Annotated in this window: 55 protein-coding genes, 1 tRNA gene and 2 pseudogenes (1 of these 58 running past the window's edge); 14 read left to right on the plus strand and 44 right to left on the minus strand. The window is 61.1% G+C overall.

Annotated elements, in window-relative coordinates; genetic code table 11:
* Nucleotides 1-248: 248 nt before the first annotated feature.
* From Q1K31_RS14085 to Q1K31_RS14115, 6 genes and pseudogenes are all read right to left on the minus strand, one after another.
* A complete protein-coding gene (locus Q1K31_RS14085; RefSeq protein WP_009802132.1) occupies nt 249-935 on the minus strand; it encodes an OmpW family outer membrane protein in 687 nt (228 codons plus the stop codon).
* A gap of 93 nt (nt 936-1,028) precedes the next feature.
* Nucleotides 1,029-2,651, minus strand: coding sequence for a long-chain fatty acid--CoA ligase (locus Q1K31_RS14090; RefSeq protein WP_300380865.1), 1,623 nt, complete (start codon nt 2,649-2,651; stop codon nt 1,029-1,031).
* A gap of 126 nt (nt 2,652-2,777) precedes the next feature.
* A complete protein-coding gene (locus tag Q1K31_RS14095; protein WP_300380867.1) occupies nt 2,778-4,406 on the minus strand; it encodes a choline dehydrogenase in 1,629 nt (542 codons plus the stop codon).
* A gap of 31 nt (nt 4,407-4,437) precedes the next feature.
* Nucleotides 4,438-5,883, minus strand: a complete 1,446-nt coding sequence (locus tag Q1K31_RS14100; protein WP_367187594.1) for an aldehyde dehydrogenase family protein — start codon at nt 5,881-5,883, stop codon at nt 4,438-4,440.
* A 10-nt stretch (nt 5,884-5,893) separates the two neighbouring features.
* Nucleotides 5,894-6,367: a rubredoxin gene (locus Q1K31_RS16670; protein ID WP_040612567.1), complete on the minus strand. Its 474-nt coding sequence runs from the start codon at nt 6,365-6,367 to the stop codon at nt 5,894-5,896.
* A gap of 174 nt (nt 6,368-6,541) precedes the next feature.
* A pseudogene (locus tag Q1K31_RS14115) lies at nt 6,542-7,772 on the minus strand (alkane 1-monooxygenase).
* Nucleotides 7,773-7,982: 210 nt separating this feature from the next.
* On the opposite strand from Q1K31_RS14115, the gene Q1K31_RS14120 reads away from it, so the two are divergent.
* A complete protein-coding gene (locus Q1K31_RS14120; protein ID WP_009802139.1) occupies nt 7,983-10,598 on the plus strand; it encodes a LuxR C-terminal-related transcriptional regulator in 2,616 nt (871 codons plus the stop codon).
* 30 nt (nt 10,599-10,628) lie between these two features.
* On the plus strand, nt 10,629-11,810 hold the full coding sequence (locus Q1K31_RS14125) for an FAD-dependent oxidoreductase (protein WP_009802140.1): 1,182 nt from the start codon (nt 10,629-10,631) through the stop codon (nt 11,808-11,810).
* 517 nt (nt 11,811-12,327) lie between these two features.
* On the opposite strand, the gene Q1K31_RS14130 is transcribed toward Q1K31_RS14125, so the two are convergent.
* The 22 genes from Q1K31_RS14130 to Q1K31_RS14225 form a co-directional block, all read right to left on the minus strand.
* Entirely contained in the window at nt 12,328-12,588 is a 261-nt protein-coding gene (locus tag Q1K31_RS14130; protein WP_009802141.1) for a DUF2274 domain-containing protein, read from the minus strand.
* Between the two features lie 3 nt (nt 12,589-12,591).
* Complete coding sequence (locus Q1K31_RS14135; protein WP_112062329.1) at nt 12,592-13,770, minus strand: TrbI/VirB10 family protein; 1,179 nt, start codon at nt 13,768-13,770, stop codon at nt 12,592-12,594.
* Entirely contained in the window at nt 13,767-14,804 is a 1,038-nt protein-coding gene (gene trbG, locus Q1K31_RS14140) for a P-type conjugative transfer protein TrbG (RefSeq protein WP_112062328.1), read from the minus strand. Before trbG ends, Q1K31_RS14135 begins: the two co-directional genes overlap by 4 nt.
* On the minus strand, nt 14,801-15,484 hold the full coding sequence (trbF, locus tag Q1K31_RS14145) for a conjugal transfer protein TrbF (protein ID WP_112062327.1): 684 nt from the start codon (nt 15,482-15,484) through the stop codon (nt 14,801-14,803). The genes trbG and trbF overlap by 4 nt, the downstream gene beginning before the upstream one ends.
* The gene (gene trbL, locus Q1K31_RS14150) at nt 15,484-16,770 is read right to left on the minus strand and encodes a P-type conjugative transfer protein TrbL (protein ID WP_009802145.1); all 1,287 of its coding nucleotides are present in this window, start codon (nt 16,768-16,770) and stop codon (nt 15,484-15,486) included. Before trbL ends, trbF begins: the two co-directional genes overlap by 1 nt.
* A 3-nt stretch (nt 16,771-16,773) precedes the next feature.
* On the minus strand, nt 16,774-17,046 hold the full coding sequence (gene trbK-alt, locus Q1K31_RS14155; protein WP_009802146.1) for a putative entry exclusion protein TrbK-alt: 273 nt from the start codon (nt 17,044-17,046) through the stop codon (nt 16,774-16,776).
* Nucleotides 17,047-17,051: 5 nt separating this feature from the next.
* On the minus strand, nt 17,052-17,792 hold the full coding sequence (gene trbJ, locus Q1K31_RS14160) for a P-type conjugative transfer protein TrbJ (RefSeq protein ID WP_009802147.1): 741 nt from the start codon (nt 17,790-17,792) through the stop codon (nt 17,052-17,054).
* Nucleotides 17,785-20,244 (minus strand): conjugal transfer protein TrbE, encoded by a 2,460-nt coding sequence (trbE, locus tag Q1K31_RS14165; RefSeq protein WP_112062326.1) that lies wholly within the window; start codon nt 20,242-20,244, stop codon nt 17,785-17,787. Before trbE ends, trbJ begins: the two co-directional genes overlap by 8 nt.
* A gap of 3 nt (nt 20,245-20,247) precedes the next feature.
* On the minus strand, nt 20,248-20,517 hold the full coding sequence (locus Q1K31_RS14170; RefSeq protein ID WP_009802149.1) for a VirB3 family type IV secretion system protein: 270 nt from the start codon (nt 20,515-20,517) through the stop codon (nt 20,248-20,250).
* Nucleotides 20,517-20,846: a TrbC/VirB2 family protein gene (locus tag Q1K31_RS14175; RefSeq protein WP_009802150.1), complete on the minus strand. Its 330-nt coding sequence runs from the start codon at nt 20,844-20,846 to the stop codon at nt 20,517-20,519. Before Q1K31_RS14175 ends, Q1K31_RS14170 begins: the two co-directional genes overlap by 1 nt.
* The gene (gene trbB, locus Q1K31_RS14180) at nt 20,843-21,826 is read right to left on the minus strand and encodes a P-type conjugative transfer ATPase TrbB (RefSeq protein WP_112062325.1); all 984 of its coding nucleotides are present in this window, start codon (nt 21,824-21,826) and stop codon (nt 20,843-20,845) included. Before trbB ends, Q1K31_RS14175 begins: the two co-directional genes overlap by 4 nt.
* A 162-nt stretch (nt 21,827-21,988) precedes the next feature.
* Complete coding sequence (locus Q1K31_RS14185) at nt 21,989-22,402, minus strand: CopG family transcriptional regulator (RefSeq protein ID WP_009802152.1); 414 nt, start codon at nt 22,400-22,402, stop codon at nt 21,989-21,991.
* An 8-nt stretch (nt 22,403-22,410) separates the two neighbouring features.
* Complete coding sequence (locus Q1K31_RS14190) at nt 22,411-24,420, minus strand: conjugal transfer protein TraG (protein ID WP_127566788.1); 2,010 nt, start codon at nt 24,418-24,420, stop codon at nt 22,411-22,413.
* Between the two features lie 23 nt (nt 24,421-24,443).
* Nucleotides 24,444-26,201 carry a DUF3363 domain-containing protein gene (locus Q1K31_RS14195; RefSeq protein WP_009802154.1) on the minus strand — a complete coding sequence of 586 codons (1,758 nt, stop codon included), beginning with the start codon at nt 26,199-26,201 and terminating at the stop codon, nt 24,444-24,446.
* Between the two features lie 247 nt (nt 26,202-26,448).
* Nucleotides 26,449-27,132 (minus strand): lytic transglycosylase domain-containing protein, encoded by a 684-nt coding sequence (locus Q1K31_RS14200; protein WP_112062388.1) that lies wholly within the window; start codon nt 27,130-27,132, stop codon nt 26,449-26,451.
* A 22-nt stretch (nt 27,133-27,154) separates the two neighbouring features.
* Nucleotides 27,155-27,502 (minus strand): DUF736 domain-containing protein, encoded by a 348-nt coding sequence (locus Q1K31_RS14205; protein ID WP_084399898.1) that lies wholly within the window; start codon nt 27,500-27,502, stop codon nt 27,155-27,157.
* Between the two features lie 13 nt (nt 27,503-27,515).
* Nucleotides 27,516-28,094, minus strand: coding sequence for a S26 family signal peptidase (locus Q1K31_RS14210; protein WP_009802157.1), 579 nt, complete (start codon nt 28,092-28,094; stop codon nt 27,516-27,518).
* Nucleotides 28,091-28,597: a DUF2840 domain-containing protein gene (locus tag Q1K31_RS14215; protein ID WP_009802158.1), complete on the minus strand. Its 507-nt coding sequence runs from the start codon at nt 28,595-28,597 to the stop codon at nt 28,091-28,093. The genes Q1K31_RS14210 and Q1K31_RS14215 overlap by 4 nt, the downstream gene beginning before the upstream one ends.
* The gene (locus Q1K31_RS14220; protein WP_009802159.1) at nt 28,594-28,878 is read right to left on the minus strand and encodes a helix-turn-helix domain-containing protein; all 285 of its coding nucleotides are present in this window, start codon (nt 28,876-28,878) and stop codon (nt 28,594-28,596) included. Before Q1K31_RS14220 ends, Q1K31_RS14215 begins: the two co-directional genes overlap by 4 nt.
* A 261-nt stretch (nt 28,879-29,139) precedes the next feature.
* Nucleotides 29,140-29,595: a DUF2285 domain-containing protein gene (locus tag Q1K31_RS16675; protein WP_367187592.1), complete on the minus strand. Its 456-nt coding sequence runs from the start codon at nt 29,593-29,595 to the stop codon at nt 29,140-29,142.
* Nucleotides 29,513-29,854 carry a DUF6499 domain-containing protein gene (locus Q1K31_RS16680; protein WP_366080137.1) on the minus strand — a complete coding sequence of 114 codons (342 nt, stop codon included), beginning with the start codon at nt 29,852-29,854 and terminating at the stop codon, nt 29,513-29,515. Before Q1K31_RS16680 ends, Q1K31_RS16675 begins: the two co-directional genes overlap by 83 nt.
* 129 nt (nt 29,855-29,983) lie before the next feature.
* Nucleotides 29,984-30,259 carry a DUF2285 domain-containing protein gene (locus Q1K31_RS14225; RefSeq protein WP_009802160.1) on the minus strand — a complete coding sequence of 92 codons (276 nt, stop codon included), beginning with the start codon at nt 30,257-30,259 and terminating at the stop codon, nt 29,984-29,986.
* 170 nt (nt 30,260-30,429) lie between these two features.
* On the opposite strand from Q1K31_RS14225, the gene Q1K31_RS14230 reads away from it, so the two are divergent.
* Nucleotides 30,430-30,657: a helix-turn-helix transcriptional regulator gene (locus Q1K31_RS14230; RefSeq protein WP_009802161.1), complete on the plus strand. Its 228-nt coding sequence runs from the start codon at nt 30,430-30,432 to the stop codon at nt 30,655-30,657.
* A gap of 42 nt (nt 30,658-30,699) precedes the next feature.
* Here the strand turns inward: Q1K31_RS14230 and Q1K31_RS14235 are convergent, their stop codons facing one another.
* The 6 genes from Q1K31_RS14235 to Q1K31_RS14260 form a co-directional block, all read right to left on the minus strand.
* Nucleotides 30,700-31,032, minus strand: coding sequence for a DUF736 domain-containing protein (locus Q1K31_RS14235; protein WP_009802162.1), 333 nt, complete (start codon nt 31,030-31,032; stop codon nt 30,700-30,702).
* A 557-nt stretch (nt 31,033-31,589) separates the two neighbouring features.
* Nucleotides 31,590-32,033, minus strand: coding sequence for a hypothetical protein (locus Q1K31_RS14240; protein ID WP_009802164.1), 444 nt, complete (start codon nt 32,031-32,033; stop codon nt 31,590-31,592).
* 121 nt (nt 32,034-32,154) lie between these two features.
* Entirely contained in the window at nt 32,155-33,093 is a 939-nt protein-coding gene (locus Q1K31_RS14245) for a DUF2493 domain-containing protein (protein ID WP_009802165.1), read from the minus strand.
* A 316-nt stretch (nt 33,094-33,409) separates the two neighbouring features.
* The gene (locus tag Q1K31_RS14250) at nt 33,410-34,450 is read right to left on the minus strand and encodes a toprim domain-containing protein (RefSeq protein WP_040613343.1); all 1,041 of its coding nucleotides are present in this window, start codon (nt 34,448-34,450) and stop codon (nt 33,410-33,412) included.
* A gap of 96 nt (nt 34,451-34,546) precedes the next feature.
* The gene (locus Q1K31_RS14255) at nt 34,547-36,604 is read right to left on the minus strand and encodes a ParB/RepB/Spo0J family partition protein (RefSeq protein ID WP_112062389.1); all 2,058 of its coding nucleotides are present in this window, start codon (nt 36,602-36,604) and stop codon (nt 34,547-34,549) included.
* Nucleotides 36,605-36,730: 126 nt separating this feature from the next.
* The gene (locus tag Q1K31_RS14260; protein WP_009802168.1) at nt 36,731-37,927 is read right to left on the minus strand and encodes a hypothetical protein; all 1,197 of its coding nucleotides are present in this window, start codon (nt 37,925-37,927) and stop codon (nt 36,731-36,733) included.
* 220 nt (nt 37,928-38,147) lie between these two features.
* Here Q1K31_RS14260 and Q1K31_RS14265 point away from each other — a divergent pair, with 220 nt between their 5' ends.
* From Q1K31_RS14265 to Q1K31_RS16685, 4 genes and pseudogenes are all read left to right on the plus strand, one after another.
* On the plus strand, nt 38,148-38,426 hold the full coding sequence (locus Q1K31_RS14265; RefSeq protein WP_206740500.1) for a hypothetical protein: 279 nt from the start codon (nt 38,148-38,150) through the stop codon (nt 38,424-38,426).
* Nucleotides 38,423-38,782 carry a DUF6516 family protein gene (locus tag Q1K31_RS14270; protein WP_009802169.1) on the plus strand — a complete coding sequence of 120 codons (360 nt, stop codon included), beginning with the start codon at nt 38,423-38,425 and terminating at the stop codon, nt 38,780-38,782. Before Q1K31_RS14265 ends, Q1K31_RS14270 begins: the two co-directional genes overlap by 4 nt.
* Complete coding sequence (locus Q1K31_RS14275; protein ID WP_009802170.1) at nt 38,779-39,171, plus strand: helix-turn-helix domain-containing protein; 393 nt, start codon at nt 38,779-38,781, stop codon at nt 39,169-39,171. The genes Q1K31_RS14270 and Q1K31_RS14275 overlap by 4 nt, the downstream gene beginning before the upstream one ends.
* Nucleotides 39,168-40,208 (plus strand): annotated as a pseudogene (locus tag Q1K31_RS16685) (recombinase family protein); the annotation flags it as partial. The gene Q1K31_RS14275 and the pseudogene Q1K31_RS16685, both read left to right, overlap by 4 nt.
* Nucleotides 40,209-40,784: 576 nt before the next feature.
* Here the strand turns inward: Q1K31_RS16685 and Q1K31_RS14285 are convergent.
* The 5 genes from Q1K31_RS14285 to Q1K31_RS14305 form a co-directional block, all read right to left on the minus strand.
* Nucleotides 40,785-40,875 (minus strand) — tRNA-Ser (locus tag Q1K31_RS14285).
* A 72-nt stretch (nt 40,876-40,947) separates the two neighbouring features.
* Nucleotides 40,948-42,942: an alkyl sulfatase dimerization domain-containing protein gene (locus Q1K31_RS14290; protein ID WP_300380905.1), complete on the minus strand. Its 1,995-nt coding sequence runs from the start codon at nt 42,940-42,942 to the stop codon at nt 40,948-40,950.
* A gap of 150 nt (nt 42,943-43,092) precedes the next feature.
* Nucleotides 43,093-43,893, minus strand: a complete 801-nt coding sequence (locus Q1K31_RS14295) for an SDR family NAD(P)-dependent oxidoreductase (RefSeq protein WP_300380908.1) — start codon at nt 43,891-43,893, stop codon at nt 43,093-43,095.
* A gap of 75 nt (nt 43,894-43,968) precedes the next feature.
* Nucleotides 43,969-44,658 carry an oxygen-insensitive NAD(P)H nitroreductase gene (nfsB, locus tag Q1K31_RS14300; RefSeq protein ID WP_300380911.1) on the minus strand — a complete coding sequence of 230 codons (690 nt, stop codon included), beginning with the start codon at nt 44,656-44,658 and terminating at the stop codon, nt 43,969-43,971.
* A gap of 45 nt (nt 44,659-44,703) precedes the next feature.
* Nucleotides 44,704-45,591, minus strand: coding sequence for a DUF4437 domain-containing protein (locus tag Q1K31_RS14305; protein ID WP_300380913.1), 888 nt, complete (start codon nt 45,589-45,591; stop codon nt 44,704-44,706).
* A 123-nt stretch (nt 45,592-45,714) separates the two neighbouring features.
* On the opposite strand from Q1K31_RS14305, the gene Q1K31_RS14310 reads away from it, so the two are divergent.
* Nucleotides 45,715-46,050, plus strand: coding sequence for a helix-turn-helix domain-containing protein (locus Q1K31_RS14310; RefSeq protein ID WP_300380916.1), 336 nt, complete (start codon nt 45,715-45,717; stop codon nt 46,048-46,050).
* A gap of 65 nt (nt 46,051-46,115) precedes the next feature.
* Here Q1K31_RS14310 and Q1K31_RS14315 read toward each other — a convergent pair whose 3' ends face one another.
* From Q1K31_RS14315 to hppD, 3 genes are read right to left on the minus strand one after another with little or no spacing between them, the layout of a single operon-like run.
* Nucleotides 46,116-46,673, minus strand: a complete 558-nt coding sequence (locus Q1K31_RS14315) for a VOC family protein (RefSeq protein WP_300380919.1) — start codon at nt 46,671-46,673, stop codon at nt 46,116-46,118.
* Nucleotides 46,674-46,721: 48 nt separating this feature from the next.
* The gene (locus tag Q1K31_RS14320) at nt 46,722-47,009 is read right to left on the minus strand and encodes a hypothetical protein (protein ID WP_300380922.1); all 288 of its coding nucleotides are present in this window, start codon (nt 47,007-47,009) and stop codon (nt 46,722-46,724) included.
* A 30-nt stretch (nt 47,010-47,039) separates the two neighbouring features.
* Entirely contained in the window at nt 47,040-48,143 is a 1,104-nt protein-coding gene (hppD, locus tag Q1K31_RS14325; protein ID WP_300380925.1) for a 4-hydroxyphenylpyruvate dioxygenase, read from the minus strand.
* An 80-nt stretch (nt 48,144-48,223) separates the two neighbouring features.
* Between hppD and Q1K31_RS14330 the strand changes: the two genes are divergently transcribed.
* The 6 genes from Q1K31_RS14330 (at nt 48,224) to Q1K31_RS14355 (ending at nt 54,337) form a co-directional block, all read left to right on the plus strand.
* Nucleotides 48,224-48,724 carry a MarR family winged helix-turn-helix transcriptional regulator gene (locus Q1K31_RS14330; RefSeq protein ID WP_300380928.1) on the plus strand — a complete coding sequence of 167 codons (501 nt, stop codon included), beginning with the start codon at nt 48,224-48,226 and terminating at the stop codon, nt 48,722-48,724.
* Nucleotides 48,725-48,753: 29 nt separating this feature from the next.
* Entirely contained in the window at nt 48,754-49,842 is a 1,089-nt protein-coding gene (locus Q1K31_RS14335; RefSeq protein ID WP_300380931.1) for a DUF3137 domain-containing protein, read from the plus strand.
* 140 nt (nt 49,843-49,982) lie between these two features.
* Nucleotides 49,983-51,515: an exopolysaccharide biosynthesis polyprenyl glycosylphosphotransferase gene (locus Q1K31_RS14340; protein ID WP_300380934.1), complete on the plus strand. Its 1,533-nt coding sequence runs from the start codon at nt 49,983-49,985 to the stop codon at nt 51,513-51,515.
* 4 nt (nt 51,516-51,519) lie between these two features.
* Nucleotides 51,520-52,518: a glycosyltransferase family 2 protein gene (locus Q1K31_RS14345; protein ID WP_300380936.1), complete on the plus strand. Its 999-nt coding sequence runs from the start codon at nt 51,520-51,522 to the stop codon at nt 52,516-52,518.
* 8 nt (nt 52,519-52,526) lie between these two features.
* A complete protein-coding gene (locus Q1K31_RS14350; protein ID WP_300380939.1) occupies nt 52,527-53,300 on the plus strand; it encodes a polysaccharide deacetylase family protein in 774 nt (257 codons plus the stop codon).
* Nucleotides 53,297-54,337: a glycosyltransferase family 2 protein gene (locus Q1K31_RS14355; protein ID WP_300380942.1), complete on the plus strand. Its 1,041-nt coding sequence runs from the start codon at nt 53,297-53,299 to the stop codon at nt 54,335-54,337. Before Q1K31_RS14350 ends, Q1K31_RS14355 begins: the two co-directional genes overlap by 4 nt.
* On the opposite strand, the gene Q1K31_RS14360 is transcribed toward Q1K31_RS14355, so the two are convergent.
* Together Q1K31_RS14360 and Q1K31_RS14365 are read right to left on the minus strand one after the other, a co-directional pair.
* A complete protein-coding gene (locus tag Q1K31_RS14360) occupies nt 54,275-55,615 on the minus strand; it encodes an O-antigen ligase (protein ID WP_300380944.1) in 1,341 nt (446 codons plus the stop codon). The genes Q1K31_RS14355 and Q1K31_RS14360 overlap by 63 nt on opposite strands.
* Nucleotides 55,584-55,859, minus strand: partial view of a hypothetical protein gene (locus tag Q1K31_RS14365; RefSeq protein ID WP_300380947.1) — the end only. It continues 426 nt past the right edge of the window; the window shows 276 of its 702 coding nt (coding positions 427-702); its start codon lies beyond the right edge, outside the window — the gene reads right to left on this strand; the stop codon is at nt 55,584-55,586. The genes Q1K31_RS14360 and Q1K31_RS14365 overlap by 32 nt, the downstream gene beginning before the upstream one ends.

The raw sequence follows: 55,859 nt of genomic DNA on the forward strand, positions 1-55,859 counted from the left end.
CTCGGCGAAACCAGCCCGCTAAGGTGAGGAAGCGCCAAAAACTCCAGCCCCGAATAAGGGCAATTTTGGGAGCGGTTCAGAAAGGGCTAGACTCTCGAAATGAGTGAGGGACGCGTGGGGCTCAGGTCAGTCACGCAATCCGTGTCCGCTTCGTTCTGAGGTCGGGCCCGTTTCCTCACATCTCCAAGAGCTTGCTTTTCGAGGTTTTGTTACTCACTTTCCTTGCCAGCTCTTCTAGCAATAATAGCTTAAAACCGGTAGGCAATACCGATGTTGAGAATTGTTGGGTCCACCGAAATCTTGCCTCTGACCGGCGCCCCGCCGAGTGTCCCAGAGATATCTGTTTCGAATGGCGTGTAACGTATATCGGCATTAGCAAACCAATTATCGCTCATTTGATAGCGCATTCCAACTTGGACAGCGGGCGCCCAGGCGTCTTTCAAGTCGAAGTCCGCGAGTGCATCCCCTTGTTCTTCCAGAAACAAGATTCGAGCGATACCGGCACCAACATAAGGGCTAACGGATGAATTAGTCGAAAAGTGATATTGAAGCGACAAAACAGCAGGGCCATATTCCGTCTCTCCAACAGGCAGTCCTGCCAAACTGCCGCTCCCTGCAAGATTAGCGCTGGCAGGCAAACCACCAAAGAAGTTCAACGCTACAGATGAATTCAAAAAATAGGAAACGTCGAAACTCAGCGTGGTGTCATCGGTGATATTGACACCAGCCCCGGGTATTGGCGCACCGCCCGCGCTGATTGAATCCAACGTTTCGTTCGTGAATACTTTCGCCGCATTCAGGCCAAAAAGCCAGTCGCCCTTGGAGTAAAGCGGTTCCGCATTTGCGACGCTGAACGACGAAAAGCCACCGATCATCGTGATTAACACAAACTTCGAGGCAAAAGGCCCCTTGGATTTTACATTAGATTGTTTCATTTATTCCTCCCTTTTGGTCGTTTTTTCGCGCCCTATGCGCGGTCGCAAACAGGCGGAACATGCGATCCGCAAACCCGCTTGCCTGATTTCAGGCTACGCCAGAAGCACGTCCCCATAGGCTTCCCGCAGCTTGTTCTTCAGCACCTTACCGGTTGCGTTTCGTGGAAGCTCATCCACAAAAACGACCGTATCCGGGATCTGCCATTTGGCGACTTTGTCAGAAAAGAAGGCAATCAAATCCTTCTCTGACACTTTTGCTCCTGGTGCCTTGACCGCGACAAGGACCGGCCGTTCGTCCCATTTTTCATGTTTTGCCGCGATTGCGGCGGCATCCACGATACCGGGATGACCGACCGCGATGCCCTCAAGTTCGACGGTGGAAATCCATTCGCCGCCAGATTTTATGATGTCCTTGGAGCGATCCCGGATCGTCATGAACCCATCGGCATCAATCGAGGCCACATCGCCGGTTTCAAACCATCCATCGGATGCCAAAGTCGTGCCCGGCTCCGCACAAAAGTAGCTGTCTACGACCCAATGGCCGCGAATGCGAAGATTGCCTTGCGCCGCCCCATCCTCGGGAAGTGTGCTGCCTTCATCGTCAACGATCTTGAGTTCCACGCCATAGGGCGGGCGGCCCTGGCTTTCTCGCACTTTCGCCTGCTCTTCCTCGGTCATGCCTGCATGGCGTTCCAGCAAGGCATTCGCGGTCCCGAGAGGCGAGGTTTCGGTCATGCCCCAGGCGTGCACGACTTCGGTGCCATATTTGTCGCGGAATTCGGCGATCATCGACGGGGGACAAGCCGACCCACCGACCACTGTCCGTGTGAGGGTTTCGGCTTTGGAGCCGAGTTTGTCGAGCGATGCGAGAAGCCCCTGCCAGATTGTAGGAACACCAAGCGCGACCGTCACGCCTTCGTCGTCGATGAGCCGTGTAAGGCTGTCACCATCAAGTCCCGGACCAGGCAGGACCAGCTTTGCGCCGACCATCGCAGCAGCATATGGGATGCCCCAGGCATTGACGTGGAACATCGGAACCACGGGCATCATCACTTCGCGTGCTGAAATGTTCAGCGTATCGGGAAGGGCCGCGCCCAACGAATGTAACACCGTAGAGCGGTGCGAATACAGAACGCCCTTGGGGTTTCCTGTAGTCCCGGAAGTATAGCAAAGGCTGGATGCATCATTCTCATCGACATCCACCCAATCGGCGTTTTCGTCGCCCGAGGCCAGGAAGTCCTCGTAGAACACAAGTCCGGGGATTTTTCTTGCTGCTTTTTCATCACGCACGGACATAAGAACGAAGGTATCGACAGTCGTCAGCTTCTCCTTGATCCCCTCAATGATCGGCAGGAACGTCTTGTCAAAAAAGATGACCCGATCTTTCGCGTGGTTGATGATATAGACAAGCTGTTCCGGGAAAAGGCGCGGATTGATCGTGTGACATACCATTCCACAGCAGGAAATGCCAAAGTAGCATTCTAGATGCCGCGCATTGTTCCACGCGATCGTCGCCACGCGATCCCCTTTGAAGAGCCCCATCTTTGTCAGCGCCGAGCCGAGCTGCCGGGATCTGTCAGAAATACCTTTCCAGTTCGTCTTAGTCTTTGTGCCATCTGTTTCCACCGACACAATCTCGGTGTCGCCGTGGTAGCGAGCTCCGTGGTCGATCAGTGAATGAATGGTCAGTGGCATAGCCATCATCTGTCCGCGCATTTGGCTTCCTCTTCAGAACTTGAATTTTGGGTTGGAATCGTGCCGTTCTGAAACTGCTCGAAGCTTCTTACAATAAACCCCATCGCCCCCTGACACCGGACTGTTTTTCGCTTTTCATCATAAAGTTCAGGCAACTGAACGACTCCTGTCAAAAATACGCACCTGCCCCAGAATGATCTCGGCCGCATTCTCAGCGATGACCATGGTCGGGGCGTTGGTGTTTCCAGCGACAAGGCTTGGCATGATGGATGCGTCCACCACTCGCAGCCCAGATACACCGCGAACCTTAAGCTCGGGGTCGACCACAGAATCCTTGTCCGCACCCATTCGGCATGTACCAACCGGATGATAGATTGTTTCTGCGCTTTCCCGAATGAATGCCGCGATCTCATCGTCGGTCTGTACGGATTTACCGGGGTGCACTTCGTATTTGCTGTGCGCAGACATTGCCGGCGCTTCGAGTATCCTGCGCCCAGCTTTGAAGGCTGCAATCATCGTTCCCATATCTTCCGGATCGCCAAGATAATTCGGCTGAATCAGAGGATCGTCCATAGGATCCGGGCTTTTGAGGCCAATATAGCCGCGGCTCTTGGGCAAAAGATCGCAGATGTGAAGCGTATAGCCATAACCAAAAGCGATCTTGCGGCCATGATCTTTCAGATATGTGGGCAGGAAGTGAAACTGAACATTCGGCCTATCGCGGTCAGGGGACGACTTAATGAACCCACCGCTTTCCGCAACATTTGACGTGAGAAACCCTTTACGTCTGAAGATGTAGGAAAGCAAACCACCAATGCCACGCGGCAGAAAGCTGGGCGCGACACCGATCGGGCGCCGTGAGCTAGCAGCATGCATAATCGTTACATCGAGGTGGTCGGCCATGTTCTTGCCAACCTCGGGAAGGTCGTGAACGACGGCTAGACCATGCCGTTTAATTTCTTGGGCATCCCCGATACCGGACAGAAGGAGAAGTTGAGGCGAATTCACGGCCCCGCCAGACAGGATCACCTCGCCGCCGGCATTGAGACGCAGTTGGCGATATTCGCCGCCCTGCCGCAAGGTGACACCCGTTGCGGACTTTTCTTCCATGACGACGCGGGTCACCCGGGCTTCGGTGATGACTTCAAGATTGGAACGGGACTCAGCCCCACGGAGAAAGGCTTGCGCCGAACTCCAGCGCCGTCCGTCCTTTTGCGTGACCTGATACATGCCCAGGCCCTCTTGTTCGGCGCTGTTGAAATCGCCGTTGTGGGGGATCTGCAGTTCGCGCCCAGCCTGTACGAAATCGCGGCTCAAAGGGTTCACGGTTTTCAGCTCGCTCACGGAAAGCTCGCCGCCCTTACCATGACTATCGGTTGCTCCGAACCGATGGTTGTCTTCGATCCGCTTGAACAGGTCTGTCATGCGGTCCCAGCCCCAGACATCCGTGCCTGCCTCGGACGCCCAGTAGTCGTAATCGGCCTTGTGCCCGCGGATATAGACCATGGCGTTGATGGACGACGACCCGCCCAGTGTTTTGCCACGAGGCCAGAACAGTCTACGGCCATTCAAATGTTCTTGTGGTTCGGTATCGAATGCCCAGTTCAGCTTTTTGCTATTGGCCAACAATGCGATCCCCACTGGCATGTGAATCAGGGGGTTCTTATCCTTTGGGCCCGCTTCGATAAGCGCGACGCGTTTTGCCGGGTTTGCAGACAACCGGTTGGCCAGAACGCAACCGGCGGATCCGGCGCCGACGATGATATAGTCGTACATTTCTTCTCTCCCTATTGGTTCCGGGCGGCTGTTATCCAAGCACCCGGACCACGATGTTTATGAGGCGGCGTACAAAGCCCGTGTAAGGCGGGAAAAGCATGTGAGTGATGGAGTGATTTTCCTCCAGAACGGCTTTTTCATGCGAAAAGGCCTTGAAGCCGTATTCGCCATGGGCCGCCCCGATGCCGGAGTTGTTGACGCCGCCGAATGGCAGGTTCGGGTGCAGGAAATGCACCACTGTAAGGTTTACGCCCACGGCGCCCGAAGAGGTGCGCGTGATAATCTGGTCAGCGAAGTCCTTGCTTTTGTCGAAGATATAAAGAGCAAGGGGCTTGGGGTTTGCGTTGATCTTGTCGATAACTTTGTCCAGATCAACATATTCGATGATCGGCAAAATTGGCCCGAACAGCTCTTCCTGAGTGATTTCCATATCATCCGAAACCTCGGAAATCAGCGTCGGGGCAACGAAGTTCTGGCCCGCATCGGTCTGACCGCCCTGAAGGATACTTGCGCCTTTGGCACGGGCATCCTCGATCAGGTTGCGCAGCCGGTCAAAATGCCTATCGTTCACGATCCGGCAATAGTCGGGCGTTGCTTTTTGTGCCTCGGGCGTTTTCCCATAGACCCGACCGATCTCGGCCTGAAGCGCGGTCTTGAACGCGGCCGATACATCGCGGTGCACATACACATGATCGGGGGCGATACAGGTCTGACCGTTGTTTGAGAACTTGCCCCAGACGATGTTTCGCGCGGCCTTTTTGATATTGGCGTTGGGCCCGACGATAGTGGGCGACTTGCCACCAAGTTCCAGAGTGACCGATGTCAGGCTTTTTGCCGCCGCCTCCATCACGACCTTGCCGATCGCCGGGCTGCCCGTGAAGAATATGTGGTCGAAGGGCAGTGACAGAAGCTCCTGGGAAACCAAGGCATCGCCTTCGATGACCTTGACCAGATCCGGTGTGAACGCCTCTTCCACGATGTCGGTGATGACCTGGGCCGCATTCGGTGTCATTTCGGACGGCTTGATAATGGCGCTGTTGCCGGCCGCGATTGCCGAAACCAGCGGCCCGAGCGAAAGATTCACCGGATAATTCCAGGGCGCGATGATCAGGCATACACCCTTGGCCTCGGGGCGAACCCGTGCCTTGGTGCCAAACACCCCCAAAGTGGCGCGCGCCCGTTTGGGGCGCATCCACGACTTCAGATGGTGTTTGGTGTGCCGGATTTCCTGAAGCACAGGAAAGATCTCGGTCAGTTTCACTTCTTCGGCGGGTTTGCGAAAATCAGCCGCGCAAGCCGCGATGATTTTGTCCTCGTTCCGTTTGACGGCCTCTGCCAGGCGGTCCAGCTGTGCGATACGTGCCTTGCGGTCAAAGACCGCCCGCCGGGCAAGTTGTGCTCGAATCTGGGTGTCAAACGCCGCTCGGATGTCATCGGCACCGGCTGTTTTGGCGGGAAATGAGGCAACCTGATTCATGTTCACGCTCTTATTTTTCTTCGTAGAGGACATAGTCCTCTTTCGTGGCACCACAGTCCGGGCAGCACCAATCATCGGGGATCTGGCTGAACAAAGTTCCCGGCGGAAAACCTTCGTGTTCGTCGCCAAGGGCTTCGTCGTAGATATGACCGCATGTGATGCAAAGCCATTTCCGGTAGGCGGTTCCGGCGGCGGGGGCCGCCTGTGCCACCGGAGCAGGCGGCGGTGCGGCGGCAGGAGCGGCAACCGCCACGGGTGCGGGTGCCGGGGCCGGAGCGGATGTCGGTGCCGGTGCCGGGGTTGGTGTAGGCGCTGCGGCTTCTCCGATCAGCAAAAAGTCCTCTTTGTCGCGGACCGCGCAATCGGGGCACGCAAAGTCTTCGGGCACTTGCGACCACGGCGTTCCCGGCGGGAAACCTTCATGCGGGTGGCCCTGGATTTCATCGTAGGTGTATCCGCAATCCGGGCATTGATATTTGGCCATTGTTCATTCCTCCCTTACACACATGAGTTGACAGGCAAGCACATGCGTCGTCCCAGATTTTCTGTCGGTTGTGTCTGCGGCCCCGTCTTCGAGTGCGAGCAAGGGGCTGTTTGTCAGGTCAGGGTTGGCCCCATCGGGGCCAACGCCTTTGTCTGAGATGCCAAGCCTTGGGTTTTATTCGGCGGGCATTGCGGCAGGCTGCGCAGGTGCGACCGACCCGAATTTGCGGTCATAGTAGTCGCGCATACCGGGTTCGATCTGGATCTTGTTCAGATCGCCTTTGGCCCAGTCCAGGACACGATGATCCATGATCGACCGGAACCAGGAGGGGATCAGCGCGGCAAAGAACATCCCGGGATAGCCCGAAGGAAGCGCAGGCAGATCCTTGAAGTCCCGCAGGGATTGATAGGACCGCGTCGGGTGCGCGTGGTGGTCCGAGTGCCGCTGCAGGTGGAACAGGATCAGGTTGGACATGATATGGTTCGAGTTCCACGAATGGTGCGGCTTCTGATGCTCATACTTGCCGTTGGGCAGTTTTTCGCGCAGCAAGCCATAATGCTCGATATAGTTGGCCGAAGTCAGCTGCCACCATCCGTACGCCATCTGAATGGGCAGGAACACAAGCATGATGGGCCCGAAGAATGCCAGCAGCCCGGCGTAAAGAACGACGGTAATGATCAGCGGCTGAAGAATTTCGTTATCCAGGCTCCAGACGCTCTTACCACTCCGCTCAAGGCGCACCTCTTCTAGCTCCCAAGCGCGTTTGAAAGCCCCGGGGATTTCGCGGGTTGCGAAAGAATAGATGTTTTCGCCCATACGCGAGGTTGCCGGGTCTTTCGGGGTGGCCACGTCACGGTGGTGCCCTTTGTTATGTTCGATGAAGAAGTGGCCATAGCCCACCACTGCCAGCACCAGTTTTGCCATCCAGCGATCAAAAGCTTCCTTCTTGTGACCGAGTTCATGGCCGGTGTTCAGCGCCAAACCGTTGACGACCCCCAGCGACAGTGCCAGCGCGACGAATTCGAGCGCATTCAGAGAATGGGTTGCGACCCACCAGCAAGACCCGATCAAAGCCGCATAATGCATGGGCACCGTCAGATAAGTAAGCACGCGATAATATCGGTCTCTTTCAAGATCAGGTACGGCCGATTCGGGGGGATTGGAAAAATCCTCGCCAAACATAGCGTCCAGCATCGGAACCGCCAGATACCATAAAATCAGCACAGTCCCGTACCAGATGCTCCAGCCGGTTACCGAGACCAGAGCCGGTTACCGAGACCAGATACAGTCCGATTAGCGGCGTTGCCGGCCAGAATACGGACAAAATCCAAAAATACCGTTTCTTATCAACGTATACTTCATCGGCGCCAGCTTGCGCCGTGGACGCTTGGCTTAGATCGCTCATAGTCTACTCCTCCCAAGGAAAAGGCTGTTGTAAGTTTCTGTATTGGCCAGAAGAGCATCTCCTTTTCGTACTTGCTGCTTCTTGCCGCTTGGAATTAAGCTGCCTCTCAATCAGGTCACCCCACAACTACACGTTCGTGTAGTTTAGAGTTTTTGTGCGCTAGGTAAGATGTCGGCACGCCTACGATACATCACTTTCAGGGAGGGAGGGATGATTAAGACCTCCAGCGCAATCCCGAACGACATCTACGATTTTCTGGAACGCATGAATGTCCGTCAAAAGAAATTGACTCAGGGCTGCCTGAGACGTGACAGACTGGATATTGCGGGACACCCCGGCGCGAAATGCCTCCTTTATCAGGCACCTCGCGGCTTCGGCAAATCAGTGCAGATCGCCTTGTGCGCCCAATCGGCTGCCGACCGAGGAGACGATTGTATCTATCTGGACCTGTCGTCGTTCTGGCCAGAGAGCGTCTCTGAAGCGGACCTTATTGCAACCGCGATTGTCGCAATGCTTTCGCCACCGGACCTTCCCGTCACGTCCGGTGATCGCGGCCCAGAGATCATCGCACTGCGCCTTCTTTTCGATTGGAAAAGACCCGTCATGATTTGCTTGGACGGCGTTTCTGACTCTGCCGCCACACAGAGATTTCTGAAAACGATCACCCTGGAAACGCCAGAAGCCGTTCGACTGGTAGTAAGCGGGCACCAACCGGGCACGTTGGTCACCCTGTCGGTAGTTTCGCATGTGGTTACGATCGGTCCAAGAGAGTTAAGCTTCACTCTTGACGAGACATGTTCAATTCTACCGTTGGAAGCCGACCGGGCGACGAAGATATACAACAAGACGGCTGGTTGGCCGCTTCTATGCGCACTGGCTGGCAAATCGAAAGCATCAGGCGACGCGATCGCTGACCTTTCAGAGGTTCAGGCATACTTCGAAACCGACGTACTGGCACAGATTACGCGGCCGCTCCTCGATCACCTGATTAACGCCAGTTGGCTGGAGGAAATCACGGCAGACTGCAGCGATTATGTGTTCAAGATTAACGATTCCAGTTGCAAATTGGCAGAACTAGCATCGCGCCACGGGCTTTTGATATCCAGCGTTGAAAAACCAAAATGCTATGAAATGAACCGGGCCCTGAAAGAGTACCTGCGCAATCGTTTCATCGAAGCAAATGGATCGCGTCGGTCGTATTTCCTAAAACGTATCGCATTCTGGCATTGGCGAAAAAAAGAGTACCGTTTGGTCGTGGATGTTGCTCTTCGCGCACACGATCACAACTGGGCCAAACGGCTAACTGATCAAGCTCTGTTCGATCTAGCCCTGAGACAAGGAGAGATTGAGGCCTTGACGATCTGGTTCACGGGCATTCCCAGAGCCAAACTGCTTCAGATGCCATCCTTGGCTATCGGATATGCTTGGGTGCTGTACTTCAGTCAACGCGCACAGGAAGCACAGGATGTGCTTTCCAGGCTGAACGACCAGAGGGTTTCCGCACCTTCGGAGGAGGAAGATTCGAATGGCTGGGGGAAACTGGTGCATGCCATCGGTCTTGCCACCCACGATGAATTGAAAGAAAGCGATGAAAGATGCGCGGCCTGGGTTGATACCTATGGGTCGGCCAATCCTGTCGGCCATGCCGCGGCACAGACGTGCAGAGCATTCATCGCCGCTTCCGGCAGGCAGTTTGCTGCCCTTTCAGATCAAATAGCCTCCGCCACGGTCGTGAGCGGCGCGGTCCGTCACCGTTATGCGTTTGGCTGGCTTGCTGCTGCTGGGATTCTGGCTAAGCTGCTCAATGGCGACATCTATGGCGCGCGCAGCGAGATTCGTCGCGCACAGAAAAACGAAAACGTCGCCCATGAGCGCACACCCTTTATCAAAGGAATGCTCGCGGCCTTCGAGCTTCAGGTCCAAACAGAAGAAGAGTCGATCACACCCGATGAGCGTCTTGTGCAAGAGGCTCTGGATTTTGCGCTGGAATTCGGGGTGACGGATGTGGTGTGGAACACCGTCCGAAGCGCGGCCGAGATCTATATTCGCCAGGGTGACACATTGCAGGCGTTCTTGTTGCTTGAACGTTGCCGCCTGATGGCAAAGGATCGCGGTCTGAAGCGGCTGGGCATTCTGGTGCGATTGGGCTCCGAAGTCTTTGCTATGGGAACCCGAACCAGCACTCCGCTCTCGACCGAGCCGCTTCCGTCCGACGAAGACCTGCTGTTTCTGCCAAACCAGAATCGCGCCATCCAGGCGGAAATCGCCTTGCTAGAAGCCTCAAGATTTCTGCGAGACGGCAAACTGGGCCTGGCCGAGATGCACGCTCGAAAAGCCCTTTCCAACTTTTCCGCCGTCCGAGACCAACGCGGAGAAATCAGGGCGCAATATACGCTTGCGACTGCAATTTATCTGATGGGCGAAAAAAAGCAGGCGCTGAAAAGAATCGCCGATGCCGATCTGAAGGCACAACAACTGGGCGCTTTCAGGTCCTTGATAAACAGGCGGCATTTTCTGCGTGTCATCAGTCCAGCGGCGAAAGCGTTCTTGGATCAACGGACAACTCAGGTCGCCAGGACCAAAGTACCTGCGCATGATGTGCAGATTACTGAACGCCCCTTTGCATATAGATCGGCCCCCATAAGTCAGAAGCAGGTAATCGTCCTGCAACATGCCGCACTTGGGCTGAGCAACAAGGAAATTGCAGTGCGCATGCATGTCACGGAAGACACCGTGAAGTGGCATTTCAGAAAAATTTTGCGTGGTCTAAACGTCGCCAATCGCACCGAGGCAGTAATGGCTGCGCGCTCGCTTAGCCTCATCTAAACAATCGGTAAACCCGGGGAGGAAAGAAACATGAACACAACTGTGATTATCGGCAATGGAGCGGCCGGAACAAATGCTGCCGCAACCTTGCGCATGAATGGCTACGAAGGTGCGATAAAACTTATTGGCGATGAGGTGTCGCTGCCTTATCAGCGCCCGCCTCTGTCCAAGGCGTGGCTGCAGGGACCGGATAGACCGCAGCCAACTCTGATACGTCCTCTTTCATTCTACGAAGACAATCGCATCGACCTGATGCGGGCGCGCAAGGTCGTCAAGATTGATAGGAATAAGCGTAGAATCCACTTTGCGGACGGGAAGACGATGAAATTCAATACCTTGATCCTTGCCACAGGGGCATCGCCGCGTCGTCTTAATGCGAAGGGCGCGAACCTGAAAGGGATCCACTATCTGAGAGACCTGGGCGATTCGGCAAGGCTTCGCCAAGCCTTGAGCGATCCTGGCTGTCGCGACGTTGCAATCATTGGCGCCGGTGTTATCGGGCTCGAAGTGGCCTCTGCCGCGGTCAATCTTGGGAGAACCGTCACTGTTGTCGAGGCCGCCGCTCGCGCCATGGCCCGCGTTGCCTCACCCGCAACAACCAATTTCGTTACTCAGAAGCTGAAAGATGCCGGTGTTCAGTTTCTCTTCAATCAGAAGATTGAGAGGTTCGGCGCCGCTGATCGCCGCGTTTCCTCGATCCATCTTGGCGATGGATCCCAAATAAAGACCGATCTCGTGTTGGCGGGGATTGGTGCAACACCCAATATTGCGCTTGCCGAAGCCGCGGGCCTGGAATGTGACAATGGTATCTGCGTCGATCAGGACATGCGGACATCTGACTCCGAAATATTTGCAATCGGAGATTGTGCCCGCGGTGAAAACGAATTCGCATCCGGAAAACTGCGTATCGAAACCATTCACAATGCAACCACGCAGGCCCAGATTGCGGCAGCGGCCATTTGCAACAAAGAACGTCCTACCCCAGTTCCCCCACGGTTCTGGTCCGATCTCAAAGACATGAAGGTTCAGGCGGTCGGAATATCGTCCGGTTACGATCTGGTTCGCAGCGATGCTTCTCAGCATCCACCAACTTTGGAAACGCATCTGAAATGCGGCGAACGTCTTATCGCAGCCGAGATCGTAAACCTTCCCAATCGTCAGAGCGCCCTTGCGAGAGCGATTTCTCCGCGCATTCCAGTTGACACTCAATAATCCACAATCAGGTCTGATTTTGGGGCGAGTTCGGCCACTTTTTCTGCTTCGAAGCCGCATCCAGAGTATTGGACAGATTCCACACCTCGTTCTTTGCGCCTGGATTTGAATTTTCAATAGGTTGTCCATTGGGCGATGCCGAAGGAGACTGATGTTCCGACACGTCAACTTCGCCGGAGGAACACCACATGGACATGCATCAGAATGCGCGCACTGACCCGATCCTTTTGGACGCGGCCACGAACAAAGAATCACCTGGCTGCATTCATGGAGGTAAAGCGATTTCGGCCTGAAGAAATCATATCGAAATTGCGCAAGGCGGAGGCAACTGTGCGCATCGCGACGACTGCCACCCTGCTTTCTTCCCACAAAGACAGCTATACTCAACAGGACATTGACAGCTGGCGATCCAGCCCTCCCGCCAGGTTCCTCACAGGCGGTAGCCACCGGAAGGCGAAGCTTTTTTGGTGATTGAACGCTCGATGCCTGGATGGCCGTGATGATGAAGCTTCGGACATCAGGTGATTTGTGGTTCCGACGTTGACCGGGGGGAGTAAGGCGACCGGCCACTTTTTCGAGATTTCGAGAAACCACGATCTGTCGCCATGAACCGCGCCAACATAGGTGCGATAAGCTTTGCGGCTTCGTTCTTCTGTCCGGTCTCACGGGCCAGCACGTCAGCATAGGCAACAAGATCGCGATGCACATCGGCGGGAAGTTCAATACTCAATTTGACAGGTTTATCGTCTGGGATGGCGCCGAGTTTCAATTTGGTCATGGGTCAATTCCGATAGGGTTCGAGGATGAGGTCGCGCGTGACCATCACGCGCACTGGGAATCCGGGGCGAATGGTCAAGGTCGGCGGGATGGAAAGCTGACGACGAACAACCTCCTCACCGGCGCGGCCGATCGTGTCCTGCGTTCCTTCGCGAATGGCGCGGGCGATGTCGTCGTCATCATCGGCGCCAAGCTCCACACCGATATTCAGGACAGTGGCGAGCCCGGCCGCCATGAACAGCCGTCCCCAGTGGTTGTTGACGCCGTCTTCGAGGCCGGCATAGCCGGCCTCGTCGGCGCCGGGCTGGCGTTCGAGAACGATAGAGCGCCCATTGGGCAGAATCAGCCGTGTCCAGGCCAGCAGCACGCGGCTTTGGCCGAAAGCGACGCGGCTATCGTATTCACCGATGAGGCGCGCGCCTTGCGGGATCAGCAGGAAGCGACCGGTCGGGCTGTCATAGACATTGGATGTCACCTGCGCGGTGATCTGACCGGGAAGGTCCGAGCGCAGACCCGTGACCAGCGCCGCCGGAATGACCGCACCGGCCTGGACCACATAGGGGCTTGGCGGATCGGTGAGCCGGTCGTTGCTTGTCGTGCGTCGATCAATGGGTTCGTCAAGGAAGGCTTCCCGTCTGTCCGTGGCATCTGGTGCTGCGCTTGTTACGCTCGCGGGAAAGAAGGATCCGGCGCCGGATTGTAAAGGACCGACCGCCGACGAAGTTTGAGGCTGGTCATCGATGGTGGTCGTGGCTTCAGCGAAAAGTCGGCTGAGCCGGGCTGCCTCCAACTCCTGCGACCGGCGCTGTTCGTCAGGATCGACGGCAGGCGCAGCGACGACCGCCGGCACGGGCTGACCGCGTTGTTGAGCTGACAGGATCGGCCGCCCGAGCTCCCCGGGCAGTGGCGGCCCAAGTTGGGGTATGTTTGTGTAGTCGGTCGGAAGGCGCGACAGACCTTCGGCTGCCTGGATTCGCTCGGTCGAATAGAGTTCCGGCGGTCCATCGGCCGGTTTGCGATCTTGCAGAGCCACAATCAGGATGGCACCGAGACCGAGGCCTCCGACCGCGCCAAGCACCGTCAGCGTGCGGCGCGAGAGACGCATGACCGTTGGCGGATCGGCGCGCAGCCGCAAAGAGGCGGCAATCTCTTTGTCCTCACGGGATTCTCTATCGTCGCTCATTTGCGTGGCCCCACGGCGCCGGGGCGTGACGCGGTAGGGGCGTTGCGGCTCACCCCGTCGGTGCGGACGATCCGCACGCGTTTCTGCCTGTCGCCGAGACGCAGTTCGGCGGCGGCGAAGAGCCGATCGACGATCATGTAGTTGCGGGCGATGCGATAGTTGACGAGCTGGCCTTCGCCTTCCGGACCGATAACGAAGAGCGGCGGCATTTCCCCCTGTCCGATCCCGCGCGGGAACTCGATGAAGACCTGCCGCCCATCATCGAAAGCGCGAAGCGGCCGCCAGGGCGCGCGGTCGCCCTCGATCCGATAGCGGAAGCGCAAGGAGTCGAGGACCACGTCACGTCCGATCGGCAAGGCTGCTTCCGCCTCGGCGTTGCGCCGCCTGAGCGCGATCAAGGCATCCTCGGCATAGGTCCACGAGACGGACGCCATGTAGGCGGACGGGTTCGCTCTCAGTTCGAGATGATAAGTCCGCCGATCCGTATTGATGACGAGGTTGGTCTGAAGATCAGGCCGCGTCGGTTTGACCAGAATATGGATGCGCTGATCATCCCCTGAACCGCTCTGGGTGTTGCCGATGATCCAGCGCGCCGTGTCGCCGGCCGCGATCGGTCCGGAGCCAACAAGGCTCTCTCCGGGCTGCAGGGCGATATCGGTGATCTGCCCCGGCGATGCGTAGACCTGATAGAGCGCGCCCTCGGTGTAGGGATAGAGTTGTACGGCGTTGATGAAGCCGTCTCGTACCGGCTCCATCCGGGCGGCGGCGTTCGCCTCGTTCACCCGCTCAGCGGGACCGGCAGATTCCGGCGCTCGGTCTCCCCCATTGATCGGCTTGAGTTGACCAGGCAGCGGCAGTGGGCTGGTGCGCTCGACGATCCGCACCGGACTCTCCGGTTCCGGAAGAAGCTTCGCTTCGATCGGAGGGGTGTCGTAAGCGATCTCCGGCGGTTTGAAGGTCGCGCATCCCGAGAGAGTGGTCGCGGCGAGGAGGACCGTCATGGAGGCTTTGTTCAGGCGAAGTGTCTTTATCATTGGGCGGACTCCCGGGACCAGTTGATGGCGTTGACAAAGATGCCGAGCGGGTTTTTGCGCAGGCGCTCGGCATCGCGCGGCTGTTGCAGAACGATGGTGAGAATGGCGGTCCAACGTTCCGTTGCGGCGAGTTGTCCGTTGGCGTAGCGGCGCTCGATCCAGGCGATGCGGAAGCTGCTCTCGGAGGCGCGGATAACGCTGGAGACTTCGACCGAGATCTGCGTGTCGCCGACCTTGGCGAAGGGATCGTTCACCCGGGCGTAGTCGTTGAGCGCCAGCGCGCCCTTGTCGGTCGTGAAGTCGTAAGCGTGCAGCCAGTTCTGGCGCAGCACGATCGGATCGGCCGGGATTTGGCGCACATTCTCGATGAAGCGCGAGAGGTGGTAAGCGATCTGCGGATCGGTCGGTCGGAAGTCGGCGGTGGCAGGCGTCACGGCTTGCGCCGCGCCAAGCCTGTCCACCTCGACAACATAGGGCGTGATCGTCCCTTGTGTGGACTGCCAGACAAGCGCGGCGCTGAGCCCGCCTGAGAGCAGCAAAGAGCCGAACGCCATCAGTCGCCAGTTCCTGGCTTGCACGCGGGCGGACCCGATGCGTTCGTCCCAGACCTGTGCGGCTTTCTGATAGGGCGTGACGGGCTCTGGGGTCTTGGAATAGCGAACGCTTGGACGACGGAACATCATGATTTCTCCGAAAGGCTGACGGCGGTCCCGCCGCCACCATGGTCGCCAGAGCGAACGGCATGAGCTGCGACGGCGGCGCCGTGGTGAAGGGTTTGCTGTTGTTTCATGCGCCGCGCCCAGGCTGGCGGTACGCCACTGGCTGAGGGCGAGACGTCGGGGCTGTTACTGAACTTGCCGCCGGTCGCTTCGAAGGCTGCGCGCGAACCTGAGCGGTAGCTTTCGCTCATGGAACGGCGAAGCGGGTTCGTTGCGGCGCTGACGCCCGCTTTTCCAACGCTAGAGAGACCGGCGGCGACACCGGAGGCGCCGCCGCCAGCGGCAGCGTTTCCCATGCTGTAGGCGGTCGAGGCGCCACCGGCGACTGCCGCAGCGCCGCGCGCTCCGGCGCCGACTGTTCCGACGGCCATCCGGGCGCCAGCGACCCCGCCGACAGCAAGCCCGCCGGCGGCGAGACCTGCGCCAACCGCAGCGCCTGCGCCGAGTTGCGGGCCGCCCGAAACGATGCCGTTGGCGATGCCCGGACCGAAGATGCCGAGCGCGAGCATGGAAAGCGCGGCGAGAACGATTGCCATGGCGTCTTCAATGGTCGGCTCACCCGTGAACCCCGCGGTGAACTCGCCAAAGATGGTCGAGCCGATGCCGACGATCACGGCGAGCACCAGGACCTTGACCCCGGACGAGATCACCAGCCCCAACACGCGTTCAGCCATGAAGGCGGTTTTGTTGAACAGGCCGAAGGGTACGAGGATGAAGCCGGCCAGCGTGGCGAGCTTGAACTCGATCAGCGTGACGAAGAGCTGGATCGCCAGAATGAAGAAGGACAGGAGAACGACCAGCCAGGCGAAAAGCAGGATGATGATCTGGAGGAAATTCTCGAAGAAGGAGACAAAGCCCATCAGATCGGAAATCGACGCGAGAATCGGACGGCCCGCATCAAGGCCGATCTCTGCGATGCGGCCGGGCTGAAGCAGCTCGCCGGGGCTAAGGCTGCCGCCCGAAGCGATGAGGCCAAGCCCGGCGAAGCTTTCGAAAACGATGCGGGCGAGCGCGTTCCAGTTGCCGATGATGTAGGCGAAGACGCCGACGAAGAGCGTTTTCTTGATGAGCCGGGCGAGGATGTCGTCGTCGGCGCCCCAGGCCCAGAAGAGCGCAGCGAGCGTCACGTCGATGACGATCAGGGTCGTTGCCAGGAAGGCGACGTCGCCGCCGAGCAGGCCGAAGCCGCTGTCGATGTAGGAGGTGAAGACCTGCAGGAACCGGTCAATGACGCCAACACCGCCCATATCCTACTCCTTCTCGGGATCGTCGCCGGGAAGCCCGAGAAATCGGCGGCGTTGCTCTGCCCAGGCGGCGCGACACATCGTGTCGATTTCCAGCTCTTCCGGCGTCACCGTTCGGCAGCGAGAAAGTTCCGCCTGCAAAGGATTGTTGGTCACGGGAGGAACCGATGGCGTTTCCGGAGTGACCGTGTTCGCCAGCTCAACCGCGGCGAAGAGCGCAGCGAGCCCGCCCAAGGCGATGGCGACGGGCCTGATGATTTGGTCGGGAGAATTGCGCACGGGTATTACCGGAACATGCTGACGGCGGTTGGCGTGTAGCCGGTCCCGTAGTCGAGGAAGCGATTGAGGTTCTCGCGCCCCTGCGCTTTAGCGGACGCGCGCCGAGCCGCGTCCAGCGCGTCCGCGCGGTTCTGCGCGGTGATGGCGGCGGTTAGGTCCGTCATCTGCTGGCTTTGCAGGGCGAGAAGTTGATTGCCGGCCTGCGCCGCCTGCAAGGTGCCGACCGCACCCTGGCTTTGCGAGACGAGAGTGCTCAATTCCGTGCGCGTCGCTTCAATATTGCCGACGACGCCGGCCTGGACCTTCAACGCGTCTTCATAGCCTGCAACCGAGGTCCGCCAGCGCGCCTCGGCATTGGCGTTCATGGCGGCGAAATCGCCGGTTGCTGCGGCGTCTCCATATTGTTCTGAGAAGACGCGTTCGATTTCGGAGACGACGTATCCAACGCGCTGCGCTTCGCCCAGCAGATCTTCCGTCTGCTGCATGATCGACCGCAGACGCGCCAGCGATGAGTGCGGCAGGTTTGCGAGGTTGCGTCCCTGGTTGATCAACATCTGCGCCTCGTTCTGAAGCTGCGTGATCTGATTGTTGATCATTTCGAGGGTGCGTGCGGCGGTGAGAATATTTTGCGCGAGGTTGGTCGGATCGATGACGACGTCGCCGACGCCGAATAGCGCATAGGCCGGTTGCATCGGCGCCAAAGCGATGGCTCCGGTCAGCATGAGGGCGGCGAGTTTCTTACGCATGAGTAGTCTCCGTGGTTTGAGGGGATGGGATCGGATCAGGTGTTTGGCCGAGCAGTTCGACGGCCCAATCGAGACCGCGACGGGCGAGCCAGGCTGCGGCGAAGCCGTCTCGTCCGTGTTCGGAGAGGATGTCGGTGATGGCGGCGTGATCGGTCTTCGACGATGCGGCCGTGAAGGCGAGCGCGACCTCGCCGAGACCGAGCGAGAAGAGCCGATTGCCGCGGCGCGACTGGCAGTAATAGTCCCGCTTCGGCATGGCCCGCGCGACGATCTCGATCTGGCGTTCATTGAGGCCGAAGCGGCGGTAGATGTCGGCGATCTGCGGCTCGAAGGCACGCTCGTTCGGCAGGAAGATGCGCGTTGGACAGCTCTCGATGATGGCGGGCGCAATCGCGGAATTGTCGATGTCGGCGAGCGATTGCGTGGCGAAGAGGACGGAGGCGTTCTTCTTCCTTAGAGTCTTAAGCCATTCGCGGAGCTGGCCGCCAAATGTCCCGTCATCGAGCGCGAGCCAGCCTTCATCGACGATGATGAGGCTCGGACGTCCATCGAGGCGATCCTCGATCCGGTGGAACAGATAGGCGAGCACGGCCGGCGTCGCGGCCGATCCGATCAGCCCTTCGGTCTCGAAGGCCTGGAAATCGGCTGTTCCGAGTTCTTCTGTTTCGGCGTCGAGCAAACGCCCGAAGGGGCCGCCAAGACAGAATGGCGTGAGCGCCTGTTTGAGTTCGGTCGACTGCAACAGGACGGATAGCCCCGTGAGCGTTCGTTCTGCGACAGGCGCCGAGGCGAGCGAGGTCAGCGCCGACCAGAGATGATCCCGCGCGACCGGATCGATGGTGACGCCTTCTCGCGCGATCAGGCCGGACAGCCAGTCCTGCGCCCAGGCGCGTTCGCCGATATCGTCGATGTTGCGCAGCGGCTGAAGCTGGACGGCGGCTTCGTCATCCGAAAGCGCGCCGGCGAGATCCTGCCAGTCGCCACCACAGGCGACGGTCGCACAGCGGATCGAGCCGCCGAAGTCGAAGGCGAAGATCTGCGCGCCCGCATAGCGACGAAATTGCAGCGCCATCAACGCCAGCAACACGGATTTGCCCGACCCGGTCGGACCGACGACCAGCGTGTGCCCGACATCGCCGACATGGGGTGAAAAGCGGAACGGAGTCGAGCCTTCCGTCTCCGCGTAAAAGAGTGGAGGTCCGTCCAGATGATCATTGCGCGCCGGTCCTGCCCAGACTGCCGATATCGGGATCATGTGGACGAGATTGAGCGTGGAGACCGGCGGTTGACGGACATTGGCGTAGAGATGGCCGGGCAACGAGCCGAGCCACGCCTCGATGGCGTTCAAAGTCTCGGGCATGCAGGTGAAGTCACGACCCTGAATGACTTTTTCCGCCGCCTTTAGCTTGGCGTCCGCGACGGCTTCGTCCTCATCCCAGACGGTCAGCGTAGCGGTGATGTAGGCGGCGCCCGCTATGTCGGCGCCGAGCTCTTGCAAGGCTTCATCGGCGTCGGCGGCCTTGTTCGCCGCGTCGCTATCGAGCAGCGTCGACGCCTCATTGGTCATCACCTCTTTCAGGATCGCGGCGATGGATTTGCGCTTGGCGAACCATTGCCGGCGGATGCGCGTCAGCAGTTTGGTCGCGTCGGTCTTGTCGAGGCAGATAGCGCGCGTGACCCAGCGATATTCGAAGGGTTGGCTATTGAGCTCATCCAGCAGTCCCGGCCATGTGGCCGTGGGGAATCCGATGATGGAGAGGCTGCGCAGATGCGCCCCGCCCAAACTCGGCGCCAACCCGCCGACAAGCGCGCTATCGGCCAGGAGCGCATCGAGATGCATCGGCGTTTCGGGCAAGCGCAGGCGTTGACGACGCGTCGACACGGTCGAATGCAGAAAGGTCAGTGTCTCTTCGTCTGAGAGCCAGGCGGCCTCCGGCATGAAGCCGTCGAGGAGATCGAGCAGGCGATCCGTTCGCGCCATAAAACTCTCGACATGCTCTCGCGGGTTGAGGCTGCTGTCGGGCGCGTCCTCATAGAGCCATCGTCCCGCGCGGCTCGTATCGTCGAGCGGCGGCATCCAGACGAAAGTCAGGAAGTAGCTGCTTTCGAAATGTCTGGACGCATCTTCAAACTGGGCGCGTCGTTCCGCGTCCACGAGGGCGGAAACGGCATCGGGAAAATGTGAGAGCGGATAGTCGCGCGCCGGCGCCCGCTGCGCTTCGACGAACACCGCCCAGCCCGATCCGAGCCGGCGAAGGGCGTTGTTGAGCCGGCTGGACACGGCGACGAGTTCTGACGGTGTCGCGGAGTCGAGGTCAGGCCCCCGAAACCGTGCGGTGCGTTGCAGACTGCCATCCTTGTTGAGGATGACGCCCTCCGCGACGAGCGCCGCCCACGGAAGAAAATCTGCCAATAGCGAGGCGGTCGAGCGATATTCGGCGAGGCGCATCATCGCTCAGACTCCGAACCAGGTTGGGAAACGAAGATGCCGGCGCGCAACATCGACGATCTGGGCATCACGTTTTGCGGCCCAGACCGCGAGGAGATGGCCGACAAGCCAGAGTGCGATCCCGACCACCCAGAGCCTGAGGCCAAGTCCGACGGCTGCTGCGAGCGTGCCGTTGGCGATGGCGACCGTGCGGGGCGCGCCGCCGAGCAGGATCGGTTCGACCAGGGCGCGGTGGACGGGCGCGTAAAAGCCCGGAATGTCGGCCAGCTCGCGCATCAGATCAGCGCTCCGCCGCCGAACGAGAAGAATGACAGGAAGAAGCTCGACGCCGCGAAGGCGATGGAGAGGCCGAAGACGATCTGCACGAGGCGGCGAAAACCGCCGGAGGTGTCGCCGAAGGCGAGCGTCAGTCCTGTGACGATGATGATGATCACCGCGACGATCTTGGCGACCGGCCCTTCAATGGATTCCAGGATTGACTGGAGCGGCGCCTCCCAGGGCATGCCCGAGCCCGCCGCATGGGCGGGCGCGACGAGCAAAAGGCTGAACGCGAGCGCCGTCGCGTAAAGCGGCCAGCGCGGATAGAGAATTGTGGTTTTGGTCATGGATGGTCTCCTGTCCTGGGGTGAAGAAGCGGTTGGATCTGGTAGTCCCCGGTCGCATCGAGGCCCTCGACGCGGGCGAGTTCGGAAAGTCGGCGCGCCGATCCGCGCCCCGAGAGGACGGCGATCAGGTCGATTGTCTCGGCGATCATCGCGCGGGGCACGGTGATGACGGCTTCCTGGATGAGCTGTTCGAGGCGGCGCAGCGCGCCGAGCGCTGAACCGGCATGGATGGTGCCGATGCCGCCGGGATGGCCGGTGCCCCAGGCTTTGAGGAGATCGAGCGCCTCAGCCCCGCGCACCTCGCCGATGGGGATGCGGTCAGGCCGCAGGCGCAGCGAGGAGCGAACGAGATCGGAAAGCGACGCGACGCCATCCTTGGTCCGCAGAGCGACAAGGTTCGGCGTCAGGCATTGGAGCTCGCGTGTGTCCTCGATCAGAACGACGCGGTCGGAGGATTTGGCGACTTCCGCCAGCAATGCATTGGTGAGCGTGGTCTTGCCGGTCGAGGTGCCGCCAGCGACAAGGATGTTGGCGCGGGATGTGATGGCGTCGCACAATGCCGCCGCCGCATCGTCTGGCATGATCTCGGCGCGGACATAGTCTTCGAGTGTGAAGACCGCGACGGCCGGCTTGCGGATCGCGAAGACCGGGGCGGCGACCACAGGCGGCAGAAGCCCCTCGAACCGCTCCCTTGTTCCCGGCAGCTCCGCGGACACACGCGGAGCGCCAGCATGAACCTCTGCGCCGACATGGTGCGCAACCAGACGGACGATGCGTTCGCCGTCAGCGACGGAAAGCTCTTCGCCGGTGTCGGCGAGGCCTTCGCTCAGGCGGTCGACCCAGAGGCGGCCATCCGGATTGAGCATCACCTCGACAACCGCAGGGTCTTCGAGCCATGCGGCGACGTCGGCCCCCAGAGCGGTTCTGAGCATGCGCGCGCCACGGGCGAGCGCTTCGGATTTGAATGTATGGACGGTCATTGGCGGCCCCGCATTGGATTACGGGGTCGATCAAGAAGACCTTTAAAGGCTGATCGGCAACAGCCTTGAAGGCGTAGTAGTACTACGGCGCGCAACGGCAGGAGAAAGCGAAAAACGGTCGAAACAGTTCACTTCAAAATACCTGGGAAACAGGCTGTAGATTTACTCTTTCGGTGTGAAATCTTGCGACACTTCTTTGGCGAAGGTGTTACCCTTTGCGAGCCGCCGACCGAGCGTTTCTACAAAGCCTTCATACCGCTCGCGGCCTTTCGCCTGCGCGGCATCGCGCATCGTATCTGGCAATGGCGGAGTCGTCGTGAGCCAGAACCGGATGAACAAGGCTATCGCATCGTTGCCGATCGTCACGTCGCGTTCGAGCCGTTCGACGGCGCGGGTCAGCCGGTCGAGACGTCGCGTAATCGCAGCCTCGCGCTGATCCGCAGCGTCGGGGGAAAGGTAGGAGGCAAGCGCCGCTTCCACGATCTGGGATTTCGAAACTTTGCGCCGCGCCGCCAGCGTGTCGAGCTCCGCTGATAAAGCTGGATCGAAATACACATTGAGCCGATCTTTCTTCATGGCGGGCCTCAAAGTTCGATGCCGTCATCGGGATCAAGCGAGGCCTGCCGGGCGATGCTGCGGAATCGGCCCTGCATCTGGCGAGCCCGCTGAGCGTCATCATCCGTTTCATCATCGAGACCCGCGAACTCTTCTCGCGCAGATGGTGCCGGCTCCGGCGCGATGTCTTCATGCTCGGGCAGTTCCGGCTCACGGCGAATGCCGCCGTCTGCATCTTCGCCCGCATCGCTGGAGGCCCTCTTCCTTGGCTTTGGCGCGGCGACGGGTGCGCGGTCACTCCAATCATCTGCCTGCAACTCTTTCGATACGGTCGGTTCGGCCATCAGTTTGGGCGGTGACAGGATGCGTGTCTTGAGCTGTGGGTCGGTATAGTAGCGCGCCTTTTTGCCCCGGACCGGCGGCGCGCCGGAGACGAGCACGATTTCATCATCCGGCGGTAATTGCATGATCTCGCCGGGAGTCAGCAAAGGCCGCGCGGTCTCCTGCCGGGAGACCATGAGATGGCCAAGCCAGGGCGACAATCTGTGCCCGGCATAGTTCTTCATTGCCCGCATCTCGGTCGCCGTGCCGAGGGCATCGGACACGCGCTTGGCAGTACGTTCGTCATTGGTCGCGAAGCTCACCCGGACATGGCAGTTGTCGAGGATGGCGTTGTTCTGGCCATAGGCTTTCTCGATCTGATTGAGGGACTGCGCGATGAGGAAGGCCTTCAATCCATAGCCCGCCATGAACGCGAGCTGGCTTTCGAAGAAGTCGAGCCGCCCGAGCGCCGGAAATTCGTCGAGCATCAGCAACAGGCGATGGCGCTTGCGATTGGCGTTCAACTCTTCTGTCAGCCTACGTCCGATCTGGTTCAGCACAAGCCGGACGAGCGGCTTTGTGCGGCTGATGTCGGAGGGCGGCACGACGAGATAGAGCGTGGTCGGCCGCGCGCCAGAGACCAGATCCTTGATCCGCCAGTCGCAGCGGCTCGTGACCCTGGCGACGACGGGATCGCGATAGAGGCCCAGAAAACTCATCGCCGTAGACAGAACACCGGAGCGTTCGTTTTCCGACTTGTTGAGGAGTTCGCGCGCCACCTGCGCCACGACCGGATGCGGCCGGTCGCCAAGATGCGGTGTGCGCATCATCGCCGCGAGCGTCGCCTCGATCGGCCGGCCCGGATCAGAGAGGAAGGCGGCGACGCCGGCGAGCGTCTTGTCCGCCTCGGCGTAGAGGACATGGAGGATCGCGCCGACGAGCAGCGAATGGCTAGTCTTCTCCCAATGGTTCCGGCGTTCGAGCAGACCTTCCGGATCGACGAGGATGTCGGCGACGTTCTGGACGTCGCGTACTTCGCTGTCGCCGCGCCGGACTTCGAGCAGTGGATTGTAGGCCGCGCTCTTCGCGTCGGTCGGATCGAACAGGATGGTGCGGGTGAACCGCGCCCGCCACCCGGCGGTGAGCAGCCAATTCTCTCCCTTGATGTCATGGACGATGGCCGAGCCCGGCCAGGTCAGGAGACTCGGGACGACGAGGCCGACGCCCTTGCCCGAGCGGGTTGGCGCGAAGCAGAGCACATGCTCCGGGCCGTCATGCCGGAGGTAGTGGTTCTCGAAGCGGCCAAGCACGACGCCGTCCGCGGCAAGCAACCCGGACGATTCAACGTCCTTCCGCTCCGCCCATCGGGCTGAGCCGTAGGTGGTTACGTCGCGCGCCTCGCGAGCCCGGAGGACGGAGAGGAAAATCGCGACACCGATCGCGGCGATCCCGCCGCTGCCGGCAATGATCGCGCCTTCGACGAACACACGCGGCGCATAGGCGTCGTAGAAATACCACCAGACGAAGAAGCTCCAGGGCGGATAGATCGGCCATCCGAGAATGTCCGTCGTCGGCGCGCCGAGCTGAGGCTGAAAGCCGAGCCGCCATGCGGTCCACTGTGTTGCGGTCCAGATGAAACCGACCACAACGAGCGAGACGATGATGATCTGGCCCCAGAGGATTTTGGTGGCCTGTGTTGGCTGTGTCTTGATCGGCATGTCTTTTCCTTCCGGGGTGATGCTCAGATGCCAAGCCCGCGCTTGCGGCCGAGGCTCCAGTCGATCCCACCACCCGGCGTCATCGTTCCCGTCACGGTCTGGCCGAGATGGCGTTCGAGCTGGGGTTTCCACGGGACGAGTTCGAAGCCGAGGCCGCTATCGACCATGGCGAAACGGCCTGAGGCGAGATCGAGACGCCGGCGATAGGTTCCCGAGATGCGATCGCCTTCTGCAGAATTTCTGCGAAGCAAGCCTGTCTCGGTTTCGACACGCGCCGCCGCAGCGTCGAGCTCTCGTTCGCGCAGCGTCTTCAGGAGGTCGCGGGCGAAGGTGACGCGCCGACCATTTCTGGTCGCGAGCCCCTCGGCGACGAGATGATCGGCGCGCCGGTCGAGCGCTTCGCGAACTTCGGCGCCGAAGCCGCCCATGCTGAGCGGCGCCTGGGTCTTGGCGAGTTGCAGCCGATCGAGCCAGGTCGCACCACTCGCGCCGATTTGGGTTTCGAGGTTGAGGTCGGAGCGGCCGACAAGGGCCATGCGCTGACGGCCGCCATTGTCCGAGCGCCAGACCCGCGTCTCGACAATCCCGCCTTCGGGCGTGTCGCCCGTGGCGTCGAGATCGTTGAAGCGCAGATGATGGACGCTGCCGTCCACGGCGTCGATCACGGCATAGGCCTCGCCGCGCAACTCGTCATGCAGCCCGCGCTCGACCAACCGTCCAAGTACTGGGGCAGTCGGTGTGTCCTCAATCGCGAAGTCCGTTTGTGCGCGCCCTGGTCCGCCGGACATGGCGCGGTGCATGGTCTTGATGATGTCGCCACGCTCGGCGAGATCGCGCAGCGTTTCCTGTGCGCCCGGTTTCAGAGACCAAACCGCCGGGGCGAGCCTGTCGGCGAGGCCGAGCCCTTCCAGCGTCTGGGCGCGACCAATAAGGAGTTTGCGCAGCTCCGGATCGCGCGGTTCCGGGGAGCCGGGACGCAGATCAGCAACCCCGGCACCGTCATCGGCGAGCCCCTGGAGCGCGCGGTCAAGACCCGTCCAGCGTTCGGCTTTCACCTCCGCCTGAAGTTCGGATGCGATCTCCTGCTCGGCGCGCGGCCCGAGCTCCAGTTCGACCAGTTGCTCGGCGCGGCTGCGGAACCCTCGGCTGATATAGTCGCGGGCGATGACGAGGTCCTTGCCGTTATCGGCTCGGCCCCGCACGAGAACATGGATGTGCGGATTGTCGGTGTTCCAATGATCGACGCCGATCCAGTCAAGCTTCGTGCCGAGATCGCGCTCGGCCTGGCTCATCAGGTCGCGTGTGTAGGCGCGCAGGTCTTCGAGGCGGTCGGCGTCTTCAGGCGAGACGATGAAGCGGAAATGATGCCGGTCCTCTTCGCATCGCTCTGCGAAAGCGCGATCATCGACGCTGTCTGCTTCGGCGTTGAACATGCCCGCATCACGCCCGTCACGGGTCACGCCTTCACGCTTCAGATAGGCGATGTGTTTGGCGAGCGGGGCGGAACGGAAACGTGCGCCACGATGACGGACGACGCGCGCTTTGATGACGACGCGCCGCTGGGTGCGTGACAGTCCGCGCGCTGCGCCGGCGAAACGGCCCCGGCCGAATTGCGATCCGCGCCCGCGTCCTTTCGAACCGTTCAGCTTGTATCCGGTGTGTCCGGCCTTGCGGGCGGCGCCCATTACCTGGCCGACAAAGCTTTGCGCCTTCCGGGCGCTTGTCCCCTTGTTGCGGATGCGGCCGGGCCGGATGCGCATGTCATTATCGCGGTCGCTCATGACAAAGCGCCCGCTTGAAAGCGCGCGGCACGGTGAAACCCGCATAAAAACAGTGGGTTGAGCCGTGGGGCGGCACTGTGCCCATGACCGCAGCGGGCGAAATACCCAACAACAACAACGACATAGCGCGTATCCGTGCCGCGCCTTTTATCTCGCCCTCCCGTTGTTGTTGCGCCTTCCGTCCCCGTCCTCCCTCCCGGAAACACGCCATCGCGCGACGGACCGCGCGAGAGTGCGATCAGCGGGATCATCGCCGATCCCCGTTTCCAGTTGGCGGGAACAGACCGTCCGATGCGCCGGATGTGTGTGAAGGAAAAGTGCCTGCGCCACTGCTCAGATGCGTTTCATCAGCAGGCGTTTGTCGGTCGGTACGAGCGGAAAAGAGCGGCGCCGCGCGCCAGTCCACGGTCAGAATTGCGCTCGGTTCTCGCCGTTCTGCTGCAACCGACGCGCCGAGGAGCGGCGCCAACGCCGCAACATAATCGCGGGTTTCTCGGGGCAACGGTCGGCCTGTAGCTAGATGCTCGGCATAGCGTGTCGGTCCCGCATTGTAGGCGGCGAGGAAGCCCGGCGATCCGAAGCGGTCATGCAGTTCACGGAGATAAGCGGCGCCCGCCAGAATGTTGTCGCGAGGATCGAACGGGTCGCGCCCCAGACCGTAACGCGCGCGCAGCTCATCCCAGGTATCGGGCATGATCTGCATCAGCCCCATCGCGCCTTTTTCGCTGACGGCGCGCACGTCGCCGGCGCTTTCCCTGCGCATGACAGCGAGGATCCAACGCGCCGGGAAGCCGAAGCGCTGCGCAGCTTCGGCGATATAGGCAGCATAGGAATTGCCGCCTTGTTCCGTCCTGGAGGACGCGGTCTCTGCTGATACGGCGTGAGAGACAACCACGCCGGAGAGCAGACCGCAGAGGAGGAACTTCGCCATAATAGCGCAGCGCCGAGACGGTCTAGCCGCGCTCATCGCGTTTCTCGGGGCGCTTTGCGGGGCGGTTCCAATAGAGCGCCCAATGTCCGTCCTCGGCGTCGGTCTTGAAGAGATTGGCGCGGATCGGAAATGCGAAGGTCGGGTCGTCGATCTGCAAAGAGATGTATTCACCAGCCTTCTCGCCGGTGCGTTTCCAGCCGGCGCCGATCTCCGGTCCGTCGTGATCGCCGTGATGGATGCGATAGTCGGGCGCGTTTTCGCTGTCCGACGATGTTGCCGGGACGAGGGTGAGTTCTCGGTAGAGAATGAGCGTGTGAAGGCGTCCGGTGAAGCCGGTTTCTGTGCGGGTGAATTGACCGATCTGAGCCATGGGGCAGTTCCTTTCATTTGCGGTCGGAAGAATTTTCGAGAGCGTCGGCGTCGTGATCGGCGCGCCAGACATAGTGGCCGTCGCCGTCTTCATCGGTGAGGATCGGAACGGCGCGCCCGATCACGGCGTCTGCCGGGAGTGCGCCGAAATAGCGACCGTCGAGACTGTCGGGATGGCTTGGATTCAGGAGGAAGAGTTCCGTCTTGGCGACGAAGTGGCAGCCCTGCCAAACGGGCAGGTCGCGTCCGAAGCGGTCGCTCGGCTGGGCCTGCGCCAGGGGGATGTCGTCGACAGCGACAGCGGCGCCATCGCGGCAGACACGTTGTCCGGGAAGCGCAGCGACGTGCTTGAGGAGCGGTACGCCCTCGGGCAGATAGCCGCGCTCGGCGAGATAGGTCGCAAGCGATTCCGGCGGATCGACGACGACCAGATCGCCTACGGCAAGATCGTCGTCCGACGCAACGGCGTATAGCCCGATGGGCGCGCTTGCGGACGCGTTCCAGATCAGCTTGGGGCTCACATGAACGAAGGCCAGTCCGCCGATCGCGAGCACCGAGAAATAGGTCGTCATGACGTATCCGAACCGGGTCATGACACGCTCCCCGCCGACGCGGCTCGCAATGTCAGTGGATCGGGTGGACAGGCTTGGCGCAGGAGCCAGGCGCGATGTTGAGCGGCTGTGTAGCCTCGCGGCTCCAGGCCTGCTGACAGCCTGTTGTGAACGTGGCGCCAATAGTCCGGCGCGGCGTCGGCCGGGTCGATGCCGAGCGCTTCGATCGCATCGGCGAACTGAAGAACCCGTTCGACCTTGAGCCAGCCGGACTGGCGCAGCAGGCTATCGCCGCCGGGTGTCACCTGCGGCACGGTCGCATAGGACTCACCCGGTCGGGGCGCACGCAGGATGTCGATCCGGCTTTCCGTAGTCCCGAAGTCGTTCGCCTGCCAGCGGACGAAGGCGAAGACGGCGCCGGGATCGAAAGCGACGGTGCTGCCACTGCGGCTCTGGATCGTTGTCCGCACGATCCGGCCGAAGCGAATCCAGTGCTCGATCTGCTTCTCGATCCAGACGAGTTCGACAGTGGCCCCGCCGCTCATGAGCGGGCCTTCCGTGCATAGGCGGGCGAGATCGCTGCATGCCGCTTGGCGGGCAACACCTCGTCGCCCGTGTCGTCCGAGGTCGAGTTCTTCTCTCCCCGGCTGACCCAGGCTTGCAGATCCTCGATCGCGTAGACGACGCGCCCGCCGATCTTCGAGTAGCGTGGCCCCGTGCCATAGGTCCGGTGTTTTTCGAGCGTCCGCCCCGAAAGGCCGAGAAAATGGGCCGCTTCCGGCGTTCTCAAATAGCGTGGGGGAAGTCCGGCATTGGGATCGGGCATGGGTCGCGTCTCCGGTTAGGCCATCCCGCTTCGGGAAGCGCGGGACTGTCGGAGACGAGAAAAGCGTAAGATGCGCGCCGGGAGGGATGACGATCAGCGCGCGGCGAAAACGTCACTCCCCTTTGGGGGGCATGAGAACGGAGTGTGAAGAGGTATCGTTTGGTGTTAGAAATCTTAAGGTGTAGGACACGGTAATAAGATCGCCCAGTAGGCGCGCATTATGGACGTGAGAAGCATATTTACTGATCAATTTTCCTGCCCCTACCGAGATTGCCCTTTCAGCAAATTCCTGTACCCATGATCGATCATCATTCGTCCGTAGGCAGCAAGGCGGGCGATTTGAGCCTTTAGCGAACTGGTCTTCCATGGCTCAGCGGACACGCGGGCGGCTCCAAAAAAGACTGTGGCGACGGCGCGATAACTGGCCCCGCGCTGGCGGCCGTCGATTGTTCGCAGGGCTCGTTTCAGGCGTTCGCGTCGCTGTCGCGTGATAGGCGGATGCAGGTCGCGCTCCACAAGTTGGTGATATAGGCGATCAGCGGCGGCTAGCCGAACTGCCCAGTCGTCATCTAGCGGAAGTAGCAGGCCAACGGGGCGATCACTGAGCAAATTACCAACGAGATTAACGCCGTTTTTAAGCCGAACCCAAGAAATCCCGTCGTCGTCGATCTTCTGATATGCGATGCGCGCGGCTGGATTGGCAGAGGTCAAGCCCACGTCCGGAAGAGCATCGATCAGTTGAACGACGGCGGGTGCTGCGGTTGGAAGCCAGAAAATCGGAGCGCTGAGTGCGTTGAGCTGTGGGTTTACAGCGAAATCGTAACCCCCAGTCTGCTGGAGCGCCGCCGCCCTCCCGCATTAGCTCGTAGTCATCACGATAGCGCGAGTTCCGACGAAGGCATTCCCAAGCGAGCCCGGAGACACCGAGATCATCGAAGTGATCATACTGCTTGTCGTCGCGCCAATCTGACGGCATTGCGAAATCCTCCCAATCGCAAACTGGCGCATGGAATTGCGTCAGTCAGTCGGGATATTACGCTTTATACCAGCGGTTGCGCTGTGTGGCCACTGGCGTCGTCTTTTACGCATGGTGCCCGCACGCCGATCAACCTGCGGGAAGACCATTCTTGAGAAGATCTCGGTAGCCTTGTTCGGTCATCCAACGAGCGCGGGATAGATGACTGTCGTGGACCTGGCGCGCACGTTCCGGCTCCTTGTTGGCGTCGATACCGAGCAAGAGCGACGCCACATCTTCAAGCGTTGCACCGGCCTCACTTGCATCGAGCAGGCGCATATAGAGCTTCAGGTGATTGCGATCATAGACCGTCACAGCCGCATCGTTCGGTGGCGCGTCGGCGATCCTGTGCTGTCTCGAGGGCATGCGAAATCCTTGCAAGTTGGCCCATATTATTAATGAACTGGAAACCATAACCTAGCAAGCGCAGGCGGCGCAAACGTCGCCGGGTTGGTTGCAGCTTCGTGGCGGCCGCGTCGTTCGCCGCGTATTATAGTGCGTCGCATTAAAATACGCGATCCGCATTTTACTGGCGGATGGATATTCGGGAAGTATTTGGCGCGAACCTTCAGTATTTTAGGGAAAAAGCCGGCCTCAGCCAGGCCGCTCTGGCGGATAGGATGGGCGTTGACCGCGCTCATATAAGCGCGATGGAACGCGGGCAGCAGAACGTCACTATCATCACCCTCTGGCACGTGGCCGAGGCACTTGACGTCAAACCGGCCGAACTCTTGGACGATCAGCGGAAAAGCCGAGAGGCATGATGGCAGCCCCGCCTGGGAAGACCGGGCGGGGCTGTCGGGGCGTCAATCGCCGCTCTGGCGGCGTGACCGCGACCAGATAAGGCTGTAGCTCTCTTCGCCTTCGATGACGGTGTCGTCGAAGAGGTTGGCGTAGATCGGAGCGGTGAAACTCGGATCGTCGAGCTTGAGGCTCAGATAGTCGCGGCCCTCATTCGAGCGCTTGGACCAGGCGGCGCCGATCTCGACTCGGCCGACGAAGACGCGGTGGCTGGGTGCGTTGTCGTTCGCGCGATCCTCTTCCGGGATGATCCTTACATTCTTCGCTTGAACGCTGAGGGTGACGATTTCGCCGACGTACTCGTTGGCGGACTTCTTGAAGGTTCCGATGGTGGCCATGTCAGTTCTCCTTTTGGCTTTCGAGCCCGCGCCCGTCGCGGCCTCGATGGAGATCGACAAGGCCGGGACGACCGCCGACGCAGTCCGGAGGACCCGGAGCGTATGCGGAGGACAGCGGAGACGGAGTTTCTTGTTTCGCGAGGAATGGGCGTAGCCCAGGGGAAGAAAGTTCGGCTCCGCCGTTGCGGCCAAGGCGGTCGAGGCGTCAGCCGATACCGGCCAGATCAGTCCATGAGAGGCCGTGTCGGGCGTGGGTGATGAGGCTCAGGAGAAGTTCGTCACCGGCCAGCGCGACAGTCGAAAAACGCCGGCAACGAGCGTAGGCGATGAGCGATCGACATCGTTTCAGAGAAAAAGTTAAAACCACGCCGGATAGATTTGAACGAGACCGCTCCATTCTGACCTTGCGCGCCAAGGGCCGGATTGGGCATGTTCCTTCAACGCACGAAAGTGGCTGCGGAACGTGTCAAGCACGATCCCGGTTTCCACTTATCTGAACCTTAACCGTGGAGTGAATCCCCATTGACGTGAGCGATTTAGCCGTCTGTGGCTGCGTATCAAGCATGATGCGAATTGACACCGCCGGACTGCGTCTCTGGTCCTGCAAGGGATGCGATGCGCACCCATGCTGTCGCGCCGACGATGATTGCACCGATGCTTGCGAAGATGAGGGTCCACGTCTCGCCCGCGCCGCCGGTCTCAGAGAGACCCTTGACCGCGTGAAAACCGGCCAACCCGGCCGGCAAGGCATAGAGCGCGCCGATCGCCAGGCGGATGGTCGGTGACCGTATCGTGGCGAACGCGACTTGCCCGAGGATAAGAGCGACTGCGCCGGCGAATAGTGCGACAGCGATGGCGCCGATCGGCCCCGCGCCGTTTTCAAACGCATAGTAGCCGACAGTAACGGCGACGAAGAACGGAAGCGCATAGACGGCCAGGCTGAATAACAGCCAGCAGAGAAAGCCGAGGCCGACAACGCTCAGCAATGCGGACAGAAACATGGGCGGTCTCCTTCATGGATGGAGCGCCTCCACCAACCGCCACGGCGCTTTTCGAAGTATAGCGCAAAGCAGCGCACGCCGAAACCTTCCGGCGCGCGCATCAGGTGATGCATCTCAGGCATCACGCTGCCTGCGCTTTGTTGTTCTTCGGCCTGAAATCGAAGAGCGGGACGCCGAGCTTTTTGGCCTTGTCTGCCAGATTGTCCGTAATTCCCGACCCCGGAAAGAGGATGAGGCCGATGGGCATCGCCTCAAGAAGCGCGTCGTTGCGCTTGAACGGCGCCGCCTTGCCGTGGCGCTTCCAGTCCGGCTTGAAGACGATTTGCTGGCATTTGCGGTTATCGGCCCAGCACGCGGCGATCTTCTCGGCGCCTTTGGGCGATCCGCCATGCAGGAGCACCATGTCGGCGTGCTTGGCCTTCACACGGTCCAGCGCATCCCAGATCGCCCGATGGTCGGTGACGTCCAGTCCGCCGGAGAACGCAACCCGTGGTCCGCTTGGCAGGAGGGGTTCGATCTCCGCGCGCCGCTTCGCCGAGAGATAGTCGCGGCTGTCGATCATGGCCGCCGTCAGCGTCCGGTGACTGATCCGTGATCCCGAGTGCGGTCGCCAGGTCTGACCGATATGGGTCTCGAAGTGGTCGGCGGCGATATCGCGCATGAGCTCGTAAGCGTTGCGCCGCTCGATCAGCGTGGTTCCTTGCGCCGTCAGGGCTTCAAGTTCGACCGAGCGAATTTCCGACCCGTCCTGTTCGCGCTGCGAGCGTTTCTGGGCCTGCTCATTGTCGTCCAGGTCGCGGTCGACGCGGGCCGCTGTGCGATGAAACAGGTTGGTCACGGACCAGAGCAGGTCTTCGAGATCCGGTTCGAGACGCGTGTCTTCCAGCGTGGCGGCGAGCGCGTCGAAGATGTCGGCTATCGCACCCTGGAGGGCGTCGGCTTCGGGCAAGGGTCTCGGGTCGGGTTCGTCGGCGAAAGGCCGATAGCCATAAAGCTGCAATTCTTCGAGTACGGCCGCGGTTGCGGAGCTGGCCATTGGTTCGGTGGTCTCGGCGGTCATGGGATCGTCTCCTGTTCGGCATGAGCCGCGCCTCTCGCGGCCTTCCCGAGCGACGGGAAAGCGGGGGCTGTCCGGGACTGCACCGCCACGGCGGCCGAAGCCAGAGGCGGAGGACGGCGAAGGCGGCGCTCTTTTGTTTCGCGATGCAAAGCCGGGCCATTACGCCCGGCGGCGGAAAAGAGTGTCGCCGTAGCCGTTGCCGGCCCGGCCAGTCTCCGCTCCGTCTCGCTCCTCTCGGAAGGCCGAAGGCGAGGCTCTCCAATTAGGAGGTGATCTGACGATAGCGACCAGACTAATGACGGGCCTGCTCAGCCGCTCAGTGTTCGTCGGAAAGCAGCCGTGAGAAATCGGCCGTGGCCAGTTGCTGACCCAGATGCGTCCTTAGGTCGTCCCGTCCGAGCTTGCGGAGGTCTTCGTTGAAGTCGCCGCCAAGAGAAATAAGCCGGATCGTTTCGATACCGACGGCTCCTGCGCGTTTGATCAGATTGGCGGTGGCCATGTCGCCTGCTTCGTCGGCGTCGGCAGCGATGTAGAGACGCTGAAGCCCGGTCGGCAGGATCAGCGCGGCGAGATGATTGGCCGATAACGCGGATATGACGGGCATGTTGGGCAACGCCATGCGCACGGAGAGCGTGCTTTCCAGCCCTTCGCCAGCAGCGAGGATGTCGCTCGCAGTTCCGATCCGCACGCCATGGCCGAGCAGGTTCCCCATCGCCTTGCGTGATGGATCGAGGGGCGCCTTGCGAGCCGTCGCCGGATCGAGCCATGTGCGGTGAACGCCGGTGAGATTGCCGTTCACGTCCGTGACCTTGGCGAGCAATGCAGGCCAGGTCTCCGGTGGGGTGTCCTTGGGCTGACCTTCTCGCCAATAGTAGCAGCACGGATGAAATCGCAGCGCTGGCGCGTCGCCAAGCCCGGAAAGACCGCGTCGACGAAGATAGCGCTCGGCGAGCGTTCCACCGACCGGTCTTCCCATGGCGAAGAGGCGCCGTGCAGCCTCCGGCGATCCGGTGGGCGCGGATTGACGCTCACGTTGTGGCGGTTCGGGGCGTGGCAAGCTCAGGAATCGTCGCGCCTCATCGAGCGTCTCGCCGAAGGATTGCAAATGATGCGCAGCGGCAATGAGGTCTAGCAGGTCGCCATGTTCGCCTGTGGCGGCGTCTGCCCATTTGCCGGCAGCGCCCGGACCGTGGGCTGGTCCCGTCAGGCGAACATAAAGACTGCGTCCGGGCGTGTTCTCGATGTCGCCGACGATCCAGTAGCGGCCCTGCTTGCGACCGTTGGAGAGGTAATGGCGGCAGACGGCCTCCGCCTCGCGGCCGAGCCGTCGTGCGATTTCGGATGCTGCGCTGTTCATTTGCGCCTCCATGGTGAGAGCAAAAAAGAAGGAGCCCGCCACATTGGGCGGGCTCCAGGGGCGGCTGCGGGAGCCGTTGGGGGGCTTGGCTCCCGGTCACTCGGCCGCAGTGGCGAAGGCGTTGCCGGTGACAGGTTCATCATCGGTGATGACGGCGTAATCGCCCATGGCCGGTTCGCCGCCGTTATCCGCCGATTGCGCTTCGCTGTCGGGAAGAGCCGGCATGCGCAGCACTTCGGGCAACCAACCGGTTCCTTCGAGAAGCTCTTCGGCAGCCGCGACCATGTCCGGTTTCTTGAGGCCGGCGATGCGGTCGGATGCATTCTCGCCCTTCGCTTCGCGCACGGCCTCCAGAATGCGGGCCTTGGTGACGCGAGCGAGATAGCTCTCGCCCGTCGGCGCCCAGCCCGTCGCCGCCATGTCGAGCCCGAGCGTCGCCGCCAGCACATCGGCATGGGCGAGCGCCCGCGGACGGCGGTTGTACGGTTCCTGGACGGCGTTGACGGTCATGGCGACGCAATGCGCGAACAGCGCCTCGCGGCTATCGTTGTCGAACCCGACCAGCGCCTCCCACAGATCCTCAGGCGCTTTCGGCAGCGCCCCTAGCCAGCTCGTCGTGCGATCGTCGATGCTGAGCGCGTAAGCCGTGTCGCCAAGGCCCGGCGCCTGGGCGCCGAAACCGGCGCTGTGCGGGGTGATCTCGACGCAGCTATCCAGCGGATAGTGGTAGAAGAGCCGCAGCGCCATCGCGTGCAAGGCGGCGAGGAACGCCGTCTGCGGATCGTTGGCAAGCGCGTCGCGCAGAGCGAGCGTGCGATGCGCCGTCAATTCCATGACGAGGCGGTCGGAGAGAGGCTTCAGGCCATCGTCTTCCTCTTCCGCCTCGTCGCTGGCATCAGGGGGCGTAGCGTCGTCGACGTCCTCCTCGTCAGACGCGTCGATCCCATCGACCTCGTCCTGTCCGTCGGATTCGACGGAAGGTTCATCCTCGGGGCGGACATAGCCGCGCTCGACACGCAGGCGGCCGTCATGGCCGATGCTGACGAAGACGCCGGCCACGGCGATTTCATCCGGCTCGAAGCGGACGGGACGCTCCTGCAAGGCTTCCATCGCCGTTTCGATCTCGCCGAGCCGGGTGTCGATATCTTCCGGGAACTCCTCGGCGTCGGCGTAATCGTCCTCAAGCTGATCGTATTCGGCTTTCAGTGCGTGGAAGTTCGCGATCTCGTCCTCGCTCATCGGCTCGGTCTCGCCGATGATCCGGCGCAGACCGTAGGTATGGCCGTAGGGAAAGTCCGTGCCGATCTCGATCCATTTCCAGCCCTCGGCGCGGATCGCTTCCGCATGGGTTTCGAGCTTTTCATCGACGAGTTTCGCAAGCAGGCCAGCGTCATGGAGCCATCCGCCGTCGTCGGATTGGAAGAGATCGCGAAGGATGGCGCCGCCGGCCACCTCATAGGCGTCGAGCCCGACGAACTGCGCCCGCCGGTCGGAGGCGCGCACGGCGCCTTCGGTCAGCATGCGGCGGATTTCATAGGGCTGTTTCGCATAAGTCCGTTTGATCGACTCCCAGACCTGTTCCTGGCGCTCATGGTCGGGATTGACCGTGAAGGCCATGAGTTGGTCGAGGGTCAGTTCCTCCTCGGCATAGGCGTGGAGAAGCGATGGCGCGATAGCGGCGAGCTTGAGCCGCTGCTTGACGACGTTCGCCGAGACGAAGAAGGCCGCCGCGATCTCTTCCTCGCTCTTGCCTTTCTCGCGCATCGCCTGGAAGGCGCGGAACTGGTCGAGCGGATGAAGCGGCGCACGCTGAACATTCTCGGCGAGACTGTCTTCTTCGGCGAGGCCGTCCGTGCGCACGATGCAGGGCACGGGCGCCGTGCGGTTCAGACGCTTCTGCTTGACCAGCAGTTCGAGCGCCCGGTAGCGGCGTCCGCCGGCCGGGATCTCGAACATGCCGGTTTCAGCGCCGTCCTCATCCAGCACCGGCCGGACGGTGATCGAGGACAGAAGCGTGCGCCGGGCGATGTCTTCGGCGAGCTCGTCGATCGAGACGCCGGCCTTGACGCGGCGGACATTGGACTGGCTGAGCACCAGCTTGTTGAAGGGGATGTCGCGCGAGGCGCTGAGGGTGATTTTCTGAGACTTGGTCATGTCAGTTCTCCGTGGGCGGGCTGGCCGAAAGCCTCTCTCTCGACCTCCAAACCCGTCACGGAGAACCCGGCCCGCCTCTTCCTCTTGAGGAAGCGACGGACCGGAAAGGCGGAGCGCCGGCCGCAGCTACGCCGCGCGCTCGAGGAGCTTCTTCGCCTTGCCCTCCATTTCGAGCCGGGTGTCCTGCTGCGGCTTCGACCGGGCGACGGCGGTGATGCCCTGCACGAAATCGAATACGGACTCCGGCGGCCGACCTTCTTCGGCGAGGACTGTCTCGACGATTCTGGCCGTCTCCGCCTTGGAGAAGCCCCGTTTGCGGAGGAAGTCGGTGCGGTCATCGTCGCTGTGGGCGACGATGCGCTCGCGCGCTGCTCGAATGCCTTCGACGAAGGGTCGCGGCGAGGAGTCAGCGAAGCGGGTCAGCGCCGGCGCCGCCTCGTGCGCGAAGCGATTGGCGGCGTATTTGGAATGTCGGATGCTAATTTCCTGGAAGTCCTCAACGCCCCAGAGATTGCGGTTCTGGCAGACGGCGCGCAGATAGAAACTGGCGATGCCGAGCGTCTTCGCGCCGACTTCAGAATTCCAGCAATAGAAGCCCCGGAAATAGAGATCGGGAGATCCGTCGGACAGCTTGCCCGCCTCGATCGGGTTCATGTCGTCGACCAGGAAGAGGAAGACGTCTCGGTCGGAGGCGTAGAGCGTGGTCGTGTCCTTGGTGATGTCGACCATCGGATTGTAGACGCCGCTCGACCAGTCGAGCGTGCCGGGCACTTTCCAGCGCGTATCGCCAGTTCCGTTCCCCGCGATCTTCTGCACGGCCGCCACGAGTTCGTGGTCGTAGATGCGGCCATAATCCGGGCCGGTGACGGCGCGCAGTTCCGTGCGCCCGTCTTCGGTTTCCAGCGTCTTGATCTGCTCGGCTCGGTGCGAGGTGAGCCCGTATTGCAGGTTGATGCCCGCAAGCGGCGCCGGGAGCTGGCGCAGATAGGCCGCCGGCGCGCTGACTAGGCTGGCGAGCTGGCCGAAGCTCCAATGGGTCGGCGCGACCGGCGCCTCGGCGTCGGGCAGGATGAGCGCCAGGTTTTCCGGATCGTCGCGATGGGCTTCAACGCGGATCGCCGCGCTCTCGACTGTCCGCGTGCGGCTGCGCTCGGCGCGGCCCTTCACCGACGCGTAGAGCTCCGACAGGGACAGATAGCGCTCGTCATTCGGCCGGGAAAACCATTCCGAGGAGACGCGGCCGATCCGCTCTCCGCGCGAGATATCGACTTTGTAGCCGCCGCTCGCGTCGCGCCGGCCGTCCAGGGTTTCAAGGTTGGTCATGGGTCAATCTCCGCGACAGGTCGGCCGAGAGCCTCTCTCTCGACCTCCAAACCCGTCACGGCGAAAGCCGCCGAACTCTTACTCTTTATCGGGGAACATGTTCGTCTTGATTGGCCAGGCATTTGGCGCAGCACCGCCGAACACCTGTCTTCGCCGCCATTGACGCTTCACCCGGATGCGGAGCATTTCTCCGCGTACTACGGGGCGGCACAGTCGCTTCATGTCCAATTCCGTACCCAAACGCCGGCAGCGTTCGCGCGCGGCAAAAATTGATCTTTACGACTACGCGCAGATTCCGGAACCGAAGCCGCGTGGACGTCCCGAACCAGAGTTGACCGACTGGCGCGTCACCGATGAGTGGCTGAAGCGCGTGCCGGTCACTTCGTCCGAAGTGGATGTGTTTGAGGCCTGGTTCGGTGATCTGTTCGACGATTTGTTCGGCCCCTTGGGTTCGGTTGGCTCCTTGACAAAGTTATCATCTAAAGATAACCTAATATGACAGAGGAGACATACGATCCGAGCCTTGACGCCTTGCTCGATCTCGATGGCCAGGTGCTCGTCATCGACCCTGCGGGCAGGCATTGGGTGAAGTTCGTCGTTACGCGCGTGCCCGTTAGCCCGGAGAAGCCCCATGGGCTCGACTATTCGCTGACGCTGCACGGACCTGACGGCGAGCGGCTTGTCGGCTTCGACAATGCTCATCCTGTCGGCCGCCGCAAACGCGGAGAACCGCAGGATCACCGCCACCGGCTCCGGACCGTGCGTCCCTATGACTATCAGGATGCCGCGAGCCTGATCGTCGATTTCTGGGAGACGGTGGATGCAGTGTTAAAGGAGCGAGGCGTACTGCAATGACGACGTTGAAGATCGGCATCGCCGATTATGAGGAGATGAAGGCCCGCACCATGCGGATCGCCCGCGGCGAGCAAAAGCCGGGGCCGGACGATCCGAAGGTATGGTTCACATCGACCGAGTCCTTTGCCCAGGTGCTGTCAGCCGGTAATCGCGAACTGTTGCGGACCATCGCCGAACGCGCACCGGCTTCGCTTGACGAGTTGGCGGAGATGACTGGGCGCGCCAAATCGAACTTGTCGCGAACGCTGAAGAAGATGGCCGAATACGGTTTGGTCGAGATGGAACCGGAAGGGCGCCGGCGGCGTCCGCGAGTCCTCTACGACCGTGTTTCGCTTGATCTGACGTTGACCGGCGAGGAATGGCGAAAGGCAGCGGGAGGCGCATCATGAACGCACCGCAAAACGCCGTGAAGCTCCGCGCCGCGCTTTACCTGCGCGTCTCGACGACGCGGCAGGCCGAGCATGACGTCTCGATCCCTGACCAGAAACGCCAGGGCGAAGCGTGGTGCGAGGCGCGCGGCTACGAACTCGTCGAGACCTATGTGGAGCCAGGAGCGTCAGCAACGAACGACAAGCGCCCCGAATTCCAGCGCATGATCGAGGCGGGTACGTCCAAGCCCTCAGCCTTCGACATCGTGGTCGTCCACTCATTCAGCCGTTTCTTCCGCGACCATTTCGAGCTGGAGTTCTACGTCCGGAAGCTCGCCAAGAACGGCGTCAAGCTCGTCTCCATCACCCAGGAGATGGGCGACGATCCCATGCACGTCATGATGCGCCAGATCATGGCGCTGTTCGATGAATATCAGTCCAAGGAGAACGCCAAGCACGTCCTGCGCGCGCTCAAGGAAAACGCCCGCCAGGGCTTCTGGAACGGCTCGCGCCCGCCCGTCGGCTATCGCGTGGTCGCGGCCGAACAGCGCGGCGCCAAGACCAAGAAGAAACTGGAGATCGATCCGCTGCACGCCGACACGATCCGGCTGATCTATCGCCTCGCCCTGGAAGGGGACGGAACGCGCGGGGCCATGGGCGTCAAAGCGATCGCCACGCATCTCAATGGCAGGGGCATCTTCACGCGAGACGGCGGCCGCTGGGGCATCGGACAGGTTCATCGCATCCTGACCCGGCGGACCTATATCGGCGAGCATCAATGGGGCAAGCATCGCAAGAACAAGGAGCCGACCAAGCCGGAAGACCTGGTGACGGTTCCGGTTCCGCCGATCATAGACCGCAAGACCTTCGACGCCGTGCAGAAGCTGATGCAGGCGCGCAATCCCAAGGTCGCGCCGCCACGCGTAGTGACAGGACCAACCTTGCTGACGGGGATCTGCTTTTGCGGCAAGTGCGGCGGCGCCATGACCATCCGCACTGGCAAGAGCGGGCGTTACCGCTACTACGCCTGCTCGATCAAGGCGCGTCAGGGCGAGACTGGCTGCAAGGGCCGGACAATCCCGATGGATAAGCTCGATACGCTGGTTGCTCAGCATCTGGAGGAGCGTCTGCTGACGTCTGATCGGCTGGAAGAGGTTCTCGTCGATGTGCTCGACCGACGGCAAGAGCGCGCTGAGCGCCGCCGTGAGCACATCGCCGAACTGAACCGGCGGGCAACGGAATCGGAGCTGCGGCTGAAACGCCTTTACGACGCCATCGAGATCGGCGTCGCCGACCTCGACGATCCGGCGCTGAAAGAGCGCATCGCCGGTCTGAAAGTCCTTCGTGATCAGGCGAAAACCGACGCGGAACGCGCCGAAGCCATGCTCGACAGCGCCACTCATCAGGCCGTCACGCCGGAAATGATCGAGAGATTCGCCGCAGCGGCCCGCGAGAAAATGCGGTTGGAGGGCGGCGGCTATCGGCGCGATCATCTGCGCGCGTTAGCTCAGCGCGTCGAGGTCGACGAGCGCGAAGTGCGCATCATGGGATCGAAGAACGAGCTTCTGAGAACCCTAGCCGCCGCAAATAGCGCAGAATCGGCGGCGAACGGCGTGCCCAGTTTTATACCGAAATGGCGGAGAGGAAGGGATTCGAACCCTCGATACGGGATTACCGTATACTCCCTTAGCAGGGGAGCGCCTTCAGCCACTCGGCCACCTCTCCGCGCCAGCTTGCCTGACTAACCGCAAGACCTGCCCCCCGCAAGAGGGCAAGCGCCCCTGATCGCAGATCGTCTTACGGTGTCACCACCGGGAACCAGAAATCCGGCTGGTCGAGCGCGCCGAGGAAAGCGCCGGCCGCCGCCGCCTCGCCCTCGATTGTCAGGGCTCCCGATCCTATGAGTTGCGGCACACCTGCCTCGCGCAGGATGAGGCGGTTGAAGTCTGCCCGCGAGAGAGTGAGCTTCGCCGCCGCTTCGCCGGCACCTGCACCCGACAGCCGCGGCACCACGACATCGCGGCCTACGGCGACATGCACCGTCTCGCCGGTATCGGTGAAATCGAAGACAAGGCTGAACGGCTCACGGCTCAGCTTGTCCGGATTGTACCGGCTCGCCAGCGCATCGAAGAGGTCGAGCGTCGGCACCGCGGCGAGGAAGTCGGCATTGCCCAGGTTTGGCGCACCTGTCTCCGGCAATCCGTCCCGCAGCTCTGCGGCAGCCGTGAGATAATAGCTGCGCCACGCCCCGCTCTCGGCCTGGAAGCCCATCTGCTCATAGGCGGCTGCCAGCCAGTCCTTCGCCGGCTGGCTCTCAGGTGCCGCAAAGACGGCATGATTGAACAGCTCGGCGGCCCAGCGATAGTCGCCCCCCTCATAGGCTGCCGCCCCGCGCCGGAGCACAGCTTCAAGACCGCCCATCGCCTCGACATAGCGCGGCGCGGTCTCTGCGTGAGGCCGCTTGTGATAATTGGCGGGCACACCGCTCCACCAGCCATAATAATACTGGTAGACCGCTTTGGCGTTGTGGGTGAGCGTGCCGTAATAGCCCCGCGTCGAGAAATCCTGCTTTGAAAATTCAGGCTCCGGCAGGCCTTCTGCCGCCTCCGTCATCGTGGCCCCGGCATTCGCCCGGCGCAGCGTCTGGTCATGGACATAGCGATAGACATCACGCTGGTTCTGAAGATAGGTGCGCACATTCTCCCCACCCCAGCTGGGCCAGTGGTGGGAGGCAAAGACAAGCTCGGCCTCGCCGCCATAATCGCTCAGCGCCCGGTCGATTACCCGGCTCCAGGCCAGCGCATTACGCACTTTTGCGCCCCTAGGCGTCAGTACGTTGTGGAAGGTGCCGCTCGCGACTTCGGAGGTCGACAGCGCCTTGAAATCCGGCAGGTAGAACATGAATTCGGCCGGCGCCTCGGTGCCGCCTGCATCCATGAACTCGAAGCGCACCCCGTCGATCACACGCTCAGTGCCCCAGCCGCCGACCTCTTCGCTTGGCAGGACAAGCCCGGTCGTGCCCTGCGGCAGGCCGGGGCCAAGCCCGGTGCCGACATTGGCCGTCTCGGAGCGCGGAATGGTATTGCCGAACATAAGCACCGCGCGGCGCTGCATCAGGTTGCCCGCAAGCAGGTTTTCCGCCACCGCATTCTCGGTGAAGCCCTCAGGCGCAATCACCGGTACGCCGCGTGCTTCCATCTCCTCTTCGGAGATCACACCGCGTGCCCCGCCGAAATGGTCGGCATGGGAATGAGTATAGAGGACCGCGCTCACCGGCCGCTCGCCCAGCGTGTCATTGACGAGCTTCAGCGCGGCGGCCGCGGTCTCCTTCACCGTCAGCGGGTCGACAATGATCCAGCCGGTCTCCCCCTCGATCACCGTCATCACGGAGAGGTCATAGCCACGCACCTGCCAGATTCCGTCCGTCACCTCGAAGAGGCCATGCTTCGCCGCCAGCATGGACTGGCGCCACAGCGACGGGTTCACCGTGTCCGGCGCTTCGCCCGCAATGAAGTCGAATTGCGGGATAGACCAGACCGTGTTGCCATCAGCATCGGTGATCGCATCGGCCTCGATCGCGGCGATAAAACCGCGCGAGGCATCCTCGAAATCACTCTGGTCATCCAGGGGCAGACGGGCCGCCACCGAAGCATTCGCCTCCGCCGTCGCCGACGTGGCCTCACCGGCGGGCGGCGCAGCGGGCACATCGGACGGTTTCCCGTTTTCCTGCGCACCGGCTGAGAAACACACAACCAAAGCAAACACGGTTGAAAGGACGGATGTAGTTTTCATGGCATGCCTCCCCACGGATGTTCTGTGTGGCAAGCGTATGCGTCCGGCGATACTTCGGGAAGGGCTTTCTTTAGAAAAACCTTTGCGCCTGGAACGCTCAGAATATGGTGGGCGTGCGCATCCACACCAGCGAAGAATAATCCAGCGTCATCAAGCCTGACCTAGAAATTTTCCAAGCAACTGAATAACAGCATCCCGTTTTTCCCTGTCGAGGGCGTCCGGGTGAGGGTTTGCGAACTGGCCGCTGTCATTGTCGAAATAGAGACCAGAGGTGTCCCGGAAGTTCTCGGAAAGTGCAGCCTGCACCAGAACATCCGCTCCGATTCCGACATCACCGCCGTCAATGCCATAGCCATCCTTCACCATTTTCGTCCCAAGAAGCGAGCCGGGATTGACGGCCACAACCATCACCCCGTCAGAATGAACCTCTTTCGCAAAATCGATAGACCACATGGTCAGGGCTAATTTGCTCTGGGCGTAGGCTGCGTTGTCGGGCAGCTTGCGGTGCCCTTCCAGTGCCTCGTGACTGACAGGTGCCTGCGCAGCCGATGACAGGTTGACGATCCGTCCGCCCCTTCCCATCAGGCGCACAAGGCGCTGCCCTAGCAACATCGGGGCAAGCGTGTTGACCACGAAGCGGACATCAAGCCCATTCGCGGCAATCGGCTTAGTGGTCTTTAAGACACCCGCATTGTTGATGAGCACGTCCAACGCCTCATGCTCGCTCGACACGGCATCAGCCAGCATCGACACGTTGTTCAGGTCGGACAGGTCAGCAAGATAGGGTTTCACCCGCGCTTCACCGTATTTGTCAGCCAGTTGCTTCCTGACCCTCTCAAGCTTTTCTGAATTGCGCCCGTGAAGAAGCACCTTGTGCCCTCGGGCGAGCAGCTGTTTGGCAGTTTCGAGCCCGATGCCGTCAGTGGCGCCAGTTATGAGGATAGTCTTCATTCTAGTTCTCCCGCGTAGTGACAGCGTCAGAGGCCCGCCACGATAGCGATCGCCCCCGACGCGTGAGATAGGTCATCATATCTCGGTCAAAACGGTTGATAGCGGCAGACGGGACTTTGGTGTCCCGGCATTATAGTCATTGTTTTCGTCACGATAGCCGAGCGCAACAACCACGAGGCTGGTGAAGCCTTTTTCACGCAACGCAAACTCCGCGTCCAGAACAGCCACTTCGATACCTTCCATTGGACGGGCGTCTACACCAAGAGCTGCCGCGCCGAGCATGAACTGGCCGATATTCAGGTAAACCTGCTTGTCCATCCAGTGCTGGACATCCTTCATGTCCTGCTTGTGGAGATTCACAAACATGGACCGTGCCCCATGCGTCTGCGGCTTCAGGGTTTCAGGGTCGAAGTCAAACCGGCCATCCCGGTCTTCCTGTTCAAGGACGTCCTGCAGGAAGGTCTCCTCAACGCCAAGGCGGCTGGCAAAGACCACAACATGCGAAGCATCAAGAATGGACTGGGAGTTGAATGGATACAGCCGCTCAGTTGATTTGGCGACCTTTGCCTTTCCTTCCTCACTCGATGCCAGAATGAAATGCCAAGGCTGCACGTTCGTGCTTGAGGGGCTGAACTGCAGCAGTGTCTTCAATTTTCCGACCGTTTCGGACGGGATTTTCTTCATCGGGTTAAAAGCCTTGGCGGTGTAGCGCGACTTGGCAACATCAGTGATGTCCTGACGAACTTCGGTTGCAAGCAGGGTCATGGGAGGATCCTATTCATCTTGATTTGGATATGAGGTCGTTGGAATTTACTGCTGCGCTGGCGCAGCCGTGAGGGTGAAGCGCTGGTCGGCGCGCACATAGAGGAGGCAGGTTTCATCGGCTGAACAGGTGAGGGGCTGGCTCTCGCCGCCAGCAATACCGAAATAGCCGCCAGCGCCGAGAAGACCATCGGCACCATTAAGGGCGAGCGCACCATCTATGATAATGGCACGGAGGTTCTCGCCCTGGTGCGAGAGGGTTCCGGCAAACCCGTCCTTCAGGCGAACCATGTAGCCGCTATCGCCAATGCCTGTCGGCTCACCCCAAAGGAAGGCGATCTCGGCTCCACTATCGCCCGTGCCTGTGGCAGGAATCCAGGTCAGGCTATCAGCCCTTAGCCATACGAGGTTTCCGGCATCGACATTGATCGGGCGTTCGCCATTGTCGAATGCGGCTTCGCTCGGCTGCACGAGGTATGGGCCTTCATCAATCTCGACATAAGCGATGTTGGTGCTGCCCGATGCGGCGGTCACATGAGACTCTCCGGCCGGCTGGGTCCAGAACGAGCCTTTCGGCAGCCACATGTCGGCAGCGTCGGGGTCGTCATTATGGATTGCGCCGCTGATCACGACAGCACGGTAGGCGACATTGTGGATGTGCGGCGGGGACGCAAAGCCCTCATCAAAGCGGACGAGAAATCCCGAAGCATCTTCACGAGTCCGGTCCCCCCAAAGGGTCCCGGCACGCGGGCTGGCATCGCCACGAGCCGGGTTCAACGCACCCCAGTCGACGTCTTCAGCATGTATAATCTGCACTGCGCCATCTGTTTGCTGTGTGTCAGCCACAGAGCCTGCAGTGGCGAGGCCGGCAAAAGCGGCCAAAAGCGCAGCAGCGCGAAAGGGATAGGCGGACAAAGTTTCGGGTTTCTGGGGCACGGGCATCTCCAATGTGGCTTCCTCAGGTTGACGCTGACCGATTTAAAGATACCCTCGAATTAAACAAGAACGCACTTTTTTGGCACATACCCACAAAAAGTATACTATAGGACGCATAAGCCCATGACTCGTTTCACTGAGTATGATTGCTCTGCCGGGTGCCCTGTCGAAGCAGCGCTGGAGCAGATTGGCGGCAAATGGAAAGGGGTTACGCTCTTCCACCTGCTCGATGGCGTAAAGCGCTTCAACGAGCTGCAGCGGAATGTCGGCTCGGTAACCCAGCGCATGCTGACCAAACAGCTACGCGAACTGGAAGACTCCGGCCTCGTTCACAGGGAAGTTTACCCAGTGGTGCCGCCCAAGGTCGAATACAGTCTCACACCGAAAGGTGAGACCCTCAGACCTATCCTCATGGCTCTCAAGGCCTGGGGCGAAGAACACGTGTTTGCCACGGCCTGATCAAGTGTAAAAAAGGGCCGCCCCAAACGGGGCGGCCCTTTTCAATTTCGTGCGGTGGAAAGCCCTCAGCTCTCCTCAGCGATCTTCTCGTGTAGCCAGGCGGCGTGGCGAGGCGCCTTCTTGGTGCGCGCCCATTCGTCCAGCATGTCATGCGCGACCGATTTCAGCTCGCTCATCTGTTCCGGCGTGCCGATGTCGCAGGCAAGCTCGAGGCGGTGGCCGTTCGGGTCGAAGAAATAGATCGACTTGAAGATGCCGTGATGGGTCGGCCCGACCACGTCGAGGCCCATCTCTTCGGCCCGCGTCTTGGCGTTCATCAGGTCGTCCATCGTCTGGACCTTGAAGGCGATATGCTGGACCCACTCCGGCGTATTGCGGTCCCGGTCCATGTCCGGCTTGGTCGGCAGCTCGAAGAAGGCGAGCACGTTGCCGTTCCCGGCGTCCAGGAAGACGTGCATGTACGGGTCCGGCGCACCGGTCGAGGGCACCTTGTCCTCGGCAATGGCAAGCTGGAAGTCCATGCCGAGCACGCGGTTATAGAACTCGACTGTTTCTTTCGCATCCTTGCAGCGATAGGCGACGTGATGGACGCCGCCGAGTTTGGGAGCATTTGTGGTGGTCATATCCGTTACCTCATATTGCCCTGTCTACGCAGGAGACTCAAAAGCGGTTCACTCGAAGGCGCGGGCCTGTTCGGCCTCGCAGTAGCGCTGGTCGATGTCCCACTTCTTCGCACCCCCAAGCAGCGAGAAGACCCCCGGCGCACAGGCCGCAACGATCGCGGTGTCCATCGCAAGCCAGTCGAGCCAGAAAGCCGCCGGAACAAGTATCAGGAGACCGATCACCGGCGGGATGCCAATCTGCAGGATACGCCATTTCGTCCGGTTTATATCCTGAGACCATCCGGGCCGATCATTGACCTGCGCCCACCAGGCCGAAAGTTCCCGCCGGTTCAACATCGGTTTTCTCCCGCATCAGGAGAAACGCGTTTATGCGTCCTCCTCGACCTTCAGCGCACCGCGCTTGATCTGGTCGCGTTCCATGGATTCGAAGAGTGCCTTGAAATTGCCTTCGCCGAAACCCTGTTTGTAGTCACCCTTGCGCTGGATGAACTCGAAGAAGACCGGCCCGATCTGCGGTTCCGCGAAAATCTGGAAAAGAAGCCGCGGTTCGCCGCCATCGGTCGTGCCGTCGAGCAGCAGGCCGCGCGTGCGTAGTGCTTCCTCGTCCTCGCCGTGGCCCGGCAGGCGTTCGCTCAGCATCTCGTAATAGGTATCCGGCGGCGGTGTCATCATCGGCACGCCACGCTCTTTCAGCCGGTCATAGGCGGCGACCAGGTCGTCGCAGATCAGCGCGATATGCTGGATGCCCTCGCCATTATACTCCTTGAGGAATTCCTCAATCTGGCCCTTGCCGCCATCGGCTTCCTCGTTCAGCGGAATGCGGATCTTGCCATCCGGCGCGGTCAGCGCCTGCGAGGTCAGGCCGGTATATTCGCCCTTGATGTCGAAATAGCGGATTTCCTGGAAGTTGAAGAGCTTCTCATAGAAGTCCGCCCAGTATTTCATCCGGCCCTTGTAGACATTGTGGGTCAGGTGATCGACCAGCTTGAAACCGGCGCCTTCCGGATACTTCTCGACGCCCGGCAGGTACTCGAAATCAATGTCATAGATGGAAAGGCCATCCTCGCCCTCATCGGCATAACGGTCGATGAGATAGATCAGGGAGTGGCCGATGCCGCGAATCGCGGGCAGCTTCAGCTCCATCGGCCCGGCCGGTACGTCGCACGGCTCTGCATCATTCGCGAGCAGATGGTCGTAGGCTGCCTTCGCATCGCGCACGCGGAAGCCCATGCCACAGGCGCTCGGCCCGTGCTCCTTGGCGAAATAATAGGCCGGCGTACCCTTCTCATAATTCGTGATCAGGTTGATGCCGCCCTGGCGCCACAGCTCGACATCCTTGGAACGGTGGCGGGCGACCTTGGTAAAGCCCATCACCTCGAAAACAGGTTCGAGCTGGCCCTTCTCGGGCGCGGAAAATTCAATGAATTCGAAGCCGTCGAGGCCAGCCGGATTTTCAAACAGGTCCGCCATGTGCTTTATCCTCCAGTAAGATTACGTTACGCATATTAGTTGCATCTGCAACTAAATCAAGCTCTGGAGCGGAAAAACGAATGACGACATCGACTGACAAGACGCAGGACCCAGCCCGTGAGCCGCTTCGACTCGACGGGTTCCTGCCCTACCGGCTGTCGGTCCTGTCCAACGCCGTCTCTGGCAGGATCGCCGAAATGTACGAACGCGAGTTCAACATCTCGATCTGGCAGTGGCGCATCATCGCCGTTCTCGGTGAGCATGAAGGGCTTACCTCGACAGAGGTCGCCAGCCGCACCCTGATGGACAAGCCGGCCGTCAGCCGGGCCGCCGCCAGCCTGACCGAACGAGGCATCATCTCCCGCAAGTCCGATCGCGCCGACCGGCGCAAGGCGGAACTGCGCCTGACCGACAGCGGGCGCGAAATCTATGATGCCATCATGCCGCGTGCGATCGCCTATGAACAGGAGCTGCTCGCCTCGCTCAGCGAGGATGAAGCCGAAACCCTTCACGCCCTGCTAACCCGTCTGTCGCATATCGCGTCACCTGAACGCGATCTCTGGTCACACAGGCGGGGCTGACCGGCGGAACACGAAGGGGGACAAGGGACATGCAGGCCGCGCTCGATATCTATTTCGACGAAATACGCGACAAGCGCCCGGAATTCGATGCCGCGATCACGACATGGCGCGAACGGCTCGCACCTGAACTTGAGCGTATGGAAGCCGAACGCAAGGCGATCATTTCGCGCGCCATCAAACGCACTGCAACGCTTGCCGCCATCGCATTCGGTGCCCTCATCCTGATCGCGATTGCGACACGCGGCGCATTCCTCTTCCCGTTCAGCATCATGCTGGCCGTGGCGGCTGTGACAATCGGCTCAGCCGCCGTCTGGGTGCCGGTCTTTGCCATGAAGTCCCAGACCAAGTCCCTTGTCGTGGGCGCGGCCTGCGAAGCGTTCGGTTTCCGCTATGAAACCCTTCACCCGGACATGTCCGGGGTTTCCAGCTGGCGCACACTCGGTAACTGGATCCGGTCACGCCCTTCGATGAGAGACGCTTTCACAGGCTTTGCCGACACCGCCGAGCCCCCAACTCCGGCCTTCGACCGGTTAAAAGGCGCGAGCCTCTTGCCTTCCTATGACAGCCGCAAGTTCGAGGACATGATCGAGGGCCGCCGCGCCGATGCCGATTTTACACTCGTCGAATGCAAGCTGACCGAACAGCAGGGCTCCGGCAAGAACCGGCGCACGGTCACGAAATTCCAGGGCATCCTGTTCAATATCGACTATCCGGACCGTTTCCTCGGGCGCACCCTGCTCGCGCGGGATGGCTGGTGGAGCTGGGGGCGGACAGGTGACATGGACAAGGTCGCGCTGGTCTCCAAGGAGCTCGAAGACGCCTTCACCGTCTATTCAACCGACCAGGTCGAGGCGCGCACCCTGCTTACCCCGGACCGGATGGAGCGGCTCATCGCGCTGGAGCGCCATTTCAGCGGCGGCAAGCTTCGCGGTGTCTTCGAGGATGGTCACGTCACCCTCGCCCTGGAGGCCGATGACCAGTTCGAGGCTGGCTCGGTCTTCAAGCCACTTGTTGATCCTGACCGTTTCATAAGGACGCTGACAGAGATCGGGCTCGTCTGTGACCTGATCGACGGTTTCCTCACGCGCGACTGGTACAAGGACAAGCTCGGCTACTAGGTGGAGCTCCCTGGGGAACTTTCTGCCCTGGCACCCCCCTGCAGACAATCAGTTTAATGAAATTCAACCGGGCGTGGTAACGTGAAATTGACGCTGATATACAATACTTGTGGCGGGACGTAATTGCACAGGACCATTGGATGGCTGAGGGGTATACAAGTTTTGGGCTGCCGGCAGATAGCGCGGCATCCACGCCCGAGGTAAGCGCCGGGTCGACACTGACGACCCGTCGGGCCAGCCTGAACGAAGCTGCCAAACGCATCCAGCCCCGCCATTTTGCCACGAACCGCCCGTTCATACGCGAGTGCCTGAAACTCACGGACATAGCCTGTTCTGCCTTAACAGCCTGGATGGCGCTCACTATCGCCGGGTATCAGCTTCTCAGCGCTCCGGTCGCCGCCGTTCTTCCGTTTGCCGCCATCCCTGTAGTCATGAGCTGGGGCCTGCGCAGTGCTGATGCCTATCGCCTGTCCTATTCCCGCCCTGTGATTCACCAGATGATGCGCACATGTCTGGGCGCCGGACTTGCCCTGTCCGCACTGGTTTTCGTCACATCGCTTCTCTACCCGGAAAGCCATACACGCTGGGTCCTCGGAGCAGCCTACCTGTCGCTCATTGTCACCTTCATTCTCCATGCTCACGTCATTGTCCTGTTCAAGGTTCTGACCCGGCAGGGTACGCTTTCTGAAAATGTCGTGCTGGTCGGCGCAACACCGAACGCCCAGCGTCTGCTTGAACGCAACAACTCCACGCGCGAGCTGAACATTGTCGGTGTTTTCGATGACCGCCTCTCGCGGGCACCCGAGTCCATGCAGGGTGTGCCCGTTCTCGGCCGCCTCGATGAGCTCATGCATTGGGACCGCCTGCCAGATATCGACCGCATCATCGTTACCGTCACATCGGATGCCCGCGCCCGTGTAAGGGAGCTGATCGACCGTCTCCGCGTGCTGCCCCAGCGGGTCGTCCTGCTGCTTGACCTCGAAGGCTTCGATCCCGAAACCCAGTCGCTGGCCGAGATCGCGCAATCCCCCGCCGCCTATGTCTCAGGCGCACCTGAAGATGAGCGCCGTGCGATGCTCAAGCGTATCTCGGACATCGCCTTCGCGTCCATCATGCTTGTCGCCTTCGCGCCGACCCTCCTGCTCACGGCGCTTGCCATCAAGCTCGAAAGCCGCGGGCCGGTCTTCTTCCGCCAGAAGCGGCATGGCTTCAACAACCAGATCATCCGTGTCTGGAAGTTCCGCTCCATGCAGCACAATCCGGAAGCCGAGGAACGGATGAACCGCCAGACGACCGCGAATGACCCGCGTGTGACCCGTATCGGCCGTCTCATCCGTGCCACATCGCTGGATGAGCTGCCCCAGCTGTTCAATGTGCTGACCGGCGAGATGTCGATTGTCGGCCCTCGCCCGCACGCGATAGGTATGACGGCAGAGGACGCCGAGGTGCAGGGCCTTGTCAGCGACTATGCCCACCGTCACCGGGTCAAGCCGGGCATCACCGGCTGGGCGCAGATCAATGGATCACGCGGGCCGGTCCACACCCGCGCCGGCGTGCGCGAACGTGTGCGTCTCGACATGGAATACGTGAACCGTGCCTCGTTCTGGTTCGATGTCTATATCATGCTGCTGACCGCGCCCTGCCTGCTGGGCGACTGGAAGCGCCAGCGCTAGAGCGATGAGCGAACAGCCCGGCCCCGGACAGGACAAGGCATCTGATACTGCGCTGCTTGAAGCCGGTCACACCGCGCATGGTGAGACCGTGCTTTCCAACAGCGTGTCCAGCGAAGTGAAGCTGAGCATCTGCGTGCCCTGCTATCACGATAGCGCCGATCCGCTCATGGCCGCGCTCCGGTGCCAGGAAGACGCCGGCCGCACTGCGCTGCTGCTCTTTGATGACGGCTCCGGCGACGCCGCCCTGACCCGTCAGCTCGCCAGCCATGTCGCCGCCTGGCCTGGCCCGGCCCGACTCGTCACCGCCAGTGATAACAAAGGCCGCGCCCATGCCCGCAACCGCCTTGTCGACCTGGCAGAAGCTGTGTGGATCCTGCTGATTGATGCAGACATGCGCCCCGATGATGATGGCTTCCTCGCCCGCTATGCTGAAGCCGCCGCAGCCGCACATGGCCCGGCCCTGATCGCTGGCGGCTTCACGCTGCAACACGCCACCCCCACCCGTGAGACTGCCCTGCACGCCGCCCAGTCGCGCCGTTCCGAATGCCTGCCCGCCAGCACCCGCGCCACAGCGCCTGGCCGATATGTCTTCACGTCGAACATCCTCGTTCACCGCGCCATCATGGAGACGGTCGGCTTCGATGACGGCTTTCAGGGCTGGGGGTGGGAAGATGTCGACTGGGGCCTGCGCGTGGCCGCGCGCTACGAGGTGCGCCATATCGACAATACCGCCACCCATCTCGGCCTCGACACGACCGAGGCCCTGCTCGCCAAGTTCGGCGGCTCGGGTGCCAATTTCGCCCGGCTGGCAGAGCGTCACCCGGCAGCGGTCCGGGACATGCGCCTCTGGACGATGACCCAGCGCCTGAAGCGCCTGCCCCTGCGTGGTGCCTGGATCTGGCTCACTCGCCAGTCGGCCCGTCAGACCTGGCTGCCGATGCGCCTGCGGCTGCTCGCATTAAAATGTTTTCGTGCCTTTTCATATGGCGGGAAGCTTGCATAAGAACAGCCATGATCACCGCGTATGAGCCCGACCGTTCCATTCCGGCAAAGATCCGCCGGCGCCTGACCCGCTGGTCGGTCGCTCATCCGCTCGATCACGCGCCACGCAAGAGCTATATCTGCTTCACGTTCGATGACTTCCCGAAGTCCGCCGCCGACACCGGGGCTGAAATCCTCGATGAGGTTGGCGCGAAAGGCTGTTTCTATGCCTGCACCGGGATGTCCGGCGAACGCCATGCAATCGGCGAACTTTTCGAGCCTGAAGATCTTGCGGCCCTGACACGTGCCAGCCATGAAATCGGCGCCCACACGGAAACCCATCTCGATTGCGCGCGTGCCGGCAATGACGACGTTCTCGCAGATATCGACACCAATCTTCGCCGCCTGATCGACATGGGGCACGACACGCCCGTCACCCAGTTCGCCTGGCCCTATGGCGAGACAAACCGCAGCCTGAAGTCGAGACTGGCCGGGCGCTTCGATGTTGCCCGCGGCGTCCTTGCCGGAACCAATGGCAAGGGCAGCGACATGATGCAGCTCTCGGCCTATGAGCTTGACGAGACGGAGACCAGCACCGCCCGCGCGGCCGCGGCGATTGAACACGCTGCGTCGAATCCCGGCTGGCTCTTTATCTTCACCCATGATGTCCGGGAAAAGCACAGTTCCTGGGGCACGACCCCGGCCGCACTGCGCAAACTGGTGCGGCTTGCCCGCGACACAGGCGCCGAGTTGGTCACGCCTTCTATGGCCCTGACCAGAATCCGCGATACAATCCATGCATGAACAGCCCTGAGCAAAGTGCAACGGACCATACGACCGCTGACGTCACCGTCGTCATCCCGACATTCAACCGCCCGGAAAGCCTGCACAGGGCTGTAGAAAGCCTGTTCTGGCAGGGTGCACGGCATACCGGTTTCCGGGTTCTCATCGCAGACAATTCACAGGACGCCTCGGCGCGTTTTGCCTATGAGGCGCTGCTCGCCGCCGCACCGGACACGATCGCCCTCACCTACCTGCACGTGCCGGAGCCGGGTGTCGCTAATGCCCGCAATGCCGCGATGGAAGCGGTCGAGACCCCACTTGTTGCCTTTCTCGACGATGATCAGAGCGCGCCGATCGAGTGGCTCGGCAACCTGCTGGCCGCCTATGAGCGTTTCGGTGCAGCCGTTACTTTCGGGCCAGTGCTGACCGCCCTGCCGGAAGAGATCACCCGCCACCGCGCCTATTTCGAACAGTTCTTCGCGCGAAATCCTGATCGCGAGAGCGGGATTATCCGAAAGCCCTATGGCTGCGGGAATGCCCTGCTCGACACCCGTCAGGTGGCAGGGCCCAGGCCCTGGTTCGACACACGTATGAACGAAGTCGGTGGCGAGGATGACCTGCTCTTCGCAAGGATCCGCAAGGCGGGTGGCAAATTTGCCTGGGCGGCCCGCGCGCCGGTAAACGAACACCCGCTGCCCCAGCGCATCCGGCTCAGATACACGCTGCGGCGTGCGCTCGCCTATGGTCAGGGGCCCTGCACGCTGGCCCGCCGGGCAAACCCGCCACAATATGGCAGGCTCGTCATGTGGATGGGGATCGGGGCAGGCAAGTTCGCCCTGCACGGTGCCGCCTGGATTGTCCAGTTCTTGATCCGCCACCCGCGCCGCGCTTTCCAGCTGGATGAGGCCGTTCGCGGGCTCGGCAAGGTTCTGTTCTGGAAAGAGATGCGCTTCTACGGCAATGCCACAGTGAGTCAGGCACCGGCAGTGCCGACATCAGGCCGTGCGGATGAGACCGGGCCGACCGGGCCGGGCAGCACTTCCGCGTCCGGGCGCTGAAGGCTTGATGGGCGGCGCTTTCCGCACAGATTGCATCTTGTTGCGAACGCTATTGGCCACCTTTCCGGCCACCGCGACGTACGTCACCCAGACAATCGTGTTCTGCTGCAAGGCGATACTCTCCGACAGGCTGAACAGCAGGAACTGTCCGCAAAGCCCCAGCGCGAAAACGCCATACCAGTCATGCACCGCCAGCCAGGCCGAACGGACCAGCAGAAGCAGGAAACTGAGCATAAATCCGCCAAGCCCGATCAGGCCGATGCTGAGGGCGGTTTCCAGCCATCCGTTATGCGCGGTCGGCACAAGCCACTCCGTGGCCAGGCGCACCATATAGGCAGGCTCCGAGTGCAGCCCCCAGAAGGCGCCATATCCATAACCGAGCCAGGGCCGGGCCGCGATGGCATCCAGCAATGCTGTCCAGATATCGGTTCGCCCCGTCAGGGTCGCGTCGCGGCCGAGCAGCTGGAACACCAGTTGCGGCTCGATCAGGATGACCAGCCCGATCGCGCCGAGCGATATCACCCCCAGCCATATGGTCGAAAGCGTTGTCGCTATCCCCCGCCTCATCCAGGCCGCCACTACCAGTACGGCAAAGCCGGCCATCATGCCGAGAAGTGCCGTCTTGGAGGTCGACAGCAGGACAAGCGCCACGCTCATGACCAGTCCACCGCCCCAGACCAGCCTCCATGGCCGGTCAACAATCATGAGAAGGGCCAGAAGGAAGGCCGCACGCGCCATATGCCCGCCCAGGGCATTCTTTTCCCACCACATGCCACGCCAGGCACCGGGGTGAACCTCGCTCATCACACCAAAGCCTGGCGTCAGCAGCCCCGATGCAAACGAAATGACAGCCATGAATAACCAGACCGCCCCAAGCAGGCGCAGCAGCGTGCGCCAGTCATAGCGCACGGCAAGAAAAAGCCCGCCCAGTGTTGTTGCAAAGATTGCGATCGCCCGGCGCTCGGTCACTTCCGGATTGATGGACCAGGTCCAGGACAGGCAGGCCAGGGTGAGGATGAACACAAGGAACGGTAATCGCACCACCGTTTTCAAGAAACGCGGCAGGGTTGCGGCACAGCCAATGCCGATCAGGGCATAGACCGGCAGCCACAAGAGACGCAGGAAAGTGCTTTCAGGATCGCTCTCCGATGCAAACAGCCGTGGCAGCAGGCCTTCCGTGAAAACAACCAGGCACACAAAGACCAGGGCATACTCGGCATAGCGGGCCAGTATGAGAAGCGGCGGCCTATCCGGCGAGGCGGTCTGCGAAACGGGCATCACTGCCTATACGGTTTAGCACAGCCCCGGCCACACGTCCGCCATGCGCCTCGATTTCACCACGCAGGTTTGCCACATCGTCCGCCCCGGTCGCATCCGCCTGCACGACGATGAACACCCCGTCCATCTGTGCGGCCATGGCCAGGCCGGCAGGCGATTCAGACAGGGCCGGTGCATCAACGACTATCCAGTCTGCCGCCTTGCGCACAGCCCCCCACCAGCCCGGCTGTGTGCGCAGCCGGAC

The organism is Henriciella sp., from assembly GCF_029936995.1.
Taxonomy (GTDB): Bacteria; Pseudomonadota; Alphaproteobacteria; order Caulobacterales; family Hyphomonadaceae; genus Henriciella.

Coding starts and splice junctions, on each gene's coding strand:
- Q1K31_RS14085 (WP_009802132.1), bottom strand. CDS start 935: ATGAAACAATCTAATGTAAAATCCAAGGGGCCTTTTGCCTCGAAGTTT.
- Q1K31_RS14090 (WP_300380865.1), bottom strand. CDS start 2,651: ATGCGCGGACAGATGATGGCTATGCCACTGACCATTCATTCACTGATC.
- Q1K31_RS14095 (WP_300380867.1), bottom strand. CDS start 4,406: ATGTACGACTATATCATCGTCGGCGCCGGATCCGCCGGTTGCGTTCTG.
- Q1K31_RS14100 (WP_367187594.1), bottom strand. CDS start 5,883: ATGAATCAGGTTGCCTCATTTCCCGCCAAAACAGCCGGTGCCGATGAC.
- Q1K31_RS16670 (WP_040612567.1), bottom strand. CDS start 6,367: ATGGCCAAATATCAATGCCCGGATTGCGGATACACCTACGATGAAATC.
- Q1K31_RS14120 (WP_009802139.1), top strand. CDS start 7,983: ATGATTAAGACCTCCAGCGCAATCCCGAACGACATCTACGATTTTCTG.
- Q1K31_RS14125 (WP_009802140.1), top strand. CDS start 10,629: ATGAACACAACTGTGATTATCGGCAATGGAGCGGCCGGAACAAATGCT.
- Q1K31_RS14130 (WP_009802141.1), bottom strand. CDS start 12,588: ATGACCAAATTGAAACTCGGCGCCATCCCAGACGATAAACCTGTCAAA.
- Q1K31_RS14135 (WP_112062329.1), bottom strand. CDS start 13,770: ATGAGCGACGATAGAGAATCCCGTGAGGACAAAGAGATTGCCGCCTCT.
- trbG (WP_112062328.1), bottom strand. CDS start 14,804: ATGATAAAGACACTTCGCCTGAACAAAGCCTCCATGACGGTCCTCCTC.
- trbF (WP_112062327.1), bottom strand. CDS start 15,484: ATGTTCCGTCGTCCAAGCGTTCGCTATTCCAAGACCCCAGAGCCCGTC.
- trbL (WP_009802145.1), bottom strand. CDS start 16,770: ATGGGCGGTGTTGGCGTCATTGACCGGTTCCTGCAGGTCTTCACCTCC.
- trbJ (WP_009802147.1), bottom strand. CDS start 17,792: ATGCGTAAGAAACTCGCCGCCCTCATGCTGACCGGAGCCATCGCTTTG.
- trbE (WP_112062326.1), bottom strand. CDS start 20,244: ATGATGCGCCTCGCCGAATATCGCTCGACCGCCTCGCTATTGGCAGAT.
- Q1K31_RS14170 (WP_009802149.1), bottom strand. CDS start 20,517: ATGCGCGAGCTGGCCGACATTCCGGGCTTTTACGCGCCCGTCCACCGC.
- Q1K31_RS14175 (WP_009802150.1), bottom strand. CDS start 20,846: ATGACCAAAACCACAATTCTCTATCCGCGCTGGCCGCTTTACGCGACG.
- trbB (WP_112062325.1), bottom strand. CDS start 21,826: ATGACCGTCCATACATTCAAATCCGAAGCGCTCGCCCGTGGCGCGCGC.
- Q1K31_RS14185 (WP_009802152.1), bottom strand. CDS start 22,402: ATGAAGAAAGATCGGCTCAATGTGTATTTCGATCCAGCTTTATCAGCG.
- Q1K31_RS14190 (WP_127566788.1), bottom strand. CDS start 24,420: ATGCCGATCAAGACACAGCCAACACAGGCCACCAAAATCCTCTGGGGC.
- Q1K31_RS14195 (WP_009802154.1), bottom strand. CDS start 26,201: ATGAGCGACCGCGATAATGACATGCGCATCCGGCCCGGCCGCATCCGC.
- Q1K31_RS14200 (WP_112062388.1), bottom strand. CDS start 27,132: ATGGCGAAGTTCCTCCTCTGCGGTCTGCTCTCCGGCGTGGTTGTCTCT.
- Q1K31_RS14205 (WP_084399898.1), bottom strand. CDS start 27,502: ATGGCTCAGATCGGTCAATTCACCCGCACAGAAACCGGCTTCACCGGA.
- Q1K31_RS14210 (WP_009802157.1), bottom strand. CDS start 28,094: ATGACCCGGTTCGGATACGTCATGACGACCTATTTCTCGGTGCTCGCG.
- Q1K31_RS14215 (WP_009802158.1), bottom strand. CDS start 28,597: ATGAGCGGCGGGGCCACTGTCGAACTCGTCTGGATCGAGAAGCAGATC.
- Q1K31_RS14220 (WP_009802159.1), bottom strand. CDS start 28,878: ATGCCCGATCCCAATGCCGGACTTCCCCCACGCTATTTGAGAACGCCG.
- Q1K31_RS16680 (WP_366080137.1), bottom strand. CDS start 29,854: ATGCCGTCAGATTGGCGCGACGACAAGCAGTATGATCACTTCGATGAT.
- Q1K31_RS14225 (WP_009802160.1), bottom strand. CDS start 30,259: ATGCCCTCGAGACAGCACAGGATCGCCGACGCGCCACCGAACGATGCG.
- Q1K31_RS14230 (WP_009802161.1), top strand. CDS start 30,430: ATGGATATTCGGGAAGTATTTGGCGCGAACCTTCAGTATTTTAGGGAA.
- Q1K31_RS14235 (WP_009802162.1), bottom strand. CDS start 31,032: ATGGCCACCATCGGAACCTTCAAGAAGTCCGCCAACGAGTACGTCGGC.
- Q1K31_RS14240 (WP_009802164.1), bottom strand. CDS start 32,033: ATGTTTCTGTCCGCATTGCTGAGCGTTGTCGGCCTCGGCTTTCTCTGC.
- Q1K31_RS14245 (WP_009802165.1), bottom strand. CDS start 33,093: ATGACCGCCGAGACCACCGAACCAATGGCCAGCTCCGCAACCGCGGCC.
- Q1K31_RS14250 (WP_040613343.1), bottom strand. CDS start 34,450: ATGAACAGCGCAGCATCCGAAATCGCACGACGGCTCGGCCGCGAGGCG.
- Q1K31_RS14255 (WP_112062389.1), bottom strand. CDS start 36,604: ATGACCAAGTCTCAGAAAATCACCCTCAGCGCCTCGCGCGACATCCCC.
- Q1K31_RS14260 (WP_009802168.1), bottom strand. CDS start 37,927: ATGACCAACCTTGAAACCCTGGACGGCCGGCGCGACGCGAGCGGCGGC.
- Q1K31_RS14265 (WP_206740500.1), top strand. CDS start 38,148: ATGTCCAATTCCGTACCCAAACGCCGGCAGCGTTCGCGCGCGGCAAAA.
- Q1K31_RS14270 (WP_009802169.1), top strand. CDS start 38,423: ATGACAGAGGAGACATACGATCCGAGCCTTGACGCCTTGCTCGATCTC.
- Q1K31_RS14275 (WP_009802170.1), top strand. CDS start 38,779: ATGACGACGTTGAAGATCGGCATCGCCGATTATGAGGAGATGAAGGCC.
- Q1K31_RS14290 (WP_300380905.1), bottom strand. CDS start 42,942: ATGAAAACTACATCCGTCCTTTCAACCGTGTTTGCTTTGGTTGTGTGT.
- Q1K31_RS14295 (WP_300380908.1), bottom strand. CDS start 43,893: ATGAAGACTATCCTCATAACTGGCGCCACTGACGGCATCGGGCTCGAA.
- nfsB (WP_300380911.1), bottom strand. CDS start 44,658: ATGACCCTGCTTGCAACCGAAGTTCGTCAGGACATCACTGATGTTGCC.
- Q1K31_RS14310 (WP_300380916.1), top strand. CDS start 45,715: ATGACTCGTTTCACTGAGTATGATTGCTCTGCCGGGTGCCCTGTCGAA.
- Q1K31_RS14315 (WP_300380919.1), bottom strand. CDS start 46,673: ATGACCACCACAAATGCTCCCAAACTCGGCGGCGTCCATCACGTCGCC.
- Q1K31_RS14320 (WP_300380922.1), bottom strand. CDS start 47,009: ATGTTGAACCGGCGGGAACTTTCGGCCTGGTGGGCGCAGGTCAATGAT.
- hppD (WP_300380925.1), bottom strand. CDS start 48,143: ATGGCGGACCTGTTTGAAAATCCGGCTGGCCTCGACGGCTTCGAATTC.
- Q1K31_RS14330 (WP_300380928.1), top strand. CDS start 48,224: ATGACGACATCGACTGACAAGACGCAGGACCCAGCCCGTGAGCCGCTT.
- Q1K31_RS14335 (WP_300380931.1), top strand. CDS start 48,754: ATGCAGGCCGCGCTCGATATCTATTTCGACGAAATACGCGACAAGCGC.
- Q1K31_RS14340 (WP_300380934.1), top strand. CDS start 49,983: ATGGCTGAGGGGTATACAAGTTTTGGGCTGCCGGCAGATAGCGCGGCA.
- Q1K31_RS14345 (WP_300380936.1), top strand. CDS start 51,520: ATGAGCGAACAGCCCGGCCCCGGACAGGACAAGGCATCTGATACTGCG.
- Q1K31_RS14350 (WP_300380939.1), top strand. CDS start 52,527: ATGATCACCGCGTATGAGCCCGACCGTTCCATTCCGGCAAAGATCCGC.
- Q1K31_RS14355 (WP_300380942.1), top strand. CDS start 53,297: ATGAACAGCCCTGAGCAAAGTGCAACGGACCATACGACCGCTGACGTC.
- Q1K31_RS14360 (WP_300380944.1), bottom strand. CDS start 55,615: ATGCCCGTTTCGCAGACCGCCTCGCCGGATAGGCCGCCGCTTCTCATA.